Origin of the sequence: Rhodovulum sp. FJ3 (assembly GCF_032918305.1) — a bacterium.
In the GTDB taxonomy this organism is placed as follows: Bacteria; Pseudomonadota; Alphaproteobacteria; order Rhodobacterales; family Rhodobacteraceae; genus SAT37.
Genome location: NZ_JAWJUU010000011.1, coordinates 1 through 48,603, shown reverse-complemented (window position 1 = coordinate 48,603; position 48,603 = coordinate 1). Strand labels below are relative to the sequence as shown.

Genomic DNA, 48,603 nt, shown 5'->3' with positions numbered 1-48,603 from the left:
GCGAAGCCAGCCGAAGCAACCAGGGCCGTAGTAGCAAAGAGACTATGTTTTGGATTTTTTCTCGGAAAACATAGTAGTTAGAGAATTTTGATCGAGATGACGTCTTCTCGTCGTCAAGATGCTGCGCGTGCAAAATATTGTGAATGCGACAAATTATCCTGACTTACAGGACGCTAATTATCACACTCATGTTATTAACGTTCACACGTATTTGTGAACGCCTGGCCTCCTCGGACCCCCGTTTGAGAAAAAACGCAAAGAAATCGCGCTCGGATACCTGATCCGGACGCCTATTCCGTTCAACACAGGGATTTAGACGCGCTGAAAGCCCGCGTTGGTGTTCAGCATAAAGTTCGCAAAGATCGGCAAGCTTGCCGCGCCTATCCCGCGGGCATCTGCGCCAACGCTCCCGCATTCGGCGGTGGGCAGGAGAAGGCCGCGCCCATCCAGCCGACCCAAAGACGCGCGAACGCGCTCAACAAGGGCTTCGCGGATCGCCGCGGGAAAGGCCCCATCGATAACGACAGCTTCAAAATCGATTACCGAACAAACGGCGAGGGCCGCTCGCGCGAGATTTTCGCCGGTTTCGTCCAGCCACGGCACCAAAACCTCATCAATTCCGCTCCAATCCGGCTCTTCCTGCCAAAGGGCAGCGGGATCATGTCCCGCCGCAACCATTGCGGCCTCAAGCCGGTAAATGGACGCCGAGTCGATCAGTTGCTCAACCCCGCCGCCTGTTTTGGGCATAGGTAGGGAGCCAAAGGCACCCGCATTGTTCCGCGCGCCGGGATAGACCGAGTCATTCAGGACCACACCACCACCGATAAAGGCACCAACGAAGAAATACGCGTAATCCGAAAAATCCTTACCCCGCCCGTACACGTGCTCTGCACGACAGGCTGCGGTGGCGTCGTTCTCAACAAACACTGGTAGTTCACAGAGCTCGCCCAGACGCTCGGCAAAATCGACCTCTTTCCACGCCGCGAACTCGTCTGCGGGCGCACCGATTGAGTCATGCCACTTCCAAATCTCGAACGGCGCAGCCACACCCACGCCACAGATCCGCGCGCGCTGATCTTCGGTCAACTTGGCCAGCAAGGTCTCTAAGCCATGCTGCCAAAAACCAAAAATCGTTCCGGGGAGAGGGTATTTGTAGGTGGTTTTGACCCGATCGCGGACATTCCCAACGAAATCCAAGAGCAGGATATCGGCACTGCGACGTCCGATTTTCAGACCGATGGAGTAAACCCCATCCTCGGACAGGGCCATGGGAATGGAGGGCTTGCCCACGCGTCCGCGCTTGGGCTCGCCACGTTTTATAAAGCCCTCACTTTCCAAACTGCGAAGAATCACAGATACTGTTTGAGGTGACAGCCCAGAAAGACGCGCCAAATCGCTGCCTGGCAAGGCTCCGTGGCGCTGGATAGTGGAAATTAATAGGCGTTCGTTGTGATCTCTCACGCCGCGCTGATTAACGCCACCGCTGAACTTTCGGACTTCTGTGGTTGTCATGGCCCTCTCCCTGTCATCAATAAAGCACAAGCCTATTAATAAATCAAATTTATTTATTTATTGACGCAAGGCCGCGAATCACGTTTTTTAGGATGCGAGGCGGGAAAACCCGTCGATCCGACGCGGGCCACCCGCGTCAGTGCTTTTGGGAGGAAGACCAATGAAGAAGTTTCTCGCAGGAACGGCGATGGCCGTTCTGACCACGACTGGTGCAGCTTACGCAGGCGGCCATGAAACGTCCGCATGCCTAATCACGAAAACCGACACCAACCCGTTTTTCGTCAAGATGAAAGAAGGCGCCGCCGCCAAGGCCGCCGAACTGGGCATCACCCTGAAAACCTTTGCTGGCAAAGTTGACGGCGACCACGAAACGCAAGTTCAGGCGATCGAGACCTGCATTCTGGATGGCGCCAAGGGCATCTTGCTGACCGCATCCGACACCTCGTCGATCGTTTCGGCCGTTCAACAGGCCCGCGACGCAGGTATCTTGGTGATCGCGCTCGACACGCCGCTGGACCCGATTGACGCGGCTGATGCGACCTTTGCGACCGACAACTTCCTTGCGGGGGAGCTGATCGGTAAATGGGCCGCCGCGAAACTGGGCGACGACGCGGCTAACGCAAAAATCGGTATGCTGGACCTCGCCGTATCGCAGCCGACCGTTGGCGTTCTGCGCGATCAGGGCTTCTTGCAGGGCTTTGGCATCGACCTTGGCGACCCGAACAAATGGGGTGACGAGACCGATCCGCGCATTGTTGGCAACGACGTCACCGCCGGTAACGAAGAGGGTGGCCGCAAGGCAATGGAAAACCTTCTGGCCACCGATCCGATGATCAACGTCGTCTACACGATCAACGAGCCTGCCGCCGCCGGTGCCTATGAGGCACTCAAGGCAATTGGCCGTGAGAACGACGTTCTGATCGTGTCGGTCGACGGCGGCTGCCCCGGCGTTCAGAACATCGCGGACGGTGTGATCGGCGCGACCTCGCAGCAGTACCCGCTGTTGATGGCGTCGCTGGGCATCGAGGCAATCAAGGAATGGGCCGACAACGGCGTGAAACCCGAACCGACCCCCGGCAAGAACTTCTTTGACACGGGCGTTGCTCTGGTCACCGATCAGCCCGCCGATGGCGTCGAGTCGATCTCGGTCGCCGAAGGCATGGACCTGTGCTGGGGCTAAGACCTTGAATTAACGAATGAAAGGGGCGGCGATCCGCCCCTTTCCCGCCCACGCCGAGGGGGATCGGCGTTTGTGCTATACTTATCCGAAACAACCACCGACATCGGGGACTGACATGACCCAGACCGCCTCAAAAGGGCAGGACTTTGAAGCTGTCGCAGCGCACAGCCCGCAGGCCGTAGCCGAGTTCAACGACCATCACAGCAGCCTTTTGAACAGGGTGCAGCACCGTTTGCACCAGACACCGGCGCTTGTGCCGTTGATCGTTCTGGTTCTGTCCATCGCGGTGTTTGGCGCCCTGCTGGGCAGCAAGTTTTTTTCGCCGTTCAGCCTGACCTTGATCCTGCAACAGGTACAGATCGTCGGCATTCTAGCCGCCGCGCAAAGCATCGTGATCCTGACCGCAGGCATCGACCTCAGCGTCGGCGCGATCATGGTTCTGTCCTCCGTCGTGATGGGACAGTTTACGTTCCGTTATGGCCTTCCGGCCGAACTGGCAGTGGTCTGTGGCCTGATCTGCGGGACGTTTTGCGGTTTCATCAACGGCGTTCTGGTGGCCAAGGTCAAGCTGCCGCCGTTCATCGTGACACTTGGCATGTGGCAGATCGTTTTGGCGTCGAATTTCCTCTATTCCGCCAACGAAACCATCCGCGCACAAGACATCGAGGCCAATGCGCCTATCCTGCAATTCTTCGGTGAAAAGCTGCGGATTGGTGGGGCCATCTTTACCTATGGCGTGATTTTCATGGTCCTGCTGATCCTGTTCATGGCCTATGTCCTGCGTCACACCGCGTGGGGGCGTCACGTTTACGCCGTGGGCGATGACAAGGATGCGGCAGAACTGTCTGGTGTGAAAACCGACCGCGTTTTGATCTCGGTTTACGCGATTTCGGGTCTGATCTGTGCCTTTGCGGGCTGGGCCTTGATTGGGCGGATCGGCTCGGTCTCGCCGACCTCGGGGCAACTGGGCAACATCGAATCCATCACCGCAGTTGTGATCGGGGGCATCTCCCTGTTCGGCGGGCGCGGCTCGATCCTTGGGTCGCTGTTCGGGGCGCTGATCGTGGGCGTGTTCACGCTTGGCCTGCGCCTTTTGGGGGCGGATGCACAATGGACCTACCTGTTGATCGGCGTGCTGATCATCGGTGCGGTGGCAGTTGACCAATGGATCAGAAAGGTTTCGCAATGACCCAACCAATTTTGCAAGGCAAGAACCTGGTCAAACGCTATGGCCGTGTGGTCGCGCTGGACCACTGTGATTTCGAACTCTACCCCGGCGAAATCTTGGCCGTGATCGGGGACAACGGCGCGGGCAAATCGACCCTGATCAAGGCCCTGTCGGGCGCAGTCGTTCCCGATGAGGGCGAGGTGTTCCTCGAGGGCAAAAAAGTCAACTTTTCGACCCCCTTGGACGCACGCCGCGACGGGATCGAAACGGTCTACCAGCAACTCGCCATGTCGCCTGCCCTGTCGATTGCGGACAATATGTTCATGGGGCGCGAGCTGCGCAAACCCGGGATCATGGGCACAATGTTCCGCCAGTTGGACCGCCCCGCGATGGAGAAATTCGCGCGCGAAAAGCTGTCTGAACTGGGCCTGATGACGATTCAGAACATCAATCAGGCGGTTGAAACCCTGTCCGGTGGCCAACGTCAGGGCGTCGCCGTGGCCCGCGCCGCCGCATTTGGGTCCAAGGTGATCATTCTGGACGAACCGACCGCCGCACTTGGGGTCAAGGAATCCCGTCGTGTATTGGAGCTGATCCAGGACGTGAAATCGCGTGGCATTCCGATCATCCTGATTTCGCACAATATGCCCCACGTCTTTGAGGTCGCCGACCGCATCCACGTACACCGTCTGGGCAAGCGTCTGTGCGTCATCAACCCCAAGGAGCACACGATGTCGGACGCCGTTGCCTATATGACCGGCGCCGCCGTTCCCGAAGCGGCCTAAAACATCCCCGCGACAAGCGGAAATCGGCCAGCCGGATTGCAGAATTCGGCTGGCCTTTTGCATCCCATGCCCCAATGTTAGACCGAAGACAGGCATCGGCCATCAGGGTGGGACATGGGACTTTTCAAACGCATCGGCGCGGCCGTGGCAGGGGGCATTTTTCTGACCTCTCCGGCATTTGCGACGGATGTCACGTTCAATATCACCACCGATCTGTCGGACGGTTTGCGCGAGGCCCTGCGCGGCGCGTCCCTGTCGCGGGACATTGCGAAACAGGATGGCACGACGACCGATACGTTGCTGTCCGCGGCGCAGGCCGACTATCGCCGTTTGATCGAGGTGCTCTATGCCCGCGGGTATTTCGGCCCCGTGATCAACATCACGGTCGACGGGCGCGAGGCCGCCGCGATCCCACCGTTTTCACCGCCCGCAAACATCGACCAGATCACCATCACGATCAATCCGGGCGACCGTTTCCGGTTTGGCGAGGTCTCGATCGCGCCTCTGGCCCCTGACACCGAATTGCCCGAGGGCTTCGCCACTGGCAAACCGGCCCAAAGCCTGCTGATCGGCGACGCGGTTGGCGTGGCAATTGACGCATGGCGCGGCGACGGTCACGCCAAGGCCGCCGTGAACGGACAACGCGTGATCGCCGATCACACCCGCGCGGTTCTGAACACCGATGTCACCCTTGCCCCCGGTCCGCGCCTGAATTTCGGCGACCTGATCGTGGATGGCAACAGCGCGGTGCGCACTGAACGCATCATCGAAATCGCAGGCCTACCGACGGGACAGGTCTTTGATCCCGAAGAACAATCCAAGGCCGCAAACCGCCTGCGCAAGACCGGCGCGTTCCGCTCGGTCGCCCTGCGCGAAGAGGACGATGCGAACGCCGATGGCACGCTGGATATCACCGCCACCGTGGTGGAGGACAAACCGCGCAAGTTCGGGTTCGGCGCCGAGGTATCGTCTCTAGAGGGCCTATCGCTGTCCGCGTTCTGGATGCACCGCAATCTCCTTGGCGGGGCGGAACGGCTGCGCTTTGACGGGGCGGTTTCGGGGATCGCGGGGGATACGGGCGGGGTGGATAGCCTGCTTTCGGCCAGTTTCACCCGCCCCGCAACCTTCGGACCGGACACAAGCCTATCCCTCTTGGCCGAGGCCGAGGTTCTGGATGAGCCCGATTTCTATGAAAACCGCATCTTCCTATCCGCCGGTCTGATCCGTGAGTTCAGCGATAGCTTTCAGGTCGGCGTCGGCGTCGGTCTGCGGTTCACGGACATCCGTGACGATTTCGGGGAACGGACCATCCATCAACTGACCTTCCCCCTGTTCGCGACGCTGGATGAGCGGGACGATACCCTGAACCCGCGTGCGGGCTATTTCGCGGACGTCGATCTGGAACCCTTTGCAGCCCTTGGCGATGGCGGGTCGGGCGCGCGCATCTTTGCCGACACGCGTGCCTATTATGCGTTGGGCAACAACGCGGTTCTGGCGGGACGGGCGCAGATCGGTTCGGTCCTTGGGGCGGCGGCGGCGGATGTGCCGCCCGATATGTTGTTCTTTTCCGGTGGGGGCGGCACCGTGCGCGGACAGCCCTATCAATCGCTGGGCGTCGATCTGCCCTCGGGTGATACCGTCGGCGGGCGCAGCTTTGTAGGTCTCTCCGCCGAAATCCGCTATGACATCAGCAACAGCATCAGCGTCGTCGGCTTTGCCGATACCGGTTTTGTCGGTGCCGATAGCATCCCGGGGCAAAACGGCGAATGGCAATCGGGCGCGGGGCTGGGCGTGCGCTATAACACCGGCATCGGCCCCATCCGGTTCGACGTTGCCGCACCCGTCGGTGGATCGACCGGTGACGGCGTGCAATTTTACATCGGGATCGGGCAGGCCTTTTGATGCGTAAGTTTCGCCACACACTATTCGCCCTGACCTGCGCGGCACTGGCCCCGCTCAGCGCGACGGCCCAAGACACCGAGGCCGAGCGCGACCGCGGCACGCTGCAAGCATTTCTTGAGGACAAGCTGTCGTCGGCGGGTCGCGACATCCGGATTGAGGGGTTCGAGGGCGCTCTGTCGTCCAACGCTACGCTGGACAGCCTGACCATTGCGGACGCAGACGGAGTCTGGATCACGCTCAGCGACGTGTCGCTGGTCTGGTCGCGCACCGCCCTGTTGCGCGGACGGTTGGAAATCGAAACCCTGTCCGCGGGCGAAATCGCCATCCCGCGCCGCCCGCTGCCGGCGCCTGCGGTCGAACTGGCCGACACACAGGCCACACCTTTTGCCCTGCCTGAATTGCCCGTTGCGGTGAACATCGGCACGATTTCCGTGGATCGCCTTGATTTGGGCGAGGGTGTCATCGGACCCGCCGCGGTGTTTGACATGGACGGGTCGCTGTCGCTTGCGGATGGCCAAGGCACCGCGGACATCGACATTTCCCGCATCGATGGCACCAAGGGCGACCTGACCCTGTCTGCCGCCTATGCCAACGCGACCCGCGATTTGCGCATCGATCTGAACCTTGATGAGGGCAGCGGCGGCTTGATCAGCACGATTATCAACCTGCCCGGCGCGCCGTCGGTCAATCTGCGCGTCACCGGCGATGCGCCCCTGTCCGATTTCACCGCGCAAATTGCCTTGGCCACGGACGACATCCCGCGCCTGACCGGTCAGGTCCGTTTGCGCGACGACATCGACACCTCGGTTGAGGTCACAGATCCCGACGCCCCTGCGCCCACCCTACAACGGGTTGAGGCGTTTCTGGACGGCGATATCCGCGCCCTGTTTGCGCCCGATCTGCAGCCATTCTTTGGCGCACAATCGGGTCTTGGGGTTCAGGCGACCCTTTATCCCGACGGGCGCAAGGACATCACCGATCTGGATCTGCAAACCGAGCAGATGTCGATCACAGGGTCCCTGTCCATCGGCGCGGCGGGTCTGCCAAGCGCCTTTGATCTGCGCGCGGACATCAACGCAGATGAACCCGTGCGCCTGCCCGTTTCGGGTGACGAAACCTATATCGAACGCGCCCTGATCCTTGCGCAATTCGACGCGGAATTGGGGAATGAATGGACGCTGGACGGGTTCGTCAGTGGCCTATCCCGCGCGGGCCTGAACGTGGGCGATGCCCAAATCACCGGTCAGGGGCACATCAATGCCGATGGCGCACCCCTGTTTGACGGGGAATTTGACCTGATCGGGCAGGACATCACGCATCGCGACACGGCCCTTGCGACGGCCATCGGCCCCACGGCGCGCGCCGCCCTCAGCGTCACCTATGACCGCGATGCCCCTGTGCGCCTGAACGATGTTCGCATCACAAGTGGTGATACGACCCTAAGCGGCGACATAACGATCGGGCGCGGGGATGAGGGCGTACCGATCACCGCCGATTTGCGCCTGACCTCGACGGACATCAGCCGTTTTGCCGATCTGGCGGAGCGGCCCCTCGGTGGTGCTGCGGACCTGACCGTGTCGGGGACCTATAGCCCGCTGTCCGGCGCATTCGACATCTCATCCCAAGCCCGCCTGACCGATCCGATCACGGGTGTGGCACAGGCCGACGCGTTGCTGGCCGGTCAGACCAACCTGATCCTATCGGCGGCGCGCGACGCGAATGGCACGATCCTGCGCCGCCTGTCGGTGCGCGGTGATCTGGTCACGCTAGAGGCCCGTGGCGACATTGACGTGACCGACGCATCGCTGGATTTCGACGCGGCAGTGCGCGATCTGACGCCGCTGGACCTTGGGCTATCGGGCGGGGCCACGGCCACCGGCAACGCCACATGGCAACAGGGATCGGCCATCACCCTAACCGCGTTGGACGTCGCCGCGGCGGGGACCAACGTGACGTTTTCGGGCACGTTTGATCCCAACGACCCTGCCTTGCCAGTAACGGGAATGGTCGATGCGACCTCGGGCGATCTGTCGGTTTTTTCGAAACTGGTTGGTCGTCGCTTGGGCGGGTCGGTCGATCTGAACGCGAACGGGACCGCCGCCCTTCGTAGTCAAACCTATGATCTGGACCTCAGCCTCAGCGGCACGAACCTGACGACCGGTTTGGCGCAGGCGGATGCGCTGTTGCGCGGGCAAAGCGAGCTGCGCTTTGGCGGTAGCTATGGCGCGGATGGGATCGACATTCGCCTGCTGGATGCCGCGTCACCGCAGTTCACCGCCTCCATCACCCCAACGGGGGACGCGGGCGATCTGGCGATTGACGCCACGCTGAACAACCTCGGGATCATCGTGCCGGACTTTCCGGGGGCGGCGCAGGTCGATGGCACCATCCGCCCCGTTGGTTCCGATTGGGCAATGGATGTCGATGCCACCGGTCCTGGCGGAATCACGGCCCAAGTCGCGGGCACGGTGGCCGGAACGGGGCAAACGATGGACCTGCAAGTGTCGGGCAATGCGCCCCTTGCGCTGGCCAACGGATTTATCGCGCCGCGTGCCGTGTCGGGGCTTGCGCGGTTTGAGGCCACAATCAACGGCGCGCCCGGATTGGATGCGGTGTCGGGACGTCTCAGCACCTCGGGCGCGCGCCTTGTCGCCCCCGCCTTGGGGGTTGCGGTAGACGGGATCGGCGCAACTGTTTCCCTGTCGGGCGGGCGGGCCGTGGTCGACGTCACAGGCGCCTTTGCTGAGGGCGGCACGGTCGCCATCAACGGTAGCGTCGGTTTGGGTGCGGGAAATCCGGCAGACATGTCGATCACCTTGTCCCGCGCGGTGCTTAGCGATCCAGACCTCTATCAAACGCGCCTCAACGCGGCCTTGGCCCTGACGGGACCTCTGTCTGGTGGCGGGCGGATCACGGGGACGGTGGACCTGTTGGAAACCGAATTGCGCATCCCCTCGGGCGGCGGAATTGTGGGCGGTATCCCCGACAACCTGCGCCATGTGGGTGAAAGCGCGGCCTCGCGTCGGACCCGCGATTGGGCAGGCCTGATCGACACTGGCGGTGCATCATCCGGGGCGGGGTCTGCTCTGGGCCTTGATATAATCGTGTCGGCGCCAAACCAAATCTTCATTCGTGGACGCGGGCTTGATGCCGAATTGGGTGGTCGCATTCGGGTGACGGGCACCACCGCCGACGTCATTCCGATCGGGCGGTTTGAACTGGTGCGCGGGCGTCTGGAAATTCTGGGGCAGCGTCTGGATCTGGATGAGGGTCTGATCCGGCTGCAGGGCTCTCTGGACCCGTACCTGCGGCTGGTCGCGACCACCTCTGCCGCAGATGACACGGTGATTTCCGTCGTGATTGAGGGGCCTGTCTCCGAACCCGAAGTGGTGTTCGAAAGCCAACCCGAGTTGCCACAGGATGAGGTGCTTGCGCGGCTGCTGTTTGAACGGGGAACACAGTCCCTATCGCCGCTACAGGCCTTGCAGTTGGCCAATGCAGTCGCAGTCCTTAGCGGGCGCAGCGACGGCGGCGTGATTTCTACCCTGCGTCAGAACTTTGGCCTCGACGATCTGGATATCAGCACGGATGACAGCGGAGGCGCGGCCGTGCGTGCAGGGAAATACATTTCGGAAAATGTCTATACCGACGTCACCGTGGATTCGCAGGGTCAAACCGAGATCAACCTGAACCTAGATGTAACGCCCGGTTTCACCGTGCGCGGGTCTGTTGGCGATGATGGCAACACCGGTGTCGGCCTGTTCTTTGAAAGGAACTATTGATCAGACCAAACCGGCCAACCCGCCAAGGCAAAGCGTGACCCGTCCCATCACCCCCTGACGCCGGATCGGTCCCGTGGCAAAATGAGTGGTGCGGGCAATGGGGTTGGTTTCGCGAATGGCGCAAAACCGATCCAGCTGCCGACGCGCCGAGGGCGTCAGCATCCCCCGATTGGCCTGTAGTGCGCGCAGGTTTGCGTCGGTTTGGGCGCGAAAATCCCCACGCACGAAGGCACCCAAGCGACGAACCGACGCCGTAAACCCACGATTGTGTCCGACCAGATTATCTGAATGCTGGCGATACAGGGTGGTCGGCACAGGGTCATAAATAATGCGTCCGCCGCATCCCGAAACGATCTGATACATCCACCAATCATGCGACGCGAAATCGGGTGCTTGGGACGTGGCTCGACGAAGCAGATCAAAGCCCGCCCGATTCAACGCCATCGTGTTCCCACCGGCAAAGGATTGGACCAGCGCATTTGAAAACCAAAGGGGCAACCTCGGCAACCGCGAATGACCAAGCGGGTTCAGGTTCTGATCTGTCACCGTGGTGCGGGCGCCATAAAGCGTAGGTTCGTCCCCGGCCAAGGCCGATACAGCGCGCTCTATATGGGTTGGCAACCAGACGTCGTCTTGATCGCAAAACAGAACCACCCCGTGATCCGTCGGCGCGGATGCAATCAGGTGGGCAAAATTCGCGGCAAAGCCGCGTTTCGGCCCGTCGATCAGCGTCACCTCTTGCGGAACGTGCTCGGCGAACGTTTCGACGATGCGGCGCGTCTCATCCGTAGATCCGTCATCAGATACAATCATACGCCAATGCGCATCGGTTTGCTCGGACAAACTGCAGAGTTGTTCTGCCAGAAAACGCGCGCCGTTGAATGTCGCCAACAGGATGGTATGCGGCTCATGCCGCGGATGCGGTGATGTTCGCATGTCGGTTGTCATAGCCAAACTCTTGTTCAAGCAGTGTATTTTGATGATCAAACAGCGCCTCGATCCATTCTCGGCGCTCGGCCGTCCTTCCAGGGTCGTCTTGACCGGCATCCCGTAGACCCGCGTTGATCATCGCCTGCACCTGCGCCTCAGGCGCACCTCGGTTGATTGCGGCAACGATCCGGTCGCAGTCCATCATGCGCAGCGACGGGTTGGACGCCTGCCTTGGGATCGACCAGTTCAGCGCGGGCTGCCCCAACACATGTTCAAGCACGGATTGGATATTGCGGAAATGTGCGACGCGCACCGATTGTTCGCCAAAGGATTTTCGCCAAGCGCGTAGGAACCCCGCGACCGGCATTGCGCGGCTACGATCCACGGCGACTTGTGCAAAACTGCGCCCCTCAAACGCGCTCTGCACGGTACAATAGGTTCGATAGTTTTGTTTGATGAACTGCGAATAGTCCCCGAAAATAAAATCGGAAAACGGGCGCAGGAATACCAGAATTTCAACGGTGATCTGCCCCGAGGCTTGCAAATCGACCAGATCGGTTGCGCGCGCGGCCTGTGCGAACAGGTCTTCGTGGGACAGTAAAATCGTTTTTTGTTGGTATTCCTCTAGGATGCACTGCATCGAAGGGCCTGAAAGTGCCGCCAATCCATTCCCCGGATGCGCGCCAGACGGCGTCGGATAGGCAATGTCGTGATCGCCAAGCGTGGATTGGTTTTGCACCATAGCCCGTTGCAGAAAGGTCGAACCGCATTTGGGCGCTCCGATATGCAGGATAAGCCGTCTGGTCATGCTGCGATCCCCGTCGAAAGTTTCCCAAGACCAAGGGCCTGCACCATGTCCGCAACCACATGTGAGAGGTCATCCCCCATTGGGGAAAGATCCAGAGACCGGTCGGTCAGACGTGGGGACGGCGCATCCCACGCGGACCTAATTCCCTGAGCAATCTGATCGGGAAGCAAGCCCGTGCTCCAGATATGCGGACCAAGCGTGGAAAGATCCTTTTGCGTAAACGCATTGGTCACTGTTTTCACACCGGCCGCCGCCATTTCGATGGGTAGGTGGCTGGGGTGTGGAGAATACATCAGGGCAAGACCGACATCGCTCTCACACAGAAAACGAGGGTAGTCCTGGAGGGGCAGTTTTCCGAGGCTGTGCAAGCGGACACCGTTAGGCAGCGTGATGTCAATGTGCTTCATCCCTGCGCTAACGACTTTGATGTCTTTGGGGCCCAAGCCGGTGGTGGAGATGAATTTTGCGATGCTTTCGACCGCGAGGGGGAACATATTGCGGCTGACCTCCGGGCGACCGTAAAGGGCCAGTTGACGCGGAGAGCCCGTTGGACCGCGCACCAAACCGGCATAGCGGGGAACATGTATCGCCGGACGCAGCGTCAACGCGTGATCGTCCGCGAACCCGTACCCCATGCCCGCAAAATATCGACGCAAGTAAGAGGTGTTGAAAATCGGGGTAAAGTTCAGGTCATAGCTTGCCGTGGCCATGCCGTGCTCTTGGCCCCACGCGTAAAACCCGGGTTCGAAATCCTGAATGAGGTAGGCAAAGTTGTCGTGCATGTAGCCCGCCGCACACAAGTCCCGCGCGCAATAGGCCGTCCACCACGCGGTCGCCACAAACCTGTCGCCGCGATGTGCGGGGAGGTCCGCAGGTTGGGATCCATCAACAATTGACAGAAGTTGTGGCGGCAGGTCGGGGGCGCGATCCTGAATAAAGGCACGGCTGTGTTGAGCGTTTGCGACGGGTAGGTCCGTTGCAACATAGCGTACAGGCACGCCGTGGCGCGTGGCCTCTAGCCCCATATCAACGGCGGTCAGGATGCCCGCGAACATTTCGTTCGGGTTGAGGCTGGGCAAAAGGATGTTCAGGCTGGGGCGCGGGGCGTTGAACACGGGGCGCAGGCCGGTGTGGCATCGCGGATCAAGGTAACTGGTCCAATCGCGCGGAGTTTCGACTTGCGCCGGTTGCACGGCCACGGGGCGGGGCGGAACACCAGGCGCCAGATCGTAGAGGCGGTTGTCAAACTGCCCAAGCGCCTGTTCATAGCCGACATTTGCGGCGCGTTTCGCCGCCCAAATTGTGCGCCCAAGGGCGACGACCGCATAGCTTAGGCTGACCGCGGCCTGAGACACCTGCCCGCGCAGGGCCATTCGCAACCCATCCGCGACGAATGCCAAACCGGTGCCGCGCGGGGCGAGATAGGGCTTTAGCGGCTCCAGCTTTGATAGCGCCGTCTCGACATTACCAAACCGCAGCACCAGTTGTCGCGCCAGATAGGAGGCCAACGCATAGCGTCCCGCCCATGTGCGCAAACGGAACTTGGTCGTGCCCGCCGTGCGGTGCCCCGCGCCCACCGCGTTATTGCCGTGTTGGCGATAATCGACCAGCGGGCGGCGGATCAGGCGCACGTCGCCAAGAACCCGTGCCACCAAGGCCAGCCACAGGTCGTGGTAGAAATGAACGCCGTTTTGTGGCGGGAAAGGTAGGGCATTCTCGACCACCTCTCGGGTCATGGTAACGGTCATCCCTGTGACCGAATTGCGGACCAACAGGTTGCGAAGGCGCGAATCCCTGTCGCGTCGTTCAAACCCGAAAACCGACTTGTGTAGAGGTTTACCCATCGCGTCGACCATGCGTGCGTCGCTGTGGACCATCGCGGCCCCGTCCTGCAAACCCTCTATCCCCGCCCGCAACCTATCCGCGCACCAAATGTCATCCTGATCCGAAAGGGCAAAGTGGCGCGCCTCGGGGAACAATTCCAATGCGCACTTTAACCCGAACTCAAAGGCCCGCACCGCGTCCAGTCGATCCTCACCCACAACTATGTGAAAATTCAGACCATTTTCACCCGCGAGGTCATCAATCAGGTCACTTGAATTTCGGTCTGCATCCACGAAAACAACCGCGAAATCATCATGCGTTTGCGCCGCAATACTGGCGATCTGTTCTGCAAGGTAACTGGCCACTGGGCGGAAGACCGCCATGACGATAACTGTTTGTGGCATCGGGAAAAATGTCCTTTCGGCCCATACGAAATGTCAGGGAGCACCCCCATAAGGAGAGACGCTAAGGACAAATTGTTGACAAACAGTTGTTGTAGTAACATCGATACAACAGCAGAAACGAGTTCATTCACTTTCGTGTCAATTATTGGTGGTCCTATGTATCGAAACGCTCCCGTTCAGAAAATCAACGCCGATTATGCGGTTGGCAGCACGTCTGCGACCAAGCCGACCTACACCCCGGACGAAATCGCCAATTATCTGACAAGCGTGTTCTGGAGCGAGCGTTCCTTTGACGTCACGACCGGCGGCACGATCACCTATGTGTTCAACGACATCAGTGAAGAGGCCGAGATGCTGGCCCGTTACGCGATGGACGCATGGTCGGACGTCATGGGCATTGAGTTTGTCGAGGTGGAAGCCTTCCCCGCCGACCTGATCTTTCGTGACAGCGATCCGTCGGGCGCCTATTCGACCTCCAGCACCGCGGGCGGCGTGATCAACTATTCGATCGTGAACATCCCCCAAAACTGGATCGACGCATACGGCACCACTCTGGACAGCTATTCGTTCCAAACCTTCATCCACGAAATCGGGCACGCCATCGGTCTGGGTCACGCGGGGGATTACAACGGCTCTGCGGGCTGGCTGACCGACGCGGAATACACCAATGACAGCTGGCAGATGACGGTGATGTCGTACTTTAGCCAGACCGACAACCCGACCGTCGACGCCAGCTTTGCCTACATCATCACCCCGATGTTGGCCGATATTATCGCGATGCAGTACCTGTATGGCGACTCGATCACCGTGAACACCGGCGACACGACATACGGCGCGAACTCGAACCTCGACGGGTACATGGGCGATCTGTTCGGCATCATGTTCGACGGTGAAAGCAATCCCGCGATCTATTCCGGCGGTCCGGTGGCCTTTACCATCAACGATGACGGTGGGATTGACACATTCGATTTCTCGACCGTCAGCGACGACCAGAACCTCGATCTGAACGAAGACGCAATTTCCGACGTGGCCGGTCTGACCGGCAACCTGATCATCGGGCGCGGCACCGTGATCGAAAACGGTATGACCGGCGCGGGCGATGACCGTCTGACCGGCAACGATGTCGACAACGTCCTGAGCAGTGGCGCGGGCGAAGATACCGTTCTGGGCAACGGCGGTAACGACGACATGTCGGGCGGCGCAGATCGCGATATCATGGCCGGTGGCACGGGCGGTGATGCGATCAATGGCGATGACGGCAATGACTTCCTGTTTGGCGGCAGTGGTGCCGATGACATGCAGGGCGATACCGGCAACGACTTTATCTTTGGTGGCGCAGGCGAAGACACGCTTAACGGTGGCAGCGGGAACGACAAGCTGTTTGGCGGAGGCGATGCGGACGTCTTTGTGTTCGATCTTGCCGATGGGGACGACACCATCCGCGACTTTGACGACGGCGTTGACACCATCGAGATCAGCGGCGGCATCACGTTCAACGATCTCAGCATCTCGGACGTGACCGAGGGTGCTTTGGTGACCTTTGGCACGACGTCGGTCACGGTCATCGGTCTGGATGCGTTGGATCTGACGACCGACGATTTCACCTTTGTCTAAACGGGGCCTAGCCGTGACTGCGGCATAGGTCCTGATGATGGCGAATGGCCTGATCAATATCTGAATAGAACGTAAGGCGGCCGTGATCCAACACGGCCGCCTTATCGCATAAACGCTGCACCAGACCTAGGGCATGGGTCACGATGATCGCCCCGCTGTGTTGCAGGCGCTCGTGGAACAAGGCCTCGCTCTTGCGTTTGAATTCCGCGTCACCGACCGATGTGACCTCATCCACCAGATAGGTATCAAACGGGATCGCCATCGACACGGCAAAGGCCAGTCGCGCGCGCATACCCGCGGAATAGGTTTTGACCGGCGTGTGGAAATGCGCGCCAAGGCCCGTGAACCGCGCCACCGCGTCCAACATTTCATCCGTATCGACCCCTTGGATGCGCGCGATGAACCGCGCGTTTTGCGCGCCAGACAGATCGCCATGAAAACTGCCCGCGAACCCGACGGGCCAGGACACGCGACCGGTTTTGACAATCTGCCCGTCGTCGGGGTCCATCGTGCCCGCGATCATACGCAGCAGGCTGCTTTTGCCCGCGCCGTTCCGGCCCAGCAACGCCGTCGCCCCGCGGGTTTCAAACGTGGCGTTTAGCCCGTCCGCGACAACCGTTCGCACGCCGTTCACCAGATAGGATTTCGACAGGTTGTGCAGACGGATCATCGCCGGTCCCGCAAGCTATAATAAACCAACGCCAGCACGGCCCAGCCAAGGATCAACGCCGCCGCCGCCAATCCCATGATCGGCCAACGACCGGGAAATTCGGCGGTATCTGCACGGGTCGGTCCAACATAGGGTGTCAGGTACCGCGTTTGACGATCCGCACGGGCGCGCGCGACCTCAAGCGCGGTTTGGGCGGACAGATAGGATTTCTCGGCATATTCCAGATCGACCTGTAGCGTTTCAAATTCGGCCATCACCGCCGAATAGGCGCCAGTTCCCGTGCCGAACAACGCCTTTTCCTCGGCAATGCGCCGTTCAATCGCGGATTTGCGCCGCGCGGCTTGTGCCAAACGGGGATCGTTGGTGCGTGTGGTTTCCTGTAGCATCGACAGTTCAATCTCGGCATCCGTGCGTTGCTGGCGCAGATCGGACAACAGGGCCATGCGCGTCGCGATATCCGCCGCCGGATCAACGATTTGTGTGCGTGTGCGGAATTCCATCATGGCAAGGCGCGCGGATTTCAGACGTTCCACCGTGCGGTTCAATTCGACCTGCGCGTGGTAAATGGAATCGGCACGCGCCTGATCAGACAGGTGGTTGATCAGCGCGCTAGCCTCATCACTGATCGCTGTGGCAATCGCTTGGGCGTCCTCGGGTGCAAAGGCCGTCACCCGCAACCGGATCAGTGCGTTTTGCGGATCGTGCCAGACATGCACATGCCGGTTCCAACGGGCAAGCATCAGCGCGCTGTCGACCTGATCCGGCAGGCCGAAAAACCAATCGCCGCGACCGCCCAAGAGGGCACCCAGATCCACCGCGCGATCCACCCGCGCGATGATATCCGGCCCCTCGATATAGGCGCGCAGGATTTCGGCGTCCGCACCGTTCCCGCCTCCGATCTCGGCAATCCCCCCAAGGAAATCGAGCGCCGCCGGCGTCTCTTCGCGCTGGATCGACAGTTCAACATGGGATGCATAGCGATCCGCCGCCACGCCCCACAGGTAATAGCCCAGCACATCCAGCGGGATCAGGACCAGCAAAACAAAGCTGGCAATCAATCCCAGATGCCGCCGCCGCGGACGCGCCGCGCGGGCCAGCCCGAGGGACGCAATCGCGTCCTTGGTCGACTTGGGGACAGAGTGAAATCCGATATGGCGTGCAACGGTCAAGGGCGGCCCCGCTAAGAATGGATTCAGGAATGACTGATACGTCGTTGGGCACACCGTGCGCGGTTTTGGTTGAGAAAGGGTTGATATGGCCAGACAGATCCCCGTCCTGCGAATGCCCCAAACGGCGCGGGCCGTTTCCGCCCTGATCCTGCGTGAGGTGGCGGCGACGCATGGCCAATCCATCGGCGGCTATGCTTGGGCCATTCTAGAGCCCGTCGCGGGGATCGCGTTGCTGAGCCTGATCTTTTCGATGGCCTTTGCCGCGCCGCCCTTGGGTCAGAACTTTGCCCTTTTTTATGCGACCGGATTTTTGCCGTTCATGATGTATCTGGACCTGTCGCAAAAGGTGTCCGTCGCGATCCGGTATAATAAGCCTTTGCTATTCTATCCGGGCGTCACGTTTCTGGACGCGTTGATCGCGCGGTGGGCCTTGGCGGCGTTGACCCATGCCTTGGTCGCGGCGATTGTGTTTGGCGGGCTGTTCGCCATCTATGACACCGGCGAGCGGATCGATGCGCGTTATATCGCGGGGGCCTTTGTGTTGACCGCCTGTCTGGGCCTTGGGGTGGGGGCGTTGAACTGTGCGCTGCTCTCCCTGTTCCCCACGTGGGAACGGATTTGGGCCGTCGCGAACCGGCCATTGTTCATCGTCTCGTCGATCTTTTTCCTGCCAAGCAGCCTGCCCGAACCCTATCAGTCCTTGGTCACGTGGAATCCGCTGGTTCATGTGATTGCGATGATGCGGCGCGGGTTTTATGGCCTCTACCGGCCTGAATTCCTGTCGGCGGGCTATGTTTTGGCGGTGTCAGGCGGATGCATGTTTGTCGGCGTCGCCCTGTTGCGGCGTCATTACCGGCGGGTTCTGAACGCGTGATCAGATGAACCAGAAATCATCGGCGGCCAGATCATCCACCCCGTAAACACGGATGGTGTGATCGGCATAGGTGACGTCGACATAGGCCCCACCTGCATCTGTCCCGTCAATCAGGGTCAGCCCGTTATAGCCACCCGATACGCCCTTGAGCCGGATCAGATCGCCGTCCTCAAAATCGGTGATCGTGTCGACTTCGGCGCTTGTGAATTCGTTGAACACAAAGACATCGACGCCGGTTCCGCCCGTCAGGACATCGTCCCCCGTGCCGCCGTTCAACGTGTCGTTCCCCGCATCCCCGACCATTGTATCCGCACCCTCACCACCGGCCAGAAAGTCGTGCCCGTCTCCGCCGTACAGCTCATCATCAAAGGACCCTCCGCCGATTTCGTCATTCCCCGCGCCACCGTAAATCGTGTCCTTGCCCGTGCCGCCGCCAAGGCTATCGTCTCCATCCTCGCCATAGACCAGATCGTTGCCATAGCTGCCTGCCATGGTGTCATTGCCAGACCCGCCATATTCGACATCGGCACCGTACCCGCCACTGGTCACATCATCGCCATCGCCTGCATGGATCGTGTCGTTGTCATTGCCCGAGCCGATGATGTCATGCCCCGCGCCGCCCCACAGGTCGTCATCGCCATCCCCGCCACCGATGCTGTCATTACCCAAACCACCGTCGACAAAATCATCCCCCGCAGAGGCCGAGATCGTATCATCCCCGTCCTCGCCATAGAGGCTATCATTGCCGTCTTGGCCCAGCACCTCATCATGATCGCTACCGGCATAGAGGACGTCATGTCCATCACCGCCCTCTAGCCGGTCGCGACCACCCCCACCGTCCAATGTATCGTTTCCCCCGCGCCCGCATATCCGGTCGCCCCCATCGCCGCCGAACAGGATGTTATCCGCACCATCCCCGCAGAGCGTGTCTGCAAACGCACTGCCGATCAGACCTTCAATGTCGTAAAACACGTCCCCCGCGGCGTCGCCCGTTCCGCCCTCCGAGGCCGTCAGGTCCAAATTTATCCCGGCACTCGCGCCGCTATAATCGATCAGATCCACCCCCGCGCCACCCTGAAACGTGTCGGCCCCGTCGCTGGCCCGCAAGGTGTCGTTCCCGCCAAGGCCCCAAACCACGCCGCCACCCGTCGGGGCGTTCAGGACATCATCGCCCTCGGTCCCGACCACGTCGCCGGGCAAGGGCGTCGCGGCGATGAACACCGGCACATGGGTCGCGTTGACAATGGACGCCGTGCCCAGCATCGCCGCCGTGATCGGCGCGCCATCGCTGCTGATCAACACGATGTCCTCACCATAGACGCTCAGGATTGCGCCATTCGATGTGGGCGTGACCAAGATCGACGAGATATCCCGCACTAGACCGAATGCCGACAGGTCCAGCGCATCCTGCCCAACCGTGAAATCAGTGATCGTGTCCGTGCTGCCATCCGGTTTCAGGATAAAGATATCCGCGCCTGCCCCGCCCGTCAGGCTATCGGCACCTGCCGTGTCGATCAGGACATCGTTGCCGGCGCCGCCAACCGTCCCACCCATCACGCCCAGCATCGCCGGATCAAGGTCAAAGCGCGTCAGGCCCGCCTCGGACTGGGACATGACCAGCACCTGAACCGATGCGCCATCCTGAACCACCTCGATCCCCGAGATATTGTCCAGCGTCGTGCCCGTCGTGTCCGCCACCGTCTGAAGATGTACCAGATGCCCGTCTGGCGTCAGGCTAAACAGGCTAAGCCCGTCATCCCCGCCCGAGGTCAGGATGAACGCCTTTCCGTCGACCTGAAACACCTCAACGATCAGGGCCCCGTCAAACCGCGTGTTCAAATCGTCGATCACATGATCGGTGACGGTCATCGCGCCGCTCTCGGCGATGTGTAGGATGGTCAGACTGTTGCTATCGGCGGCGGTGACGATGGCAAAGGCGGCACCGTTGATCGTGACGGTCTGAATGTCGGTGGGCGTGTTGATCGACAGGCCCTGTTCCGGCGACAGGGCCTGGATCGCGGTCAGGGTACCGTTCGCGGCGACGCTATAGGTCGTGACCGCCTGATCCTCGGCCGAAATCCCGATCATCAGGGTGGCGTCCCCCACAGTCACCACCGACATCCCGTCCAGAGGCGCAACAGCGGGCTGTGAGGCGCGCAAGGTTGCCGTGCCGCCCGAGACATCGAAAACGTATAAACCGCCCTCTGCGGGCGCCAGAATGACCGTGTCGGCGCCCACCGCGACGACCTCAACCGCATCGGGACTGGTCCCGCTGCGGTAATGGTAGAGCGTTTCGGAATCGCCGGACGAGAGCACATCCGCCAGATCATCCGCATCCAACACGATGTCCGTCGGGCCGATATCAAACGTCACCGCGTTCACACCCGACGCGGGGAAATCCGTGACCGATGTGACACTGATCCCCCCGCCCGATAGGGACAGGGTGATGCGCCGTCCTGTGGCGCTGTCGACGATGACAATGTCGCCAGAACCCGTGCCGTCCACCGACACCCGCGCAACCGTCATCGGACCGCCAAACGCGCTGCCCGTGACCGTGCCTATCGGGGTCAAAACATCCATAACCCACCCAAATTCCATGCGCCCCCACGCATAGGATCACTCTGGCGGGCGGGTCTTAACGGTGACCTGCCGAAATAGGGCGCTTTCGCGACCTTTGGTTTGAATGCGTCAGGTCTTTAGGGGGTTGGAAACCTTTTTGCCCGAACGTGAACCCGTAAACAGCGGGGGCATGATATGCGCAGACTTTTTGACATCGGGTTCGGGGTTTTGTTGATCCCCCTTGTGGTGCCTTTGGTCGCGGTTCTGGCCGCACTGGTCTGGACCTGTGACGGGCGGCCGGTGTTTTACAAATCCCGCCGGATGCATTCGATGACGCAGGATTTCCAGATGTGGAAACTGCGCACCATGTCCGCTTCCCGCGGACCGGATCGCCATTTTGACCGCGCTGTTGAGCGGCGTGTGACGGGCCTTGGCGCGGTGCTGCGCCGTCACCGGTTGGATGAAATGCCCCAGCTGTGGAACCTCTTGCGCGGGGACATCACGTTGATCGGAACGCGCCCGCCGCTGCCCGCGCATGTCCGCGCCTGCCCTGATTTGTTCCGTGAGGTTCTGGAAACACCGCCGGGTCTAACCGGCCTAGCCACGCTGACCTTTTACGGGCATGAGGCGGCGATTCTGTCGGCCTGCCCAGACACATTAACCGCGCGACGGGTCTATCTGGACGGCCTGATGCCTGCAAAAATCACGCTGGATCGGGATTACAACGCCCTGCGCACATGGCAGAGCGACCTTCGCCTCTTGGCCCAGACCGCCTTGGTGCCGTTGCGAACGGACCCTGCGCCCTTACCGGCACCGGCCCGACACACGGTTAACGACGTTTTAGGGTCTGACCGAAATTCAGCGTCGGGGTAAGCTCCACCCGCTCGGACGCCTGATCCGCACCATCGGCAGTGCAATCCGCGATGATCTGGGCGGCTTTGACACCGATCTCACGGCGGCAGGCATCCATGGTCGCAATCCGCGGGTTGATCCCGTCCAACAGCTCGATCCCGTTAAAGCCCGCGATACCGATCTGTCCGGGAACCGAAATGCCCTTGTCCATGCAATAGAGCATCGCACCGGCCGCGATCATGTCGTTCGAGCAGTAGAGGAAATCCAGATCCGGCGTGCGCGCCAGCATCATCTCGGCCAGCTCGCGCCCTTTGGCAAGACCCGAACCGCCGGAATAGAATTCGTGATCCGCCATCTCGATCCCGGCTTTGGCGAGACCGGCGGTGAACCCTTCAAAGCGTTTGCGCGCGCGGTGGTCGAGCGGCATTTTGGTGCCGATGAACCCGATGCGCGTATAACCCGCCTTGACGATTTCCTGTGCCATCACGGTGCCCGCGCGACGATGGGAAATGCCCACGACACTGTCCACCGGTTCGCCATCGGTATCCATGATCTCGACGATGGGAATGCCCGCGTTTTTCAACATGGCGGTGGCCGCCTCGGAATGTTCGAGGCCCGCGATGATCACACCCGACGGGCGCCACGACAGCATCTCGAACAACACGGCCTCTTCGCGCTCGGGCTTGTAATGGGTGACGCCGACAACGGGTTGGAGCGGCGAGGCTTCAAGCACCTCGGAAATGCCCGTCATCACCTCGGGGAACACCATGTTCGACAGGGACGGGATAATCACACCAACCAGATTAACCCGCTGCGACGCCAACGCGCCTGCAATCTTGTTCGGCACATAGCCAAGCCGTTTGGACGCGGCCAACACCCGTTCGCGCGTCGCCTCGCTTACATCGCCGCGGTTACGCAAAACGCGGCTTACGGTCATTTCGCTAACGCCAGAGGCCTCGGAAACGTCCCGCAATGTCAGGGGGCGGCGGTTACGGGGCGGGGTCGACTCGGTCAATGGCTTACCCTTTTGATTTTTTCCACATTCATAGTTAGCGATAATAGTGAGGAATTTCCAAGCCCCTTACCGCCCCAGCGCAATCTTTCCGCGTGGGACTTGCAACACATGTGGTTTCCGGCAACAAAGCCCGTGACGGCCCCGTGGCTCAACTGGATAGAGCAGCCCCCTCCTAAGGGGCAGGTTGCAGGTTCGAATCCTGCCGGGGTCGCCACCTTGATTGGCGTTCAGACCTGATAGTAATCCCGATACCACGCGACGAATGCGGCGACGCCATCCTGAACGGTGGTCGTTGGCTTATGCCCTGTCAGACGTTCCAACAACGCCGTATCCGCCCATGTCGCGGGAACATCGCCCGCTTGCATCGGCATCAGGTTGCGTTCGGCGGTGACGCCGGTGGCCGTTTCAATCGCGGCGATGAAATCAGTCAGCTGCACCGGCGCGGCGTTGCCGATGTTCACCACACGGAACGGCGCGACGGGCGACAGGCTATTGCCCTCGGCCACGACACCATCGGCGGGGCGTTCGGGCGCGGCGTCGATGAGGCGGCGTATACCCTCGACCAAATCGTCGATATAGGTAAAGTCGCGCTTCATATCGCCGAAGTTATAAACGTCGATCGGGTCGCCTTCCAAAATCGCCTTGGTGAATTTGAACAGGGCCATATCGGGGCGCCCCCACGGCCCATAGACCGTAAAGAAACGGAACATCGTCACGGGCAGATCGAACAGATGAGCATAGCTGTGGGCCATGCTTTCGGTCGATTTCTTGGTGGCCGCATAGAACGACATCTGATGGTCGGCGCGCACGTCCTCGCGATAGGGCATCTCGGTATTGGCCCCATATGCGGAGGAGGTCGAGGCCAGCAACATGTGACGCGGCGGGTAGGCGCGCGCGGCCTCTAGCAATTCGAAGGTGCCGATGATGTTGCTTTCCAGATAGGCGCGCGGGTTTTCAATCGAATAGCGCACGCCCGCCTGCGCCGCCAAATGGACGACCACATCGGGTTTCTCTTCCTCAAAAAGGCGCATCAACAGGCCGGGATCCTCGACCATGCCATGGACGGACCGATAGCCCTCGGATTGCAGCAAACCCGCCTCGCGCCGTTCTTTCAGGGCGACGTCATAGTAATCGGACAGACAGTCCAGCCCGATGACGCGCCACCCCTCATCCAACAAGCGGCGGCAGACAAACGAACCAATAAAACCGGCCGCGCCGGTGACTAGTGCAGTGGGCATATCAATCAGACTCAAACAGATCTCGGGTGAACACTTTGTCCGACACATCGCGGATGTCGTCGGTCAGACGGTTGGCGATGATCAGATCGGCGCGCTCTTTAAAGGCCTCCAGATCATTCACAACGGGCGAGCGGAAAAATTCGTCCTCATCCAAAACGGGCTCATAGACGATCACCTCAACCCCTTTGGCCTTGAGGCGCTTCATGATGCCTTGGATCGAGGATTGACGAAAGTTATCCGACCCTGCCTTCATGACCAGACGATAGATGCCGACGATCTTTGGTCCGCGCATTAGGATCTGGTCGGACAGGAAATCCTTGCGCGTGCGGTTTGCATCCACAATTGCGCGGATCAGGTTCTGGGGCACGTGGTTGTAGTTCGCCAGCAACTGCTTGGTATCTTTGGGCAAGCAATAGCCACCATAGCCAAAGGACGGGTTGTTGTAATGCGACCCGATACGCGGATCTAAACCGATGCCGTTGATGATCTGGCGCGTGTCCATACCGGCGGCCATGGCATAGCTGTCGAGTTCGTTAAAAAACGCCACCCGCATCGCAAGGTAGGTGTTTGCAAACAGTTTGACCGCCTCGGCCTCGCGGCTATCGGTGAACAGGACCTCGACATCCTTTTTCACCGCACCTTGCAGCAAAAGATCGGCGAAGACCTTCGCGCGCTCGGACTGTTCTCCCACGATGATGCGCGAGGGATAGAGGTTGTCATAAAGCGCACGCCCCTCACGCAGGAATTCGGGCGAAAACACAATGTTGTCGCTGTCCATCTCGAACCGTAGGTTGTCGACATAGCCCACGGGGATGGTCGATTTGATGATGATCGTCGCCTCGTCATTGACCGCAAGAACCTGCGACACGACGGTCTCGACACTGGAGGTGTCGAAATAGTTGGTCTTGGGGTCATAGTTCGTCGGCGTTGCCACAATGACGAAATCCGCGTCCCGATAGGCCGTGGCCGCATCGGTCGTTGCCGTCAGGTTCAGGTCCTTGTTCGCCAAGAAATCTTCGAGATCCTCATCCACGATCGGACATGTGCGCGCGTTCACCATCTCGACCCGCTCGGGCGTCACGTCGACGGCTACAACGGTGTTGTGCTGTGCCAACAGAACCGCATTCGACAGCCCGACATACCCAAGGCCCGCAACCGCAATCTTCATCCCACAAACCTACCTGCTGTCACCACTTGCGCTGTGACAATGCTGCGAAATCGCAGCATTTTTCGGGCACGAATGGTGTTTTTAGATGGGTTTTGGATATAACGAGCAATCGCGCACGAAAACAGGGTTTTCGTTGGGGGGGCAGGAAATTTACATGCCAAGGGTCCGCACGCCCATCACCGAAAAGATCAGATCATCCGAATGACGTCTTTGTCGATCGACAGCATATAGCCCTTGCGCGCGATGTTCTTGATCAACAGCTCGCTCATCATCTGGTTGCCAAGGGCATCGCGCAGACGTTTGATCCGTGTGGCACCGGCGGCCTCTTCGCAATCGGTGGCGTCACGCCCTGAAATCACGGCCTCGATCTGTGAGCCGGTCAGGATATCGTCATCCATCCGCGCCTCGGCCAGAACCGACAGGGTCTCGATCGCGGCGGGGGTCAGCTTGAATTCCATGTTGTTCAGAATGACCGCGTTTTCGCCGCGACTGATCAACAGAGACGACACCTCGATCCCGCGACGCTGAATTTCGCTCATCCGGCGATTGAGGTTGATGATCGTCACCAGAAACACAAACGCCGCCACCATAAGGGCCGTCGCAAACACCATCAGGACAAAGATGATCATCCGATAGGATTGAAGCACATCCGCAAAGGCCGAGCCCGATTGCGCAAGAATTTCCAACAGGCTGATTTCCGCACCGGACCGCAGGTCGTCGTTTTCCACAAAGATGCGCTCAACCTGCTCGTTGAACACATTCGCATCGGGCAGGTTCGTGAACAGCAACAGAGCCGCCGAAAACAGGATCACGACAATCGCGGCAATTCCCGCCCCCACGATGGGGAACGGTCGGCGCGTCGCGGTCTCAGTATTTAAGGTAGAACTTTCCGGCACTCGACTTCCTCTCGGCCAAACCATCCTGCGCGAATGTGGACATAACATTCAGCAACTGCCACCCGTCCTTTTCCAGCTTGCGCGAGATTTCGCGCGCCGCCGCATCGCGGGAGGTACAGGATTGATCGGACAGTTCAATGACGCCGTAGTGCAGGCGCAAAGGCTTTTCGCGTTTGGCCTTATAGTCGGCATAGCACGCCGCCTGCGCCGGAAGAGCAAGCGCGGTCAGGGCCAGACCCAATATGAGAGAGCGGATTTTCATGCCTCAATCATGGGTGAGACGGGCGTGCTATTCAATATCATCGGGGTCGTAAGGGGCGCTAGACGATAACATTTGCCCGTTATTGCCTGTCTCGGCGGGTGGTCCCCATCGTCGGATCAGACAACGCACATCGTGCCACGCACCACCCGAAAGGACCACATCATGTTTCGCCCCGCACTTGCCCTGATCCTGTCCAGCGCCCTTGGCGTCACCACCTTTGCCGCGCCCGCACAGGCCGAAATCGACGAGGGCCTTTTGGCCGCGCTGGGGGCCGCTGCGGTGATCGGTCTGGCCCTGAATGTCGAACATAACCGCAAGGACAAAAACAAATCATCCACGACCGATGTTCAGAAATATCAGGAATACGATGACACCTCGGCGCATCAAATCACGCCGGCGCATGGCAATTACTACTACCCGAAGAACGGGAATGCCTACGGCCACCAGAACCCTAAGAACCCGCATTACAACACGTCGAAATCCCTGCCTCTGAAATGTCTGGTGAACACCCGTCAGGGCGGCAACCGCAAACAGGTGTTTTCCTATCAATGTCTGGCGAAATCCGGCGCGGTCCGCGACCTGCCCAAGAAATGCGCCACATGGGTGAAAACCAAATCCGGCCAGGTCCCCGGCTATAACGCGCAATGTCTGGTGAACCGCGGCTATGTCATCGGGAATTCGAAATACTGAGTTTGGCGTCGAGCAGTGCACGGGGAATGATCCCGTGGCGACACCTGGGCGGGGGGTAATTCCCCCGCCTTTTTTCTTGTGACCGCGCGCGGGGACGGGCATCACGGGAGCATGGCAGAGATTTTCATACCCGATTTCGAATTTGAACGCACCGCGTTGGCGAACGGGGCCACCATCGTGGCCGGTGTGGATGAGGTCGGGCGCGGCCCGCTGGCCGGTCCGGTGACGGCGGCGGCGGTGATCCTGAAGCCGAACGCGATCCCCGAGGGATTGAACGATTCAAAGAAGCTGACCGCGAAACGGCGGCAGGCTCTCTATGAGGTTCTGATGGAAACGGCGGACGTGTCCATCGCCCATGCCAGTGTCGAAGAGATTGACGAGATCAACATCCTAGAGGCCTCGCATCTGGCGATGCGCCGCGCGCTGGCCGGTTTGGGGCGGGCGGCGGACTATGCGCTGGTCGACGGGAACCGGATGCCCCGCGATATGCCCTGCGCAGGAGAGACGATCATCAAGGGCGACGCGCGATCCGTGTCGATTGCCGCCGCGTCGATCGTGGCCAAAACGGTGCGCGACGCATTGATGGTGGATTTAGCGCAACAGCACCCCGGCTATGGATGGGAAACCAACGCCGGATATGGGTCCAAGACGCATCTAGAGGCGCTTCGAAATCTTGGTGTCACCCCACACCATAGACGTTCGTTTAAGCCGGTACACAATATCTTGTATCAAGCGAAAACAGTAAGTCACTGATTCAAAAAAGAAATTGACGCCGAATCACCTTTGACTCATCTTTGTAGGCAACAAAACGACGCCAAAAATGGCGCGATTGTATGAGGCAGAGATGAAAACCATGACTAAGAAACAGGGGGCGCCTGCGCTCCCGCTCAATCAGATATTGGCCGGTGACTGCGTGGAGGTGATGAACAGCCTCCCGGAAAACTCTGTTGACCTGATCTTTGCCGACCCGCCCTATAACCTGCAGCTGAAGGGCGAATTGCACCGCCCCGACAACTCGCGGGTGGATGCGGTTGATGATGCATGGGATCAATTCGACACCTTCGCCGCCTATGACCGGTTCACCAACGCGTGGCTCAAGGCCGCTCGCCGTATCCTGAAACCGAACGGCGCGATCTGGGTGATCGGGTCCTACCACAACATTTTCCGTGTTGGCGCAGCGTTGCAAAACCACGGCTATTGGATCCTGAACGACGTTGTCTGGCGCAAGTCGAACCCGATGCCGAACTTCCGCGGCAAACGTCTGACCAACGCGCATGAGACGATGATCTGGGCCTCCAAGCAGGAAGCCAGCAAGTACACCTTTAACTACGAAGCTCTGAAATCGTTGAATGACGGCGTTCAGATGCGCTCGGACTGGGTTCTGCCGATCTGTACGGGCCATGAGCGCCTGAAAGACGAAAACGGCGACAAGGCGCATCCGACGCAGAAACCGGAATCCCTGTTGCACCGCGTTCTGGTCGCAAGCACCAACCCCGGCGATGTCGTCCTTGACCCGTTCTTTGGCACCGGCACCACGGGTGCTGTGGCGAAAATGCTGGGCCGTGAATTCATCGGGATCGAGCGCGAAGAGGCCTATCGCAAGGTCGCAGCTAAGCGCATCGAGAACACCCGCAAATTCGACCGCGAGGCCCTGTCGGTCTCGCAATCCAAACGCGCCGAGCCGCGCGTGCCTTTCGGCCAGTTGGTCGAACGCGGCATGCTTCGCCCGGGTGAGGTTCTGACGTCCCCGCGCGGCAAAACCGCCAAGGTCCGCGCCGATGGCACGCTGGTCGCACAAGACGTCAAAGGCTCGATCCATCAGGTCGGCGCGGCGCTTGAGGGCGCGCCCAGCTGTAACGGATGGACCTATTGGTCGTTCAAACGCGAAGGTCAAACCGTCCCGATCGACGTTCTGCGTCAGCAGATCCGCTCGGAAATGGCGAACCGTCCCAACTAACGTCACCAACCGCAGAATCTACCGCCGGTGTCGTGGCCTGACTGCCACGGCACTCACTGGCCCCGCCATGTCTTGGCGGGGCATTTTTCGTTAGTCGTGGATGCCTTTGTTATAGGGCTTCCAATCGGTGATTTCGGGATAGAACTGCCGCCGCCATGCGCGCACGCGCGGGTTCATCTTGCGCCGCCACAGGGGTGGGCACAGGGCCAGAATGCCCATGGTCGTATAGCCGAACGGCAATTGCGGGGCTTCATCCGCCGAATAGGTCTGCAGCAAAGGAAACCGCCGGTCGGGTTTGTAATGGTGATCCGAATGGCGCTGTAGGTTGATCAACAGCCAGTTCGACGCCTTGTGCGATGCGTTCCAGCTATGCCTTGGCAGGACGTGTTCATATTTCCCGTTCCCAAGGTATTTGCGCGTCAGGCCATAGTGTTCGATGTAATTCGTGACCTCTAGCTGCCAGATCGCGTTAAATGCCTGCAGCGCGAACAGGGCGACGCCAAACCATCCCCCCACCAGATAGGCCAGCACCAGCATCCCCAATTGCAACGCCCCATAGCGCCAGAACGGGTTCGACCGGTGAAACGCGCCGTGCCCCTTGCGGGCCAGCATATCGCGTTCCGCTGACCACGCGGACACGATGCATTCGACCAGAACGCGAGGCAGAAACCGGTGAAACCCCTCGTTATAGCGCGCGGTCACCGCATCGCGGGGCGTCCCGACATAGCGGTGATGCACCAACAGATGTTCCGACCGGAAATGGCTGTAGAGAACACTGGCCAGCATCAGATCGCCCAACCACCGTTCAACGCGGTTTTTCTGATGCAACAGTTCATGCGCGTAGACGATCCCGATGGTCCCCGAAATGACACCAACGCCAAAGAACAGCCCCAATAGTTCGACCAATCCATAGTCCGCAACATGGGTCGCATAATAGATCGTCCCATAGATCACAGCTGCCTGAATCGGGAACCAGATCAGCGTGATCAACCGATACCAGAACAGGTTCTGCGGCGGGGATTGCGGATCGGGGTTCACGGTGTTCAGACCCATGACGAAATCGATCAGCGTCGTCATAAACCACGCATAGACCGGCACGATCCAGACCCAAGCGCCGCCCGCCCGCGCCGCAAACATCACCACCGGAATTAGGGTCAGCGAAATCCAGAACGGCAGGGCGTCTTTCAGGCGCGGGGAGAGGGTGGGATGCTCGGTCATGGCTGTCTCCGTCTAGGTGCCCCCGTCCGCCGTCACATGGGCGCGCGCGATGTCGAACACCTTGCGCATCACCGTCGGCAGGTCCGAGGGTCGGAACCCGTCAGCAGGCATAAAGTCCCCCATATCGGGCACCGCGTCCAGAGGGACCGTTGCGGCATAAACGGTCAGGATCAGGTGGAAATGGGTGAACGTATGGCGCACCTCGGCATTGATCGCGGTCCAATCGGCGTCCATGGGCGGGACCGCCACTGCGACCTCGCCCCACTCCGATCCAGGCCAGCCCAGCATCCCGCCCAGCAATCCGCGCTCGGGACGGCGCTCTAACAACCACGCGCCATCCGCGCGTCGCGCCACATAGGCGGTGCCGTAACGGGTGGGTTTCGCCTTTTTCGGGACCTTACGGGGCAATTCGGCCTGAACACCCGCCGCGAACCCCGCGCAACGCTCGCGCAGGGGGCAAATTCCACAGGCCGGGGATTTCGGCGTGCAGATCGTCGCGCCCAAATCCATCACCGCCTGCGCGTAACATCCGGGTCGTTTTTCAGGGGTATAGCGCGCCGCCAATTCCGCCAGATGCGGTTTGACGGGCGGCATCGGGTCATTCACCGCATGTAGGCGCGCCATCACCCGTTCGACGTTCCCATCCACCACCGTAGACGGGCGATCAAAGGCAATCGCCGAAATCGCGGATGCCGTATAGGGCCCGATGCCCGGCAATTCCAGCAACCCCTCACGCGTGTCGGGAAACTCCCCGCCCAGATCGTTCGCCACGACCCGCGCGCATTTCAACAAGTTGCGCGCCCGCGCGTAGTATCCCAGACCCGCCCATTCGCCCATGACCTGTTCATCCGGCGCGGCGGCAAGGTCGCCGACCGTGGGCCAGAGATGCGTGAACCGTTCGAAATAGGTGCGCACGGCGGCGACGGTGGTCTGTTGCAACATCACCTCGGACAGCCATACCCGATAAGGGTCCGGCAGCGTCCCGCCGATCCGATCCGACGGCGCGATGCGCCATGGCATTTCCCGCGCGTGTTTGTCATACCATTCCAGTAAGGTTTGGCTTAGGCTTGGGTCACGCAATCGTTATGATCCTCGCTTGGATGGGTGGCTGGTTCCATGCGTCTTAGCGCACTAAATGCAAAAGTGTAGGAGGAATACACCCCCGATGGCATCCAAGGATGGCGATACACAGCGTCAGCGCCGCAAGCGCGGGTTCGAACAGGCCGGTTTTCTGGTCAACGGACGGATTCGCCAAGCGACGGAAAAGCGCGGCTTTGCCGTGGCGCGCCTGTTGACCCACTGGGCCGAAATCGTGGGGGAGGATGTCGCCAGCTGTGCGCGGCCCGTCAATGTGTCCTACGCCCGTCAGGGGTTCGGCGCGACCCTGACCGTTCTGACCACCGGCGCCCATGCCCCGATCCTTGAGATGCAAAAGGAACGCATCCGCGAAAAGGTCAACGCCTGTTACGGCCATAACGCCATCGCCCGTATCAAGATTACGCAGACCGCCCCGACCGGTTTTGCCGAAGGAGCGCCGGAATTCACGCCCGCGCCCGTTAAACCTAAACGCCCCGACCCCGTGGTGGTGCAAACCGTGTCGGCCCTGTCCAGCGATGTAGCGGACGAGGGCCTGCGCGCGGCGCTGTCGCGGCTGGGGGAAAACGTATTAAGTCGATCAAAACGTCAAGGAGACACCACATGAACAGAAGAGACGCATTGCGCCTCGGACTTGCAGGGACGACTGCCCTGATCGGGAACGCCACAATCGGTGGTGTTGCCTTTGCTCAGGACACAGCCGAGCCCATCGTGATCGATGACAAATTCCTTGGTGCCGAAGATGCGCCGGTCACGGTCATCGAATACGCATCGTTCACCTGTCCCCACTGCGCCCGTTTCCACGCCGAGGTTTTCCCGCAGATCAAGGAAAACTACATCGACACGGGCAAGGTCAAATTCGTCTACCGCGAAGTGTACTTTGACCGTCCCGGTCTGTGGGCTGGGTTGCTGGCACGCTGTGCCGGTGACACGCGCTATTTCGGCGTGGCCGGTCTGCTCTATGAAAAGCAACGTGAATGGTGGGGCAATGGCTCGCCGGGTGTGATCGCAGAAAACCTGCGCATAATCGGCCGGAGCGTCGGCATGTCGGACACGGAATTGGATGCCTGTTTCACCGACACCGATACGGCACAAGCGATGCTGGCCCATTATGAGGAAACCGCGACCGCCGATGGTCTCGAGGGGACCCCGTCCTTTGTGGTGGATGGCAAGCTCTACTCGAACATGAGCTATCCGGATTTCGCGGCTCTGCTGGACGAAAAACTGGCGGACTAAGCCGGTCCACTCACGGATCAAAAGGGCCGTCCCAATCGGGGCGGCCTTATTTGTTGAGCATCGGCACGATCAACGCATCCAATGGTGCCCAGCTGTCCACGGACAGACGCACCGGCAGGGTCAGAACCTGACTGCGGAACTTGTCCGGCAGACGCACGGCGTCCTTTTCCGTCGTGACCAGTTGCGCCCCTAACAGCCGCGCCTCGGCCAACAGGCGTTTCATCAATGCCTCGGACAGGGGTTGGTGATCGCTTAGGGCTTCGGCCCGCATCAGGTTCGCGCCCAGACCGCGCAGAGTGCCAAAGAATTTCTCGGGATGACCGATCCCCGCAAAGGCCAGAACCGGCGCATCCTGCCAATCGTATCCGGTCTGCAGCGGGTCGAGGTGCCCACGGATATGGGGCGGCGTGAACGGGCCCCACGTGTCCGCGAACCGCGCCTGTGCCCCGTCATGACCAATCGACAACACCAGATCGGAGCGCGCCATGCCGGCGGCTACTGGTTCGCGCAACGGTCCGGCGGGCAAAACACGGCCATTGCCGAATCCCTTGACCGCATCGACCACGACGATGGAGATGTCCTTTTGCACGCTGGGGTTCTGAAATCCGTCGTCCAGCAGGATCACTTGCGCGCCCGCCTCTTGGGCCGCGCGCACACCGGCGGCGCGATCCTTGGCCACCCAGACGGGGCCGAAGGCGGCCATCAACAACGGCTCATCCCCGACCTCGGCGGCGCTATGGGTGCGCTCAACCACCTGCACGGGGCCGGTAGCCGTCCCGCCATAGCCACGCGACACCACATGCGCGGTGATCCCTTGGGCGGCGAAATGCATCATCAGGGCGATGGTCGTCGGCGTTTTGCCGGTGCCGCCCGCGTTGATGTTGCCGACACAGATCACCGGCACGTCGGCGCGAAACCCGTCCGCCCCTTTGCGCACGCGCCGCGCCGTTTGCGTCGCATAAAGCGCGCCCAGCGGGGACAGCAAAACCGACTGCCAACTGGGCCGCCCGTCGGTGAACCAGAACTCAGGTGCCCGCATCCGCGCCCCCATCGGTACCTGTCGCGGGCAAGGCCGCCCCGACCAGTTGCGCCACTTTTAGGGTCGCGTCGGCATTCTGTGTCGCGATGTCCCACGCGTTATGGGCCAATTCCGCAACCTTATCCGGTGAGGACAGCGCGTTCAGCACGTTGGACAACCCCGTCCCATCCCGCACGACCCGCGCCGCACGGCCCGAATCCATCTGACCCAGATAGGCCTTATGCGGGGCGCTTGACGGGCCATGGATGATGACAGAGCCCAATTCGGCCACCGCGCGCGGGTTCAGACAGTTGCCCGACCCCGCCAGAGATCCCCCAAGGAACGTCACCGGCGCAATGCGCAGCCACATGCCCAATTCTCCGTCCAGATCGGCGATATAAATCTGGGTGTCGGCATCGGGGTCCTCATCCGCGCTGCGCACCGCAACGCGCCAGCCCTTGTCGCGCAGGTCGGAGGCAAGGTCCGGTGCACGGTCGGGATCGTCGGGCACAAGGATCAACAGCAACCGATGCGAATAGCGCGCGGCGCGGGAATGGGCATCGACCATGATCCGGTCCTCGGACGCCGCGCAATTCGCCGCCAACCACAACGGCCGTCCGCCCAGTAGCTTGACCATCTCGCCGTATTCGGCCGCGTTATAAGGCAGAACCGCCCCTCCGTCGTCCAGCGCGCCGACCTTTTGGATGCGATGCTCGGGGCAACCGGCACGGCGCAATGCGGCAATGATTTCGTCATCCGTTGCGAAAACCCGTTCAAACCGGCGCAACAAAAACCGCGGCAGCCGCGTCTCGACGTCATCGACAATGGCAAAAATGGGGGCGGTGTGGGCGCTGATCGCTCCCAATACGGGTGACGTGATACGGCCCGGAAACACCAAAACCGCATCAGGGGACCAATGGTCCAGAACCTGTGTCACACCCGCGCGGTCTGTGGGTTCGTCGACCTGTGCGACCGAAAGGGTGCTGTCGGTTGGGACGTCTTGGGTCGTGGAGACAAGGATCGTGATGTCCTCGTGCAGTTCCTCAAGCGCCTTGATCAACGCGCGCGTCTGACCGCAACTATCGCCCGCAGGTGCACCAACGATCCAGACCAACGGTCCCGTCGGACGCTTGGCCGGAACAGCCGGCGCCGGAGCGGGTGCCGCCGGCATCCGCAGGGACAGCCACGCACGGGCATTTTCCCAAAATGCGGACAGGGCACCCTTCATCCGGTCAGGATCACACGTTCAGTTCTTCGGTCGCGCTGGCGGCGGTGGCCTCATCCCGCAGACGGTGCAGATGGGCGATGAAATAGCGCATATGGGCGTTGTCGACGGTCCGCTGGGCCTCGGCCTTCCATGCGTTATAGGCCTCTTCGTAGTTGGGGAAGATGCCGACGATGTGCAGATCGCTGACGTCCTTGAATTCGGATTTCGACGGATCAATCAGTTCGCCACCAAAGACGAGATGCAGGCGATTGGCCATTGGGACCTCCGGTCATATTAAGTCGCCCAGACCCTACTGCACCGCAGCGCGATGGGAAAGGGTCAGCCGACGGAATAGGCAAGGCGCGGCAGGATTTGCGCCATCAAATCGGGACCACCCGCAAGAATGCCCATGGATTGCGACGACGGGGTGTTATAGCGGATTGTCGCGCCGGTCCGGTCGGCAATCACACCGCCCGCCTCGGTCACGATCAGGCTACCCGCTGCGGTGTCCCAATGCCAACTGGGCCGCACCGACACCATCGCGTCAAACCGCCCCTGCGCGATCAGACACAGGCGATAGGCCAGCGACGGGCGCAAATGCCGCGTCACATCGGGCACAGGACCGGCCCAGTGTTTGTCGTCCATCACAGGACGCGCCGCCAGAATGCGCGCGCCGCTCAGATCACCGCGACCCGACACCTGCAAACGTTCACCGTTCAAAAACGCGCCGCCATTCAGAGACGCGGTAAACATCCGGTCCAGCGCGGGCAGGTAGACAGCGGCGGCCACGACCGCGCCATCCTCGACCACCGACAGGGCGTGGGAAAACGCCTGATCCCCGCCGATGAAGGCGCGGGTGCCGTCGATCGGGTCCACGATAAACGTACGTTTGGCCGACAGGCGCGCGGCGCTGTCCGCCGTTTCCTCGGACAACCAGCCGTAGTCGGGTCGCGCCCTGCAAAGCGTCGTCTTGAGCAGCGCGTCGACCTCATAATCGGCCTCGGTGACGGGGCCTTGGTCATCCGGTTTGTGCCAAACCTTTGGGTCGTTTTTCCAGTGGCGCATCGCCACCTGACCCGCGGCGCGGGCCGCCGAAACCAACAGGTCCAGATCGTCCTTATTCACCGGCAAGGGTCAGCCCCTCAACCAGCAAACTGGGCACGCGCCGCGACAGGTGCATGCGCGCGTCATTGGCGGCGATCACACCGCGCATCATGTCGCGCAGATTGCCCGCGATGGTGCATTCGTTGACGGGATAGGCGATTTCGCCGTTCTCGACCCAGAACCCCGATGCACCCCGTGAATAATCGCCCGTGGTCGGGTTGATGGATGAGCCGATCATCGACGTCACCAACAGGCCCGTGCCCATCTCGGCCAGCAGTTCGTCGCGCGATTTCGCGCCTTGCGTCAGGTCCAGATTTGTCACCGACGGCGAGGGCGGCGAGGACGTGCCGCGCGCGGCGTTGGCCGTGCTGTCCAGCCCCAGTTTGCGCGCGGTCGCCAGATCCAGAACCCAGCTTTGCAGCATCCCGTCCTCAATCAAGGCGCGGCGCGCGGTCGGCAAGCCCTCGGCGTCAAACGGGCGCGATCCGGTCGCTCGGGTACGCAGAGGGTCCTCGATCAACGACATGCCCTTGGGCAGAACCTGTTCCCCCATCGCATCGCGCAACCACGAGCTGCCCCGCGCGATGCTGGCCCCGTTGATCGCGGCCAAGATATGCCCGATCAGGGTCGAGGAAATCCGTTCATCATAGAGCACCGGAAAGGCACCGGTTTTGGGCTTGCGCGCGCCGTGGCGGGACACCGCGCGTTCACCGGCCAGCGTGCCGATCTCATCCGCGTCGGGCAAATCGGCCTGAAAGATGCGCCCCTCACCGGCGTAATCGCGCTCCATCTCCGCGCCTTCGCCCGAAATGGCGACACAGGACAGACCGCGGTCTGTGCGTTCATAGCCGCCGGAAAACCCGTTGCTGGCCGACATGTGGATTTGGCGACGGCCATATCCAGCACCGGCCGATTGCACCTGTGTGACACCCGCGACGGCCAAGGCGGCGGCCTCGGCGCGGCGCGCGTCTTCCTCTAGCTCGGCGGGGCTGGGGTCCGGTGTGGCGTCGGACAGTTCCAGCGCGGCAATATCCCATTCACGGGCGAGTTGCGACGGATCGGCCAGACCGACATGGGGGTCCTGTGGGGCCTCGGCGGCCATGGCGACAACGCGTTCGGCCATTTCGGCAATGGTCACGTCGCGGGTGTCGGACGCGGACACACAGGCCTGCCGCCCGTCGATGATCACGCGCAGGCCGATATCCGTGCCTTCGGACCGTTCAGCGGTTTCCAGTTTCCCGTGACGCACATCAATCGACAGCGACGTCCCCTGAACCGCGATTGCGTCTGCGGCGTCCGCACCGGCCTTGATCGCCGCCTCTACCAGTCGCGCGCTTAGGGATTTCAGCGTATCGCTCATGACCTGCCCTTTATTCCGTGATCCACATTGACCTAGTCCGCAAAAAAGCCCCGCGCAAGTCACGCGGGGCCCTGTTTTCCGTAACGCAGCGGTTCGCGCGTTATTTCAGGCGCTGACCGTTGGCAAAGACCTGACCTTCGGCGGTGGTCTCAATCGTGCTGGTCAGGACATCGTCACCCTCACCGGGGGTGGCGAAAATACCCATCATCATGCGCACGCCCAGAACCTGTTCTTCGGGCATCAGTCCCATCGCGACCAGATTGTCCAACAGACCGTTCGCACCGGTGATGACAAAGCTTGCATCGCCAATCGGGGCGGGGATGCCGTCAAAGCTGATGTAATCGTCGTGGTTCAATTCGAACGCGCCCGACCCTTCGACCGACGCACCGGCCAGATCAATGGTCAGATCGTTGATGGCGACATCATAGACCAACGCCGGAATCTCACCCGCTTCGGGCTCGGCACCGGATAGAATGTCGATCAGCCATTCCATCTTGCCCGACAGGTCAAGCGAGATGGTCGCCGGATCGCGGGGCAGGATGCCTTGGGGGTCGAACAGGTCCCAGATCGAATCTTCGACCGTCAGACCGCGATAGGCAAAGGCCAGTTTGTAGTCCTGCGGGTCTTCGGACATCAGCATCGGGAACGTGAAGGCCGCGCCGCCCTCGGCGATAAAGGCGCTGATCGACGGCAGGGGGATGTCGGGCGATTGCATCGACATCGCCAGATTTGTGCCCGTGGATTCCATGGACACGACGCCATCCACCACATCCCCAACCAGACGGCCCGCATCAAGGCTATAGCTGCCGACGGCATTGGGGCCATCGCCCTCAAACCCGCTCATGTTAAGGGCAAAGGCCAAATCTTCATATGTCATCGCGACGGAACCGGATACACCCGCTGCGAACATGGCCGTTGGGTCAGACGTATCAATGTCCGCAGGCATGCGGGTGTCGCCCTCATAAGCGCCTGCACCAACGCCAAGCGACATGACCAGATTGCCGGGCTCTTCAATACCTTCGATATTCATGACCATCGCGGCCTTGGCCCATTTCATCGCCGAGGCAAAATCGATGATATCCGTCGTGCCAATGGTCGAGGTGCCGCTAAAGCCATCCATCGACAGGCTGACCACGCCTTTGACCGGCTCACCCTCATCCGCGAAACGTTCAAAGTCGGAAAAGGTCATCGCCATCGTGTCGACGGCGTAGACGTATTCGACGTTCTCAGGCTCACCGGCCATTTCGGCGTTCAGACCCGACATGGACAGCTGAACGGGGATCGAGACTTCTTCGTCCTCGATCACAAGATTCACCACCATTTCCGACGTTTCAGGATAGCCGACGCCAACAACGCCCCCACCCAGATCGGTCAGGGTCACATCTGCAAGGTCGATGGACAGTTCGAACTCTTCCTGCGTCTGCGAATAGGTTAGATCGCTGATGGTCAGGGTGTCGCCAACGCGGGTCGCCGTGCCAGAGGTTTCATATCCGCTGATCTTGTTCAGGGTTTGAATAGCGGTCCATGCCTCTTCGGGGGTCAGCGCGGATGCGGGGGCCAACCCCGCGACCAATGCCGCCGCACAAACCGAAGATCCCAATACAAAACGACCCATTACGATGCCTTTCAAAAAACTAATCTGGCCGTACTCTTGACCGTGGGGCGCGGGGGGTCAAGCACTGCTTGGGATTGGAAAGCGCAACTTTGCCGCGTAGAACGGGACCAAGCGGAGGACAGACATGCATGATCTGACGGATAAGGTGGTCGTGATCACCGGCGCCAGTCGCGGCATCGGTGCGGCGGCAGCGGTCGAGATGGCGAAATCGGGGGCCAAGGTCGCCCTTTTGGCCCGTAACAGAGACGCAATTGATCAGATCGCGGCGGGGATCGGGGACGCGGCCATCGCGATTGCCTGTGACGTGGCGGATGCGGATCAGGTGACGGTGGCGTTTGACCAGGCCGTTTCACATTTCGGTCAGATCGATGTGGTCATCAACAACGCCGGTATCATCGACCCGATTGCCCGTCTGGGCGACGCGGATGCGGACGCATGGGGCACCCTGATCGACGTGAACCTGAAAGGTGCGTTTTACGGGGTGCAGGCGGCGCTGCGCCATATGCCAACGGGGGGCACGATCATCACCGTGTCCTCGGGCGCGGCCAGCAACCCGATCGCCGGATGGTCGGCCTATTGCGCGTCCAAGGCGGGGGCGGCGATGCTGACGCGTTGTTTGGACCTTGAATACCGTGATGCGGGCATCCGCGCGTTCGGCCTGTCACCCGGCACGGTCGCAACGCAGATGCAAAAGGACATCAAGGCCAGTTCGGTCGACAACCGCGTGCGACAGATGGACTGGTCCGACCATATCCCGCCCGAATGGCCCGCGCGGGCGCTGGCGTGGATGTGCACCCCCGCCGCTGATGACCTGATCGGCACCGAAATTTCGCTGCGGGACGACGACATCCGCAGCCGCGCAGGAGTATACGACGCATGATCGAACTGACCAAAACCGACACCCATTGGATCGCGACGATCAACCGACCGGAAAAGGCGAATTCGCTGACCCGCGATATGCTGGCCGAACTGGCCGATATCGCCGAGGCCGCCGAGGTGGCACAGGTGCCCGCCCTGATCCTGACCGGTGCAGGCAAGGTGTTTTCCGCCGGTGCGGATCTGGATCAGGCGCGCGCGGGTCTGGCAACCGACGATGTGTGGGAGCGCCTGTCAGGCGCGGTCGCCGCGTTTTCGGGTCTGTCGATCTGCGCGATGAACGGGACGCTGGCCGGTGGGGCCTGCGGGATGGCCTTGGCCTGTGACATGCGCCTGTCGGTGCCGGGGGCCAAGGTGTTCTACCCGGTGATGAAGCTGGGCTTTCTCCCCCAACCGTCCGACCCTGTGCGGATGCGCGCGCTGATCGGGCCCGCACGGACCAAGATGATCCTGATGGGTGGGGCCAAGATCACCACGGATGAGGCCTATGCATTCGGCCTGATCGACCGGATCGTTCCGGCGGATGAACTGCTGGATCAGGCCATCGCCCTGACCGAGTCCGTCGCGGGAGCCAAGCCCGAGTTGCGCGCCGCCATCAAAGGCATGTGCGCCTAACGTTTGCGCCGCGCACCGGGGGTTTTGGAATGAAACGCGGGGGGACGCTTGCCGACCCACGCGATGAACTTTTCCAACCTCGGGTGGCTGCGCAACGCGTCAATCGTGTGGTAGGACCGCGCAAGTTCGGTTTCCGTTAGGGTCGCGTGGATTTCGTTATGGCAAATCTGGTGCAACAGAACCGTCTCACCCCCTTTGCCCCCGCGCAGTTTGGGGATCAGGTGGTGTTGGCTCTGTTTCGCCTCGGGCGGGATCGGGCGTTGGCACAGGGGGCAAATCGGATCGTCCATAGGGGCGAATATGGCGCAATCGGGGACGGTGGCAAATGAAACGCGCAGTGGTGATCGGGGCAGGTCCCGCCGGTTTGATGGCGGCGGATGAACTGGCATCGGCAGGCCTGTCGGTGGTGGTGGCCGAGGCCAAGCCGTCGCCCGCGCGCAAATTTCTGATGGCGGGGAAATCGGGTCTGAACCTGACCAAGGACGAACCGCTGGACAGGTTTCTGGCGGCCTATGGCAACGCACGCGCCCACCTAACCCCGATGATCACCGAATTTGGCCCCGAAGCCGCGACCGCATGGGCCACGGGTCTGGGTCAAGAGATGTTTGCCGGATCATCGGGCCGTGTGTTTCCCAAGGTGATGAAGGCCTCACCCCTGCTGCGCGCATGGATGGGGCGGCTGGACGGCATGGGGGTGGAGCTGCGCCGCAATCACCGCTGGACCGGATGGAACGGTGCGGCGGCGGTGTTCGACACGCCGCATGGCCCGACCGAGATCGCCGCAGATGTCACCGTTCTGGCCCTTGGCGGGGCCAGTTGGGCGCGCTTGGGCTCGGACGGGGCGTGGGCGCCGATCTTGGCGGGCGCGGGCGTGGACCTGACCCCGTTTCAGCCCGCGAATATGGGGTTCGGCGTCGATTGGTCGGACAAGATGGCCCGCCATTTCGGCCAACCGGTCAAGGGCGTCCGCCTAAGCGCGGGTGAAGACACCGGCACGGGCGAGTTTGTGATTTCCGCGCGCGGGCTTGAAGGCGGCGGGATTTACGCCCTGTCGCGCGCGATGCGGGACGGCGCGCCGCTCTGCATTGATCTGATGCCCGATTGGGATGCGGAACGGATCAAAACCGCCCTTAACCGTCCGCGCGGCAAGAACAGCCTGACCAACCACCTGCGCAAGGTGCTGCGCCTGCCGCCCGAAAAAATCGCCCTGCTGATGGAATGGGGCGGCGGCGCGCGCGACACGGACGCATTGGCGCGGGCGATCAAATCCCTTCCCGCGCGCCATACCGGTCCCCACCCGATCGATGAGGCGATTTCGACCGCGGGTGGCGTGGCATGGGGCGCGGTTGACGCGGACCTGATGCTGGCCCCGCGCGCGGGCGTGTTCTGCGCGGGTGAGATGCTGGATTGGGAGGCCCCGACAGGCGGCTATCTGTTGACCGCCTGTCTGGCCACGGGGCGGTGGGCGGGGCGTGCCGCCGCGCACTATGCCTGTTCGCGAGACACCGCGCGCTGAAACGCGGGGCGCGTGGACATACGGGCGGCAAACTCCACCAATGACGCCTCGGTCACCGGAAATTTCGCCAAAACGGCCCAGTTCAGACAATGCGCCAAGAGGATATCGGCAATCGTCATCGTGTCTCCCATCAGGTAGGGCCCATCGCCCAAAGCACCGGCGAGCAACTGTTCGCCCTGCTCGAATTCCCAGCGCAGGCTATCCTTGATTTCGGGCAGACGACGTTCCTTGGGCAGAACAAAGCTATGCCGCGCCGCCGTCCACAACAGCGCGTCGAACTGATCCAGAACCAGATGGGTCAGGGCGTCCTGACGGGCGCGTTCGATTGTACCGGCGGGAAAGGTCAGCGCGCCGTGCTTATCCGCCAGATAGGTCAGGATCGCCACGGAATCGGTCAGAACCTGATCGCCAGCCAGTAACGCGGGCACCTTGCCCAGCGGATTGACCTCAAAGATTTCGGCGGATCGTGGCAGGGCGGGGATATGGTCGTACTCGACCCCCAGTTCCTCTAGCATCCATAGAACCCGCAGCGCCCGACTGCGCACATTGCCGATGACCGTGTACATTCCCGTCCTCCCGTTCAACCCTGTGCCCCTGATGTTGCCATCACGCGAAGGTGTTTCAAGGTTTTCCACCTTGACCAACTGATAAAACAATGGGACGCCAAGGGTCTGCACGGCCAAGGGAGGGGCAAGCGGATGGAGAATATTCGCGGGGCGATGTTTATGATCGCCGCCATGGCCGGTTTCGCGGTGGAGGACATGTTCCTCAAGGCCGCGACCCAGCACATCCCTGTGGGCGAGGCCCTGATCCTGTTTGGCGGATTGGGGACGTTGATTTTCGCGGGCCTTGCGTTGCAGCGCGGGGATCGGGTGATACATCCCCTTGCCCTGTCGCGGCCCATGCTGTGGCGGCACGCATCCGAGGTGTTCGGGCGGATCGGGTTTACCTTGGCGATCGCGTTGACGCCCCTGTCCACCACATCCGCGATCCTGCAGGCAACGCCACTGGTCGTGGCCGCCGGTGCCGTGGTGTTTTTCGGCGAAACGGTAGGCTGGCGACGGTGGTCGGCGATTTTCGTCGGGTTCATCGGGGTGTTGATGGTGATCCGGCCTGGTGTCGCGGGGTTTGACCCCCTGTCCATTCTGGCGGTGATTGGGATGTTGGGCTTTGCCGGTCGGGATCTGGCCACCCGCGCCGCGCCCAAGGGCCTGTCAACCGCGCAACTGGGCGTCTACGGGTTTCTGATGCTGGTCGTGGCAGGGATTTGTGTTCAGGCGTTTTCCGGTCCGATGCACATCCCCGCGCCCACCCAGATGGCGCAAATCGCGGCGGCCACCCTGTTCGGGGTTATGGCCTATTCTGCCCTGACCCGCGCGATGCGCACCGGGGAATTGTCCGCCGTGACGCCGTTTCGGTATTCGCGATTGATCTTTGCCCTGATCTTTGGCGCAGTGGTGTTTGGCGAACGTCCCGATGCCCTGACCTATGCGGGCAGTGCCCTGATCGTGGCCAGCGGGATTTACATCATGCTGCGCGGGCGGCGGGCCTAGTTACCGCGCGGCCAGCATCGCAATCCGGATCATCGCGCGTTCCACCACGGCCATCGCCGGTGCCCGCGAGGTGGAGCGCAATTGCAGGTCCGTATCGGTCAAAATGGTCAACGCCTGTTCCAGACGGAACATCCCCCATTTCGACGCCTGCCGCACCATCCGGTCGCGGCGCGGGCCGAACACGGGCGGGCGCACACGGCCAATCCCCGACGCGGCACCACCGGGATCGGATGCGGCGGCGTGCAGGGTTTTGAAATGGCGGCTAAGGCCGATGCACAAGGTCACGGGATTGACGCCTTGGGATTGCAGTTTGCGCATGATCGGACCGACCTCGGGACTGCGCCCCTCGGCCACAATGTTCAGCACATCGTCCAAGGCCGCCTCGGTCGAGGTGGGGGCACAGGCCAGAACATCGTCCGACGTGGCCGCCGAATTATCTCCGTATTTATAAAGGGATAGCTTTTCCACCGTCTGACGGAAATCACCGGGGTCCAGCATTTTGGACAGGTTCACCAGATCGGTCATCGCGTCACGATCGACGGTGATGCCGACCTTGGACAACTCGCTCTCAATCTCCTCGCGCGAGGGGGGATCGTCGTAAATCCCGACGGCAAAGGCGTTCGGGTGCCCCTCAAACAGTTTGCGCAGGGCCGATTTCGCGGTCAGCTGTTTTGCCGTCACGATGACCTGCGCATCGCCGGGCGCCCATTCGGACAGGGCGGTTTTCAGCGCAGGCGCGATATTGTCGGTCGCCTCTTCAATGAACACTGCGCGCGGTCCGGGGAAAAAGCCGACGGCCTTGACCGCGTCCAATGCGGCGGCGGGATCACTACGCAAATCGGCGCCACTCATCCGTGTCAGGCGCATTTCCTCTTCGGCGTTTTCACCCAACAGGGCCGCGATCACCTGTTGGCGTTTCAACGCCACGCGCATCGCGTCCTCGCCAAAGATCAACAGGCCGGTCTTGTCCGCGTCCGGCTTGGCGAAATAGCGGTTTGCGTCGCGCGCGCTGAGCTTCATGAGGCGTCGGCCGCCAGCACGGCCAGAATGCGAGTGATCGTCTGATCGGCCAGCAACACCACCAGACGCGCATAGGCGTCGCGCTGTGCGGTGACGGTGGTGATCGTGTTGCCCGTTGTGGAATAACCCGTGAAGTTGCTGGTGCTGCCTTGGGCGACGATCAGGCCGGTGCGGCGGTCCCGCAGGACAAAGTCCAGATATCCCAACACGTTAAAGCGGGTGATCTCCTGTTGCGCGGAAATACCCAGACCCTCTTCGTCGGTGCGTAGGGAATAGGACAGATCGTAAATCGGCGCATTGGGGCGGCCCAAACGCTCTTCAAACCGGGCGACCAGATCGAATTCGTCGCGTTCGGTGGGGTCTTGCAGGGCCAGGCGGCCCTGCAGATCGGCGGCGACACCATCCGTGCCATAGGCGGGCTGAAATCCACAGCCCGCAAGGGGCATCAACCCCAACATGGCAAGAACGGCGCGACGGTTAAATGACGACATTGATGATGCGACCCGGAACAACAATCAGCTTTTTCGGGGCGCCGCCATCCAGCGCCTTGAGAACAGCATCATGCGCCAAGGCCAGCTTTTCAACCTCTTCCTTGGGCAAATCCTTGGCCACTTCGATTTCGCCACGGCGTTTGCCGTTGATCTGGATCGGCATGGTGATCGTGTCATCGACCAGTTTCGCCGGATCGGCCTTGGGCCACGGCGCATTCGCGATCAGACCCTCACCGCCCAGCAATTCCCAGATCGCTTCGGCCAAGTGCGGGGTCATCGGCGACATCAACTGGGCCAGAACCAGCATCGCCTCACGACGTGCGGCGCGACCGGCCTTGGATTTCTGGACGACGTTGCTGAACCCATAAAGTTTCGCAACCGAGGTGTTAAAGCCAAAGCTCTCGATGCCCATGGTCACATCGTGGATCGCACGGTGGGTTGCGCGCTCCAGATCGGCGTCGGCTGTGCCCTCATCCGTCATTTCCGCGATGTCATTGGCGACGCGCCAGACACGGGACAGGTGTTTGAACGCGGCCTCAACCCCCGAGGTAGTCCATTCGACGTCACGCTCGGGCGGGCTGTCGGACAGAACGAACCAGCGGGCGGTATCCGCGCCGTAGGTTTCCACGATATCCACCGGATCGACGACGTTCTTCTTGGACTTGGACATCTTGGCCGAGGGGATGATCTCTACCTCTTCGCCGGTTGCCTTGACGCGCCCGTTTTCCACATCCGCAGGGAAGTGATAGACGGGGCGGCCATTTTCATCGCGCGTCTGATAAATCTCGTGCGTCACCATACCTTGGGTGAACAGCGCGTCGAACGGTTCTACCGCCGAGGCAGGCATATGGCCACAAATCTGCATCGCGCGTGCAAAGAAGCGCGAATACAGCAGGTGGAGAATCGCGTGCTCAATCCCGCCGATGTACTGATCGACATTCATCCAGTATTCGCATTCCGCCGGATCGGTCGGCGTCGCGGCATTGGGCGAGGTAAAGCGCGAATAGTACCACGAGCTATCGACGAAGGTGTCCATCGTGTCGGTTTCGCGTTTCGCGGGCGCGCCACAGTTCGGGCACGGGCAATCGCGCCACGTCGGGTGACGGTCCAACGGGTTGCCCGGCTTGTCGAAATTGACGTCCTTGGGCAGGGCGACGGGCAGGTTCTCTTTCTTTTCGGGGACCACGCCACAGGTGTCGCAATGCACAACGGGAATCGGACAGCCCCAATAACGCTGACGCGACAGACCCCAGTCCCGCAGACGGAATTTGGTCACACCTTGGCCGACGCCCTGTTCCTCACAGAACGCGATGGCGGCATCAATGGCCTCTTCGCCGGTCGCGATTTCATCCCACGCATAGGCGCGCAGCCACCGGACCTTGTCCGTCTTGGGCGGCGTAAATGCCTCATTCTCAACAGGTGCGCCGTTTTCGACCGCAACAAAGGTATCCGTCACGGGCAGATCGTATTTGCGTGCGAAATCAAGGTCGCGTTGATCATGCGCAGGACAGCCAAAGATCGCGCCAGTGCCGTAATCCATCAGGATAAAGTTGGCGATATAGATCGGCAGTTCCCACGAGGTATCAAACGGGTGACGGACCTTCAGGCCCGTGTCCAAACCGCGTTTTTCGGCCTTTTCAAGGGCTTCCTCGCTGGTGCCGGTTTGACGGCATTCGTTGCAGAACGCCGCGATCTCGGGGTTGTCCTGCTCCAGAACCTTGGCCAGCGGGTGATCGGGCGAAATCCCGACAAAGCTTGCGCCCATCAACGTATCGGGGCGGGTGGTGTAGACCTCAATCCGGTCAAACCCTTCGGGCGCGTCCACGGTTGAAAAGGCAAACTGCAACCCGCGGGATTTCCCGATCCAGTTGCGCTGCATCAGTTTGACCTTGTCGGGCCAGTTGTCGAGGTTATCCAGCGCGCTCAGCAATTCTTCGGAGAAATCCGAGATCTTAAAGAACCATTGGGTCAGTTCACGGCGCTCAACCAAGGCTCCCGAACGCCAGCCACGCCCGTCCTCAACCTGTTCGTTGGCCAGAACGGTCATGTCCACGGGGTCCCAGTTCACCACCGCGTTTTTGCGATAGACCAGACCCTTTTCCATAAAGTCGATGAACATCGCCTGTTGCTGGCCGTAATATTCCGGATCACAGGTCGCGAATTCCCGCGACCAGTCCAGCGACAGACCCAGCGTTGCAAACTGCGCCTTCATGTTGGCGATGTTGGAATAGGTCCAGTCGCCGGGGTGGATTTTACGCTCCATCGCGGCGTTTTCGGCGGGCAGACCAAAGGCGTCCCACCCCATCGGGTGCAGGACACTGAACCCGTTGGACAGTTTATAGCGCGAAATCACGTCGCCCATCGCATAGTTGCGCACGTGGCCGATGTGCAGGCTGCCCGAGGGATACGGGAACATCTCAAGCACATAATATTTCGGCTTGGACGGGTCGTGCACGGCCTTGAACGTCTCGGCAGCATCCCACGCGGCCTGCCACTTGGGTTCGATGGTGCTGGGGTCGTAACGGGACATAGTTCTGGTCCTTGTCAGTAGAAACGCCGGGCTCTACGGCCCGGCGACGTCATGGTGGTACAGACCGGGGTCATCCCCCGGCCGAAATCATAGATCGCCGTCGCGGATACGCAGTTGACGCGCGCGGGTTAGAATCGCGTCCTCAATCGCGCGGGTGGTCGCGCCATCAACCGGACCCGACCGCGTGGCAAGCGCAACGTTCAGCGCGCGCGCATCCAAGGCGGGGTCGGTCACATAAACCGTCGCACGATAGGCGCGGCCACCGCCCGGCGGTGTGCCATAGCCGGTCACAATCACACCCGAGAACGGATCGACCGCCTCAATCGGGAGGAAATCCAGCACCTCAAGCGCAGCGGTCCAGATGTATTTGTTTACCTCAACCGTGGTGTTGGGGTCGTCCGCATTGGTGAACAGGTCAAAGATCGTCGATTCACGTTCCTGACCCAACGGCGTCGATTCCCGCTGACGTTCAATGTTTTCGTCGCTGGACGGGGTGACATCGCTCAACAGGCTGCTATCGCCCAAACCACAGGCCGACAGAGTCGCCGTAAAAGCCAGCGCCAGCGCCGCACGTACAATAGAGTCGAAAGTCATAAGAACCTGCCTGATGTCTGTTCTCGGCTTTCCTAGCCGAGCATATGGGCCGGAACAAGGTTTTTCCCCTCTATAGTATATAGGGGGCGGAAAACGCGGTGTGGCAAAGCTGCATCAATGCGGGGTGCAATGGGGTTGGGGGTGTCAGCTTTCTTGCATTCACGGCCCCAAAGAGCGACACAGCAGCATACTCAGTTCGACAGAGGGCTGAGGTCACCTTTTTATATAGAATGAGGGAAAACCATGAAAAAGGTTCTCTTTGCTACTACGGCCCTGGTTGCTTCGGCTGGCTTCGC

The 48,603-nt window shown here is 60.9% G+C and carries 43 protein-coding genes and 1 tRNA gene; 18 read left to right on the top strand and 26 right to left on the bottom strand.

The window, feature by feature from the left end; genetic code table 11:
* Positions 1 to 312 precede the first annotated feature (312 nt).
* On the bottom strand, positions 313 to 1,512 hold the full coding sequence (locus R1W00_RS17785) for an ROK family transcriptional regulator (protein ID WP_317264122.1): 1,200 nt from the start codon (positions 1,510 to 1,512) through the stop codon (positions 313 to 315).
* 160 nt (positions 1,513 to 1,672) lie between these two features.
* Here R1W00_RS17785 and R1W00_RS17780 point away from each other — a divergent pair, with 160 nt between their 5' ends.
* The 5 genes from R1W00_RS17780 (at position 1,673) to R1W00_RS17760 (ending at position 10,329) form a co-directional block, all read left to right on the top strand.
* A complete protein-coding gene (locus R1W00_RS17780; RefSeq protein ID WP_317264121.1) occupies positions 1,673 to 2,692 on the top strand; it encodes a sugar ABC transporter substrate-binding protein in 1,020 nt (339 codons plus the stop codon).
* Between the two features lie 115 nt (positions 2,693 to 2,807).
* Positions 2,808 to 3,881, top strand: a complete 1,074-nt coding sequence (locus tag R1W00_RS17775) for an ABC transporter permease (RefSeq protein WP_317264120.1) — start codon at positions 2,808 to 2,810, stop codon at positions 3,879 to 3,881.
* Positions 3,878 to 4,645: an ATP-binding cassette domain-containing protein gene (locus tag R1W00_RS17770; protein ID WP_317264119.1), complete on the top strand. Its 768-nt coding sequence runs from the start codon at positions 3,878 to 3,880 to the stop codon at positions 4,643 to 4,645. The genes R1W00_RS17775 and R1W00_RS17770 overlap by 4 nt, the downstream gene beginning before the upstream one ends.
* A 114-nt stretch (positions 4,646 to 4,759) precedes the next feature.
* On the top strand, positions 4,760 to 6,547 hold the full coding sequence (locus R1W00_RS17765) for an autotransporter assembly complex family protein (protein ID WP_317264118.1): 1,788 nt from the start codon (positions 4,760 to 4,762) through the stop codon (positions 6,545 to 6,547).
* On the top strand, positions 6,547 to 10,329 hold the full coding sequence (locus R1W00_RS17760; RefSeq protein ID WP_317264117.1) for a translocation/assembly module TamB domain-containing protein: 3,783 nt from the start codon (positions 6,547 to 6,549) through the stop codon (positions 10,327 to 10,329). Before R1W00_RS17765 ends, R1W00_RS17760 begins: the two co-directional genes overlap by 1 nt.
* On the opposite strand, the gene R1W00_RS17755 is transcribed toward R1W00_RS17760, so the two are convergent.
* From R1W00_RS17755 to R1W00_RS17745, 3 genes are read right to left on the bottom strand one after another with little or no spacing between them, the layout of a single operon-like run.
* Positions 10,330 to 11,265 (bottom strand): glycosyltransferase family 2 protein, encoded by a 936-nt coding sequence (locus R1W00_RS17755; protein ID WP_317264116.1) that lies wholly within the window; start codon positions 11,263 to 11,265, stop codon positions 10,330 to 10,332.
* The gene (locus R1W00_RS17750; protein ID WP_317264115.1) at positions 11,237 to 12,067 is read right to left on the bottom strand and encodes a hypothetical protein; all 831 of its coding nucleotides are present in this window, start codon (positions 12,065 to 12,067) and stop codon (positions 11,237 to 11,239) included. Before R1W00_RS17750 ends, R1W00_RS17755 begins: the two co-directional genes overlap by 29 nt.
* Positions 12,064 to 14,295 carry a glycosyltransferase gene (locus R1W00_RS17745; RefSeq protein ID WP_317264114.1) on the bottom strand — a complete coding sequence of 744 codons (2,232 nt, stop codon included), beginning with the start codon at positions 14,293 to 14,295 and terminating at the stop codon, positions 12,064 to 12,066. Before R1W00_RS17745 ends, R1W00_RS17750 begins: the two co-directional genes overlap by 4 nt.
* Before the next feature lie 156 nt (positions 14,296 to 14,451).
* Here R1W00_RS17745 and R1W00_RS17740 point away from each other — a divergent pair, with 156 nt between their 5' ends.
* On the top strand, positions 14,452 to 15,909 hold the full coding sequence (locus R1W00_RS17740; RefSeq protein ID WP_317264113.1) for a M10 family metallopeptidase: 1,458 nt from the start codon (positions 14,452 to 14,454) through the stop codon (positions 15,907 to 15,909).
* A gap of 7 nt (positions 15,910 to 15,916) precedes the next feature.
* On the opposite strand, the gene R1W00_RS17735 is transcribed toward R1W00_RS17740, so the two are convergent.
* Positions 15,917 to 16,579 carry an ABC transporter ATP-binding protein gene (locus tag R1W00_RS17735; protein ID WP_317264112.1) on the bottom strand — a complete coding sequence of 221 codons (663 nt, stop codon included), beginning with the start codon at positions 16,577 to 16,579 and terminating at the stop codon, positions 15,917 to 15,919.
* Positions 16,576 to 17,748 carry a hypothetical protein gene (locus R1W00_RS17730; protein ID WP_317264111.1) on the bottom strand — a complete coding sequence of 391 codons (1,173 nt, stop codon included), beginning with the start codon at positions 17,746 to 17,748 and terminating at the stop codon, positions 16,576 to 16,578. The genes R1W00_RS17735 and R1W00_RS17730 overlap by 4 nt, the downstream gene beginning before the upstream one ends.
* Before the next feature lie 85 nt (positions 17,749 to 17,833).
* Here R1W00_RS17730 and R1W00_RS17725 point away from each other — a divergent pair, with 85 nt between their 5' ends.
* On the top strand, positions 17,834 to 18,622 hold the full coding sequence (locus tag R1W00_RS17725; RefSeq protein WP_317264110.1) for an ABC transporter permease: 789 nt from the start codon (positions 17,834 to 17,836) through the stop codon (positions 18,620 to 18,622).
* Here the strand turns inward: R1W00_RS17725 and R1W00_RS17720 are convergent, their stop codons facing one another.
* Positions 18,623 to 21,202, bottom strand: coding sequence for a calcium-binding protein (locus R1W00_RS17720; RefSeq protein ID WP_317264109.1), 2,580 nt, complete (start codon positions 21,200 to 21,202; stop codon positions 18,623 to 18,625).
* Positions 21,203 to 21,376: 174 nt separating this feature from the next.
* Here R1W00_RS17720 and R1W00_RS17715 point away from each other — a divergent pair, with 174 nt between their 5' ends.
* Positions 21,377 to 22,054: a sugar transferase gene (locus R1W00_RS17715; protein WP_317264108.1), complete on the top strand. Its 678-nt coding sequence runs from the start codon at positions 21,377 to 21,379 to the stop codon at positions 22,052 to 22,054.
* On the opposite strand, the gene R1W00_RS17710 is transcribed toward R1W00_RS17715, so the two are convergent.
* Entirely contained in the window at positions 22,011 to 23,048 is a 1,038-nt protein-coding gene (locus R1W00_RS17710) for a LacI family DNA-binding transcriptional regulator (protein WP_317264107.1), read from the bottom strand. The genes R1W00_RS17715 and R1W00_RS17710 overlap by 44 nt on opposite strands.
* A 137-nt stretch (positions 23,049 to 23,185) precedes the next feature.
* On the opposite strand from R1W00_RS17710, the gene R1W00_RS17705 reads away from it, so the two are divergent.
* A tRNA-Arg gene (locus tag R1W00_RS17705) sits at positions 23,186 to 23,262 on the top strand.
* A 13-nt stretch (positions 23,263 to 23,275) separates the two neighbouring features.
* On the opposite strand, the gene R1W00_RS17700 is transcribed toward R1W00_RS17705, so the two are convergent.
* The 4 genes from R1W00_RS17700 to R1W00_RS17685 form a co-directional block, all read right to left on the bottom strand.
* Complete coding sequence (locus R1W00_RS17700) at positions 23,276 to 24,286, bottom strand: NAD-dependent epimerase/dehydratase family protein (protein WP_317264106.1); 1,011 nt, start codon at positions 24,284 to 24,286, stop codon at positions 23,276 to 23,278.
* A gap of 1 nt (position 24,287) precedes the next feature.
* The gene (locus tag R1W00_RS17695; RefSeq protein ID WP_317264105.1) at positions 24,288 to 25,454 is read right to left on the bottom strand and encodes a nucleotide sugar dehydrogenase; all 1,167 of its coding nucleotides are present in this window, start codon (positions 25,452 to 25,454) and stop codon (positions 24,288 to 24,290) included.
* A gap of 188 nt (positions 25,455 to 25,642) precedes the next feature.
* Positions 25,643 to 26,350: a helix-turn-helix domain-containing protein gene (locus tag R1W00_RS17690; protein WP_317264104.1), complete on the bottom strand. Its 708-nt coding sequence runs from the start codon at positions 26,348 to 26,350 to the stop codon at positions 25,643 to 25,645.
* Positions 26,322 to 26,612 (bottom strand): hypothetical protein, encoded by a 291-nt coding sequence (locus R1W00_RS17685; RefSeq protein WP_317264103.1) that lies wholly within the window; start codon positions 26,610 to 26,612, stop codon positions 26,322 to 26,324. Before R1W00_RS17685 ends, R1W00_RS17690 begins: the two co-directional genes overlap by 29 nt.
* Before the next feature lie 162 nt (positions 26,613 to 26,774).
* On the opposite strand from R1W00_RS17685, the gene R1W00_RS17680 reads away from it, so the two are divergent.
* From R1W00_RS17680 to R1W00_RS17670, 3 genes are all read left to right on the top strand, one after another.
* Complete coding sequence (locus tag R1W00_RS17680; RefSeq protein WP_317264102.1) at positions 26,775 to 27,302, top strand: hypothetical protein; 528 nt, start codon at positions 26,775 to 26,777, stop codon at positions 27,300 to 27,302.
* A 111-nt stretch (positions 27,303 to 27,413) separates the two neighbouring features.
* Entirely contained in the window at positions 27,414 to 28,055 is a 642-nt protein-coding gene (locus R1W00_RS17675) for a ribonuclease HII (RefSeq protein WP_317264101.1), read from the top strand.
* 91 nt (positions 28,056 to 28,146) lie between these two features.
* Positions 28,147 to 29,259, top strand: a complete 1,113-nt coding sequence (locus R1W00_RS17670) for a site-specific DNA-methyltransferase (protein ID WP_317264100.1) — start codon at positions 28,147 to 28,149, stop codon at positions 29,257 to 29,259.
* Positions 29,260 to 29,349: 90 nt separating this feature from the next.
* On the opposite strand, the gene R1W00_RS17665 is transcribed toward R1W00_RS17670, so the two are convergent.
* Together R1W00_RS17665 and mutY are read right to left on the bottom strand one after the other, a co-directional pair.
* Positions 29,350 to 30,477, bottom strand: a complete 1,128-nt coding sequence (locus tag R1W00_RS17665) for an alkane 1-monooxygenase (RefSeq protein WP_317264099.1) — start codon at positions 30,475 to 30,477, stop codon at positions 29,350 to 29,352.
* Positions 30,478 to 30,489: 12 nt separating this feature from the next.
* Positions 30,490 to 31,557 (bottom strand): A/G-specific adenine glycosylase, encoded by a 1,068-nt coding sequence (gene mutY, locus R1W00_RS17660; protein WP_317264098.1) that lies wholly within the window; start codon positions 31,555 to 31,557, stop codon positions 30,490 to 30,492.
* 85 nt (positions 31,558 to 31,642) lie between these two features.
* Here mutY and R1W00_RS17655 point away from each other — a divergent pair, with 85 nt between their 5' ends.
* Both R1W00_RS17655 and R1W00_RS17650 read left to right on the top strand, forming a co-directional pair.
* Entirely contained in the window at positions 31,643 to 32,179 is a 537-nt protein-coding gene (locus tag R1W00_RS17655) for a DUF721 domain-containing protein (RefSeq protein ID WP_317264097.1), read from the top strand.
* Complete coding sequence (locus R1W00_RS17650) at positions 32,176 to 32,808, top strand: DsbA family protein (RefSeq protein WP_317264096.1); 633 nt, start codon at positions 32,176 to 32,178, stop codon at positions 32,806 to 32,808. The genes R1W00_RS17655 and R1W00_RS17650 overlap by 4 nt, the downstream gene beginning before the upstream one ends.
* Before the next feature lie 46 nt (positions 32,809 to 32,854).
* Here the strand turns inward: R1W00_RS17650 and lpxK are convergent, their stop codons facing one another.
* The 6 genes from lpxK to R1W00_RS17620 all read right to left on the bottom strand — a co-directional run bounded on the left by lpxK (position 32,855) and on the right by R1W00_RS17620 (position 39,112).
* Positions 32,855 to 33,847, bottom strand: coding sequence for a tetraacyldisaccharide 4'-kinase (gene lpxK, locus R1W00_RS17645; RefSeq protein WP_317264095.1), 993 nt, complete (start codon positions 33,845 to 33,847; stop codon positions 32,855 to 32,857).
* Positions 33,834 to 35,054 (bottom strand): glycosyltransferase N-terminal domain-containing protein, encoded by a 1,221-nt coding sequence (locus R1W00_RS17640; RefSeq protein WP_317264094.1) that lies wholly within the window; start codon positions 35,052 to 35,054, stop codon positions 33,834 to 33,836. Before R1W00_RS17640 ends, lpxK begins: the two co-directional genes overlap by 14 nt.
* A gap of 10 nt (positions 35,055 to 35,064) precedes the next feature.
* Positions 35,065 to 35,310, bottom strand: coding sequence for a DUF4170 domain-containing protein (locus R1W00_RS17635; protein WP_317264093.1), 246 nt, complete (start codon positions 35,308 to 35,310; stop codon positions 35,065 to 35,067).
* A gap of 62 nt (positions 35,311 to 35,372) precedes the next feature.
* A complete protein-coding gene (locus tag R1W00_RS17630) occupies positions 35,373 to 36,158 on the bottom strand; it encodes a 3'(2'),5'-bisphosphate nucleotidase CysQ (protein ID WP_317264123.1) in 786 nt (261 codons plus the stop codon).
* Positions 36,151 to 37,497, bottom strand: a complete 1,347-nt coding sequence (locus R1W00_RS17625) for a TldD/PmbA family protein (protein WP_317264092.1) — start codon at positions 37,495 to 37,497, stop codon at positions 36,151 to 36,153. Before R1W00_RS17625 ends, R1W00_RS17630 begins: the two co-directional genes overlap by 8 nt.
* Positions 37,498 to 37,597: 100 nt before the next feature.
* Positions 37,598 to 39,112 carry a hypothetical protein gene (locus R1W00_RS17620; protein WP_317264091.1) on the bottom strand — a complete coding sequence of 505 codons (1,515 nt, stop codon included), beginning with the start codon at positions 39,110 to 39,112 and terminating at the stop codon, positions 37,598 to 37,600.
* A gap of 124 nt (positions 39,113 to 39,236) precedes the next feature.
* Here R1W00_RS17620 and R1W00_RS17615 point away from each other — a divergent pair, with 124 nt between their 5' ends.
* Together R1W00_RS17615 and R1W00_RS17610 are read left to right on the top strand one after the other, a co-directional pair.
* Positions 39,237 to 39,992 carry an SDR family oxidoreductase gene (locus R1W00_RS17615; RefSeq protein ID WP_317264090.1) on the top strand — a complete coding sequence of 252 codons (756 nt, stop codon included), beginning with the start codon at positions 39,237 to 39,239 and terminating at the stop codon, positions 39,990 to 39,992.
* The gene (locus R1W00_RS17610) at positions 39,989 to 40,603 is read left to right on the top strand and encodes an enoyl-CoA hydratase/isomerase family protein (protein WP_317264089.1); all 615 of its coding nucleotides are present in this window, start codon (positions 39,989 to 39,991) and stop codon (positions 40,601 to 40,603) included. The genes R1W00_RS17615 and R1W00_RS17610 overlap by 4 nt, the downstream gene beginning before the upstream one ends.
* On the opposite strand, the gene R1W00_RS17605 is transcribed toward R1W00_RS17610, so the two are convergent.
* Positions 40,600 to 40,893: an HNH endonuclease gene (locus R1W00_RS17605; RefSeq protein WP_317264088.1), complete on the bottom strand. Its 294-nt coding sequence runs from the start codon at positions 40,891 to 40,893 to the stop codon at positions 40,600 to 40,602. The genes R1W00_RS17610 and R1W00_RS17605 overlap by 4 nt on opposite strands.
* Before the next feature lie 35 nt (positions 40,894 to 40,928).
* Here R1W00_RS17605 and R1W00_RS17600 point away from each other — a divergent pair, with 35 nt between their 5' ends.
* Complete coding sequence (locus R1W00_RS17600) at positions 40,929 to 42,119, top strand: TIGR03862 family flavoprotein (RefSeq protein WP_317264087.1); 1,191 nt, start codon at positions 40,929 to 40,931, stop codon at positions 42,117 to 42,119.
* Here the strand turns inward: R1W00_RS17600 and R1W00_RS17595 are convergent.
* A complete protein-coding gene (locus R1W00_RS17595; protein WP_317264086.1) occupies positions 42,089 to 42,685 on the bottom strand; it encodes a glutathione S-transferase family protein in 597 nt (198 codons plus the stop codon). The genes R1W00_RS17600 and R1W00_RS17595 overlap by 31 nt on opposite strands.
* Positions 42,686 to 42,817: 132 nt before the next feature.
* Between R1W00_RS17595 and R1W00_RS17590 the strand changes: the two genes are divergently transcribed.
* Positions 42,818 to 43,672 (top strand): DMT family transporter, encoded by an 855-nt coding sequence (locus tag R1W00_RS17590; RefSeq protein WP_317264085.1) that lies wholly within the window; start codon positions 42,818 to 42,820, stop codon positions 43,670 to 43,672.
* Here the strand turns inward: R1W00_RS17590 and holA are convergent, their stop codons facing one another.
* The 4 genes from holA to R1W00_RS17570 form a co-directional block, all read right to left on the bottom strand.
* The gene (holA, locus tag R1W00_RS17585) at positions 43,673 to 44,692 is read right to left on the bottom strand and encodes a DNA polymerase III subunit delta (RefSeq protein WP_317264084.1); all 1,020 of its coding nucleotides are present in this window, start codon (positions 44,690 to 44,692) and stop codon (positions 43,673 to 43,675) included.
* Entirely contained in the window at positions 44,689 to 45,183 is a 495-nt protein-coding gene (locus R1W00_RS17580; RefSeq protein ID WP_317264083.1) for a hypothetical protein, read from the bottom strand. The genes holA and R1W00_RS17580 overlap by 4 nt, the downstream gene beginning before the upstream one ends.
* Complete coding sequence (gene leuS / locus R1W00_RS17575; protein WP_317264082.1) at positions 45,170 to 47,713, bottom strand: leucine--tRNA ligase; 2,544 nt, start codon at positions 47,711 to 47,713, stop codon at positions 45,170 to 45,172. Before leuS ends, R1W00_RS17580 begins: the two co-directional genes overlap by 14 nt.
* 87 nt (positions 47,714 to 47,800) lie before the next feature.
* Positions 47,801 to 48,307, bottom strand: a complete 507-nt coding sequence (locus R1W00_RS17570) for a DUF3576 domain-containing protein (protein ID WP_317264081.1) — start codon at positions 48,305 to 48,307, stop codon at positions 47,801 to 47,803.
* Positions 48,308 to 48,603 lie beyond the last annotated feature (296 nt).

Bases quoted from the DNA above. Each gene is read 5' to 3' on its own strand.
- R1W00_RS17785 (WP_317264122.1), bottom strand. From the start codon at position 1,512: ATGACAACCACAGAAGTCCGAAAGTTCAGCGGTGGCGTTAATCAGCGC.
- R1W00_RS17780 (WP_317264121.1), top strand. From the start codon at position 1,673: ATGAAGAAGTTTCTCGCAGGAACGGCGATGGCCGTTCTGACCACGACT.
- R1W00_RS17775 (WP_317264120.1), top strand. From the start codon at position 2,808: ATGACCCAGACCGCCTCAAAAGGGCAGGACTTTGAAGCTGTCGCAGCG.
- R1W00_RS17770 (WP_317264119.1), top strand. From the start codon at position 3,878: ATGACCCAACCAATTTTGCAAGGCAAGAACCTGGTCAAACGCTATGGC.
- R1W00_RS17765 (WP_317264118.1), top strand. From the start codon at position 4,760: ATGGGACTTTTCAAACGCATCGGCGCGGCCGTGGCAGGGGGCATTTTT.
- R1W00_RS17760 (WP_317264117.1), top strand. From the start codon at position 6,547: ATGCGTAAGTTTCGCCACACACTATTCGCCCTGACCTGCGCGGCACTG.
- R1W00_RS17755 (WP_317264116.1), bottom strand. From the start codon at position 11,265: ATGCGAACATCACCGCATCCGCGGCATGAGCCGCATACCATCCTGTTG.
- R1W00_RS17750 (WP_317264115.1), bottom strand. From the start codon at position 12,067: ATGACCAGACGGCTTATCCTGCATATCGGAGCGCCCAAATGCGGTTCG.
- R1W00_RS17745 (WP_317264114.1), bottom strand. From the start codon at position 14,295: ATGCCACAAACAGTTATCGTCATGGCGGTCTTCCGCCCAGTGGCCAGT.
- R1W00_RS17740 (WP_317264113.1), top strand. From the start codon at position 14,452: ATGTATCGAAACGCTCCCGTTCAGAAAATCAACGCCGATTATGCGGTT.
- R1W00_RS17735 (WP_317264112.1), bottom strand. From the start codon at position 16,579: ATGATCCGTCTGCACAACCTGTCGAAATCCTATCTGGTGAACGGCGTG.
- R1W00_RS17725 (WP_317264110.1), top strand. From the start codon at position 17,834: ATGGCCAGACAGATCCCCGTCCTGCGAATGCCCCAAACGGCGCGGGCC.
- R1W00_RS17720 (WP_317264109.1), bottom strand. From the start codon at position 21,202: ATGGATGTTTTGACCCCGATAGGCACGGTCACGGGCAGCGCGTTTGGC.
- R1W00_RS17715 (WP_317264108.1), top strand. From the start codon at position 21,377: ATGCGCAGACTTTTTGACATCGGGTTCGGGGTTTTGTTGATCCCCCTT.
- R1W00_RS17700 (WP_317264106.1), bottom strand. From the start codon at position 24,286: ATGCCCACTGCACTAGTCACCGGCGCGGCCGGTTTTATTGGTTCGTTT.
- R1W00_RS17695 (WP_317264105.1), bottom strand. From the start codon at position 25,454: ATGAAGATTGCGGTTGCGGGCCTTGGGTATGTCGGGCTGTCGAATGCG.
- R1W00_RS17685 (WP_317264103.1), bottom strand. From the start codon at position 26,612: ATGAAAATCCGCTCTCTCATATTGGGTCTGGCCCTGACCGCGCTTGCT.
- R1W00_RS17680 (WP_317264102.1), top strand. From the start codon at position 26,775: ATGTTTCGCCCCGCACTTGCCCTGATCCTGTCCAGCGCCCTTGGCGTC.
- R1W00_RS17675 (WP_317264101.1), top strand. From the start codon at position 27,414: ATGGCAGAGATTTTCATACCCGATTTCGAATTTGAACGCACCGCGTTG.
- R1W00_RS17670 (WP_317264100.1), top strand. From the start codon at position 28,147: ATGAAAACCATGACTAAGAAACAGGGGGCGCCTGCGCTCCCGCTCAAT.
- R1W00_RS17665 (WP_317264099.1), bottom strand. From the start codon at position 30,477: ATGACCGAGCATCCCACCCTCTCCCCGCGCCTGAAAGACGCCCTGCCG.
- R1W00_RS17655 (WP_317264097.1), top strand. From the start codon at position 31,643: ATGGCATCCAAGGATGGCGATACACAGCGTCAGCGCCGCAAGCGCGGG.
- R1W00_RS17650 (WP_317264096.1), top strand. From the start codon at position 32,176: ATGAACAGAAGAGACGCATTGCGCCTCGGACTTGCAGGGACGACTGCC.
- lpxK (WP_317264095.1), bottom strand. From the start codon at position 33,847: ATGCGGGCACCTGAGTTCTGGTTCACCGACGGGCGGCCCAGTTGGCAG.
- R1W00_RS17640 (WP_317264094.1), bottom strand. From the start codon at position 35,054: ATGAAGGGTGCCCTGTCCGCATTTTGGGAAAATGCCCGTGCGTGGCTG.
- R1W00_RS17635 (WP_317264093.1), bottom strand. From the start codon at position 35,310: ATGGCCAATCGCCTGCATCTCGTCTTTGGTGGCGAACTGATTGATCCG.
- R1W00_RS17625 (WP_317264092.1), bottom strand. From the start codon at position 37,497: ATGAGCGATACGCTGAAATCCCTAAGCGCGCGACTGGTAGAGGCGGCG.
- R1W00_RS17620 (WP_317264091.1), bottom strand. From the start codon at position 39,112: ATGGGTCGTTTTGTATTGGGATCTTCGGTTTGTGCGGCGGCATTGGTC.
- R1W00_RS17615 (WP_317264090.1), top strand. From the start codon at position 39,237: ATGCATGATCTGACGGATAAGGTGGTCGTGATCACCGGCGCCAGTCGC.
- R1W00_RS17610 (WP_317264089.1), top strand. From the start codon at position 39,989: ATGATCGAACTGACCAAAACCGACACCCATTGGATCGCGACGATCAAC.
- R1W00_RS17605 (WP_317264088.1), bottom strand. From the start codon at position 40,893: ATGGACGATCCGATTTGCCCCCTGTGCCAACGCCCGATCCCGCCCGAG.
- R1W00_RS17600 (WP_317264087.1), top strand. From the start codon at position 40,929: ATGAAACGCGCAGTGGTGATCGGGGCAGGTCCCGCCGGTTTGATGGCG.
- R1W00_RS17595 (WP_317264086.1), bottom strand. From the start codon at position 42,685: ATGTACACGGTCATCGGCAATGTGCGCAGTCGGGCGCTGCGGGTTCTA.
- R1W00_RS17590 (WP_317264085.1), top strand. From the start codon at position 42,818: ATGGAGAATATTCGCGGGGCGATGTTTATGATCGCCGCCATGGCCGGT.
- holA (WP_317264084.1), bottom strand. From the start codon at position 44,692: ATGAAGCTCAGCGCGCGCGACGCAAACCGCTATTTCGCCAAGCCGGAC.
- R1W00_RS17580 (WP_317264083.1), bottom strand. From the start codon at position 45,183: ATGTCGTCATTTAACCGTCGCGCCGTTCTTGCCATGTTGGGGTTGATG.
- leuS (WP_317264082.1), bottom strand. From the start codon at position 47,713: ATGTCCCGTTACGACCCCAGCACCATCGAACCCAAGTGGCAGGCCGCG.
- R1W00_RS17570 (WP_317264081.1), bottom strand. From the start codon at position 48,307: ATGACTTTCGACTCTATTGTACGTGCGGCGCTGGCGCTGGCTTTTACG.